We start from the raw sequence: 55777 nt of genomic DNA, 5'->3' as shown, positions 1-55777 counted from the left end.
TAGCGTGCGCGAAAACCAACGCGATGGAATCTATCGTGCAACTCGAACGCAAAGCGCCCGCCTGTAGGAGCGAACTTGCTCGCGAACCGCTTCACACCAGCACCACCAGAGACCCCATTCGCAAACAATCCCTCCTACCGGAAACGAAAAAGCCGCCCGAAGGCGGCTTTTCATGGCGCGGCACACCAGCGTCGATTACTTCTCGGCAGCGCTGCGCAGGCCCTTCAGGGTGTTCATCGGCGCGTCGACCACGAAGCTGTTGGCCAGCCAGGACGGAATGCTGCCGCCCGGCTCGGTCTGCACCTGGTAGGTCACTTCGGTCACGCCAGCGCCCTTGGGCACCAGCTTCCACTCGCCGATCAGCTTGGGCACACGGATCTCGCCCTTCTCTTCCGGGATGTAGGTCGGCTCAGCCTTCAGGTGGCGGATCAGGCCGCCATCGGCGGTCTTCTCGGTGGTCACGTGGATCACCACGTCGCGGCCGGTCACTGGCCAGGGCATGTCGATCTTCGAGTAGGTCCAGGAATCGTCGCCTTCGTGCTTGAGCAGGCGCATCTCGGCGCAGGCGTGGATCCACTTGCAGGAGCCGGCCACGTCTTCCTGCAGGGCGTTGATCTTGGCTACGTCCGCCTTGATCTCGACGACGCCACGGTAAGCCTTGTACTTGGAGCCTGCCACGGGGCTGAGGAAGACCTTCACGCCGTCGTCTTCCTTCTCCAGCTTCCAGTCTTCCGCCAGGGCAGTACCGGCAAAGCCCACCACGGCAGTGGCCAGCAGGGTCATACGCAATACACCACGCATCGTCTTACCTCTCTTTATTCTTGATCTTGTGGGGGCAGCGAATGCCGCCGCCCCGTCGCAATCCGCGGTCTTGAGCGGGTCGGGGCGTCAGTATGGACCGCGAAAACGTGACTTCCAAGTCACATCAGGCCGCTGTGATGCGCTCCCACTCGGTGAGGATCTGCAGCGCCTGTTCATTGCTGCTGCCGCACGCCTCGACGTCCGCCTCGAAGGCCGCGCAGACCTTTGGACGCCGAGGGTCGCCAAATAGTTTGCACAGATTGCGCTCGTCCAGTTGCACGCAGCGCACGCCCGCCGGCTTGCCGTCGGGCATGCCGGGGATGGGCGAGGAAATCGACGGCGCGATGCAGCAGGCGCCACAACCGATACGGCACTCCATGGAAGAACTCTCACGTCGGGAAATAGACACAGGCTGGAAGCGCGGAGCCGTTCCATTGCTCGCCAATGGACGCCGCCACGCCCGCCAGACGCCCCCAACACCGGGGACGCCAGAAATGGCGGCGAGCATAAAGCGCGTCAGCCGTTCCGCCAAGCTGGCCGGATCGGCGGAGCCCCGCCACGGTGCAAGTAATCGCCAACGCCTGACGCAGGCGATACATCAGCTTTCGCGCGAGCCTGGTCGCCGCTGCCCCTTGGCTGCCTCGCGGCGCATCCAGTAGGCTCAGGCGCAGTCCCCCACTGGAGCCTCTGCCATGCCGGTCTGGCTGCAAACCGCGTTTCTCCTGTCGCTGTCCAACCTGTTCATGACCTTCGCCTGGTACGGCCACCTGAAAACCCTGAGCAGCAAGCCGTGGATCATCGCGGCGCTGGTCAGCTGGGGTATCGCCCTGTTCGAGTACCTGTTGCAGGTGCCGGCCAACCGCATCGGCTACACGGTGATGTCGGTGGGGCAACTGAAGATCATGCAGGAAGTCATCACGCTGGCGGTCTTCGTGCCGTTCAGCGTGTACTTCATGCAGCAGCCCCTCAAGCTCGACTATCTATGGGCAGGCTTGTGCCTGCTGGGCGCGGTGTACTTCATCTTCCGCGCCTGAACGCACGATAAGGCGGCTCAGGACTCGGGCGCGCCCTGCAGGCGGGTGATCAGGCTGGAGGTGTCCCAACGCCCGCCGCCAGCGGCCTGCACCTCGGCATAGAACTGGTCGACCAGCGCCGTGACCGGCAGCTGCGCGCCGTTGCGGCGGGCCTCGTCGAGGACGATGCCCAGGTCCTTGCGCATCCAGTCCACGGCGAAACCGAAGTCGAAGCGCCCTTCCAGCATGCTCTGGTGGCGGTTCTCGAGCTGCCAGGACTGCGCAGCGCCCTTGCTGATCACTTCCATCGCCGCCAGGCCGTCCAGACCGGCGCTCTGGGCGAAGTGAAGCGCTTCGGACAGCCCCTGCAACAGGCCGCCAACGCAGATCTGATTGACCATCTTGGTCAACTGGCCACTGCCCACCGGGCCCATGCGCCGCACCATGCGCGCGTAGGTGGCGATCACCGGCTCGGCGCGGGCGAAGATGGCCGCGTCGCCGCCGACCATTACCGTCAGCGCGCCATTCTCGGCGCCGGCCTGCCCGCCGGACACCGGCGCGTCGAGGAAGCCCAGCTCGCGCTCGGCGGCTGCCACCGCCAGTTCGCGGGCCACCTCCGCCGAGGCGGTGGTGTGGTCCACCAGCACCGCGCCGGGCTGCATCCCGGCCAGCGCGCCGTCCTCGCCCAGCACGACGCTGCGCAGGTCATCGTCATTGCCCACGCAGCACATCACGAAGTCCGCCCACTGCGCGGCCTCGCGCGGGGTCTGGGCCGAGCGGCCGCCGAATTGCCTGACCCACTGCGCCGCGCGGCTGGCGGTACGGTTGTAGACGCACACCTCGTGCCCTTCGCGCGCCAGATGCCCGGCCATGGGATACCCCATCACGCCCAGGCCGATGAATGCCACTTTCGCCATCGCGGTCCCCTTGTCAGCAGAAGGCGCTCAGCCTAGCGCGGTTTGCCGGCCTCGCAAACGCCTTCCATACTCGATTCGAACCCAACCACGAGCACCGACTATGCCCCACTGGCTGGTGATCGACCTGGAAGCCACCACCGAGGAAGGCGGCTGGCCAGTCGAGGAAATGGAGATCATCGAGATCGGCGCGAGCCTGGTGGCCGAAGCCGACGGCCGCGAGCTGGACCATTTCCAGCGCTTCGTCCGTCCGCAGCGGCGCCCGTTGCTGACGGCGTTCTGCCGGGAGCTGACCCACATCACCCAGGCCAACGTCGATGCCGCCGCACCGCTGCACGAAGTCTGGCCGCAATTCGAACGCTGGCTCGCCCAGCACAGCCCGCGCCTGGCCGGCTGGACCAGCTGGGGCGACTACGACCGTCGCCAGCTGGAGCTGGAGTGGCGCCGCCAGCACCTGGACAGCCACCTGTCCCGCGTCCCCCACGTCAACCTCAAGCAGCGTTTCGCCCAGGCCCGCCAGCTCAAGCGCCCGGTGGGCCTGAATGCCGCGCTGCACCTGGCCGGGCTGCACTTCCAGGGGCAGCCGCACCGCGCCCTGGAAGACGCCCGCAACACCGCCCGCCTGCTGCCGCTGACCCTGCCCGTGGCGGGCTGAAATAAGCCTTCCTTCGCAGACCGCACGGTCGCCTGCGCCGCTCTAGTGACGGCGCCCGCGGCCTTGGGCATACTGGCGGGCCCTTTTTCACCCCTCTAGCAGGAGACGCCCATGTTCAAGGTCAACGAGTACTTCGACGGCACCGTCAAATCCATCGCCTTCGACATGACCGCAGGCCCCGCCACCATCGGCGTGATGGCGCCCGGCGAATATGAGTTCGGCACCAGCCAGCTGGAGGTGATGCACGTCGTCGCCGGCGCGCTGACCGTCAAGCTGCCGGGCAGCGACAACTGGGAAACCTTCGAAGGCGGCAGCCAGTTCACCGTGCCGGCCAACAGCAAGTTCCAGCTCAAGGTCGCCCAGGACACCGCCTACCTCTGCGAATACCGCTGAGTTCGGAGTGCAATGAAAAACCGGCCCTGGTGGCCGGTTTTTTATTGCCTTTAGCGTGAAGCCTTACCCTGTAGGAGCGAGCTTGCTCGCGAACCGCTCCAGCGCAGGAGTTGCCGGGAAAAGCTTCGCGAGCAAGCTCGCTCCTACGAAAAGCACTGGCGCAGCCCCGCTTCGAGATCCGCCCGCAGCCCCGCATTCTTTTCGGCGATGAACACCAGCCGCGTGCCCTGCGACGCTTCGCCCGCCGTGGCCGGGCGCAGCTGATAGCGCCCGCCCACGTATTGCAGCCAGACACTCTCGCCCTGCCCTGCCAGGCGAATCAGCCCCTTGAGCCGCAACAGGCCGCGCGGCAGGTTCTCCAGCCAGTGCTTCAGGCGTGCGCCATCGAAGGCCGCCTCGCCCTGCCAGCTCCAGCTATCGAACAGATCACCATGGTCGATGCCTTCCTGCCCATGGGGACGCAACTTGCGTGACGGCTCGCCGAGCAACAGCTCATCGGGAATCTGCGCCTGGATAGTCTCCAGCACCCGCGCGCCACGACCGAATCGCTCGCGCAGGCGGGTGCGTTCCTCGGCATCCAGCAGGTCGCACTTGTTCAGCAGCAACAGGTCGGCTGCCGCCGCCTGCATGCGCTCCAGCCGCGCGTACTCGCCTTCCAGCGGCTCGCGGCGCGCGCCATCGACCACGGTCAGCACGGCGTCCAGGTGCAGGCGCCGGCGCAGCTTGGGGTAGCCCAGGGTCTGCACGATGCGCTGCGGGTCAGACACGCCGCTGCACTCGATCACCACCTGCTCCAGCGGTGGGTGCATCGTCGCCAGGCGCTCCAGCTGGGCCAGCAGGTCGTCCTGCACGCTGCAGCAGATGCAGCCGTTCTCCAGGCTGTACACGGCCTCGGTCTGCTCGGCGATCATGCCGGCGTCGATGTTCAGCTCGCCGAAGTCATTGACGATCACCGCCAGGCGTCGGCCTTCGCAGCGCTCCAGCAGGTTGCGCAGCAGCGTGGTCTTGCCGGCGCCGAGGAAGCCGGCGACCACGGTCACCGGGATGCTTGCGGCATTCATGCGTTGACCCCCTCGATGCGCGGTGGCTCGCCCTGCCACACCGCCGCCAGGGCGGTATCGCTGAACTGGCCGAGGCGGTCGTACACCGGGCGGCCCTCGACGAAGGTCAGTTGCACCTCGGTGCGGTGGATGAAGTTGCGCGCTGGCTGGTCGAAGAGATTGCGGTCGAGCACGATGAAGTCCGCCGATTTGCCGGCCTCCAGGCTGCCGGTGAGCTTTTCCAGACCCATGGCGTAGGCGCCGTTGAGGGTCGCCACGCGGATTGCCTGCTCCAGGCTGATCGGCTCGCCGAAGCACGCCGGGTCGTCGTTCCAGGGGTTCTGCCGGGTCACCAGGGTTTCCAGCGCCAGCCAGGGGTCGATGGAGGCCACCGGCCAGTCGGTGCCGAATACCGCGATACCGCCGGCAGCCAGCACGCCCTTGAAGTCATAGATGCGCTTGAGCCGCTCCGCGCCGTAGCCCGAGCGCGCGCCGCTGGCGAAGGGCGTCGGGTACCAGGCCGCCGGGGAGAACTCGGCGATCACCTCCAGCTCGCGGAAGCGCTTGAGGTTGCCCGGGTGCAGGATGGTGCTGTGCGCGCACTGGTGGCGCACTCCGCTGAAACCGTTGCGTCGGCGCGCTTCGGCCACCGCATCGAGGAACACATCGGACGCCGCATCACCGGTGCAGTGGGCGATGACGCGGATGCCGCGGCGGTCCATGTCCACCACCATGTCGGTGATGTGCTCGGGGGTCAGGTTGAGCTTGCCGCGCCAGGCGTCCTCGCCCGGCCAAGGCGTAATAAGGAAGGAAGAGCGCGGCTCGACCGTGCCGTCGAAGTGGAGTTTCACCGCGTTCGCCGACAGCCGCGCGCTGCGGTAGTAGTGACGCTCGCCGCTGAGCAGCTCCCAGCGGCGCCGCACCGGGAAGATGTCGTCCTGCCAGCTGATCGCCGCTTCCACGCGCAGGGTCAGCTGGCCGGCGTCGTCGAGGTATTTCAGGGCGTCCAGGCGGCTCTCGCAGACATGCAGGTACTTGGCCGCCGTGACACCGCGGGAACTCTGGAAGTGCACGCCCTCGCGGTAGGACTGGCGCAGCACCTTGGCCGGGGTCGGCGGCATGGCCGCGTGGATCAGCGCGTAGGCGCCGTCGATCAGCAGGCCGTTGGGCTCGCCGGTCAGTTCGTCGCGCTCCAGATAGCCGTTGCGCGGGTCGGCGGTGCTGGCGTCGATGCCGGCCAGTTGCAGCGCGCGGGAGTTGACCATCATGGTGCCCCACATGCGGTCCAGCAGCGCCACGGGGCGGTCCGGCAGGATACTGTCGAGCCACTCGCGGCCGGGTTTCAGCCCGGCCTCGCGGAAGGTGTAGCGCACCCAGTACTGGCCATAGACCCAGCCGTCGCCCGGGTGGCTGTCGGCATAGGCGCGGATGGCGCTGGCCAGTTGCTCCGGGGTCGGGTCTTCGATGCCCACGTCGAGGTCGTCGGCGTAGCGCGGGTTCAGCGCCAGGTCCGGATGGGTGTGCATGTCGTGCAGGCCGGGCATGCAGAACGCGCCGTCGAGATCGCGCACCAGGGTGTCGGGGCCGATCAGGTGTTCCATGTCTTCGCGGCGGCCCACCGCCAGCAGGCGGCCGTCGCGGATGGCCACGGCGTCGGCCCAGGGCTGGGCGGGGTCGAGGGTATAGAAGCGGGCGTTGTGTAGCAGCAGTTCAGCGAAGCGGTCGCTGGGGGAATGGGAGGAGCGGAAGCGGTCCGGAGCGGTCATGGCAGGCCCTTGTTGTTCTTGTTCGTGGAGGCAGTATAGGGCTCGGCTTTTCCTCCCCGACTAGCATAAGATGACAACTCACTAGCACAAGACGACAGCTTGAGCCCGCCCATGCCCACCGCGTCCTTCGACATCGATTACGCAGCGCGACAACTGTTCCGCCATTTCCTCGACGAGTGGCGCGCCCGCCCCACCCTGCCGCCGCTGTTACCGCTGCTGGGCGGTCTCGGCCTGCCCTCGGACGGCGAGGCGGCGGCGCCGAAGATGAACTTCGCCCGCTATTACCGCCTGCTGCAGCAGGCCGCCGGGCTGCTCGGCGAGACCGACTTCTTCCTGCGCCTGGGCCAGCGCTACAACCTCTACGACCTGGGGGTGATCGGCTATGCGCTGATCAGCGCGGCCAACCTGCGGCGCTCCTGGGACATCTCCCTCGGCCAGCCGTCGAGCCTGATGCCCCACCCGATCCACACCCGCCGCGAGGAGCTCGGCGAGCATATCCGCCTGACACTCAAGCTCCCGCCCTTCAACGAAGTGGAGCGCATCGCCCTCTGCGAGGAGTGGCTGAGCAGCACCTGGCGCTGGCTGTGCCAACGCCTGCCGGACCTGGAACGCTGCAGCGACATGCAGCTGCACCTGCCCTACCCGCCGCCGGCCCATGCCGCGGTGTATGGCGAACTCTTTCCCGGCCCATGCCAGTTCAATGCCGAGCAGCCCGAGCTGTGGATTCCGAAGGCGTTTCACGACCAGCCCTTTTCCACCGCCAACCCGTCGGTCAGCCGGCTCTGCCAGGCGCAAGGCGCGGCCACGCTGGCCAGCTTCGAGCGCGGCCCGTCGCTGCCCGACGATGTGCGCTACTACCTGCTGCAGAACGCACGCATTCCGCTGCCGGACCTGGAGCAGACCGCCGCGTGGCTGCGCCTGCCGCCGCACACGCTGCAGCGCCGGCTGCGCGACCACGGGCTGACCTTCAAGGGCATCGTGCTGGAAGTGCGGATGGCGCTGGCCCAGCGCTACCTGCTGGCCAGCCGGATGGCCTTGCAGGAGATCGCCTTCCTGCTCGGCTATGAGCATGTCACCAGCTTCCACCGCGCGTTCCAGCGGTTCACCGGGACGACGCCGGAGCGGTTTCGCGCCGCCGCCGGTAAAGACACCTTGTAGGAGCGGGCCATGCCCGCGAACGCGGACAAGGTCCGCTCTGCAAGAGCCCCGTCGGCGGACTTCGTCCGCGAAATTCCGGTGCTCAATCCGTCGCAGGCATGGCCAGCTCCTACAGAAAAGCGAGCCCGTCACCAGCCTGTAGGAGCGGGCCATGCCCGCGAACGCGGACATCGTCCGCTCTGCAAGAGTCCCGTTGGCGGACTTCGTCCGTGGAACTCCGGTGCCCGATCCGTCGCAGGCATGGCCAGCTCCTACAGAAAAGCGAGCCCGCCACCAGCCTGTAGGAGCGGGCCATGCCCGCGAACGCGCCCATGGGGCGCTCCTACAGGGAGATGCTGCGTCAGGCCTCCTTCTCGCAATTGATCATCCACGGCACGCCGAAGCGGTCTTCCACCGCGCCGAACAGCTCGGCCCAGAAGGTCTGCTCCAGCGGCATGGTGACCTTGCCGCCCTTGCCGAGGGCGTCGAACAGGCGCCGCGCTTCGGCCTTGGTGTCGACATTGAGGGTGATCGACACGCCCTTCACGCCCTCGTACTGGCCGCATTGCGGCGAGGCGTCCGAGCCCATCAGCACGTGGCCGTCCACCTCCAGGCGGACGTGGATCACGCGGTTCTTCAGCGCCTCGGGCATGTCCTCGCAGCCCGGCGCGTCGGCGAAGCGCATCAGCGCCGGCAGCTCGGCACGCAGCACCTCGGCGTAGTAACGGAAGGCTTCTTCACAGTTGCCGTCGAAAACCAGATAGGCATTCATCAACATGGCGGTATCCTCCAGGCTCAGGATTTGCTGGCGATTTCAGCGCGCAGGCGTTCTTCCTGCTCGCGCAATTCAGGGGTGAATTCGGCGCCGAAGTCCTCGGCCTCGAAGATCTGCCGGATCTCGATCTCGGACTCGCCATCGAAGGGGTTGGGCGAGCGCTTGACCCAGTCGATGCACTCCTGCAACGACGCGGTCTGCATGATCCAGAAACCGGCGATCAGCTCCTTGGTCTCGGCGAACGGGCCATCGATCACCTGCCGCGACGCGCCTTCAAAGCGCACCCGTGCACCCTTCACGCTGGGGTGCAGGCCCTCCCCGGCCAGCATCACGCCGGCCTTCACCAGTTCCTCGTTGTAGGCTCCCATGGCGGCGAGCAGCTCTTCCTTGGGCATCACACCGGCTTCGGAGTCAGCGGTGGCTTTGACGATCACCATGAAACGCATGGTCTTTCTCCTCTTGTGAGTCTCTTGTAATGGCTAGCGGGGCGGCCGGTGGCTACCGGTTCCTGACAAGTAGTCGATGGGCGTGACGGCAGATCGACAGGCCACGCAAAAAAATTTCAGCAGGGCAACGGGGCTTTGAGCATAGGTCGCGCCACAGCTTCCTGGCGGCGATATAGGAAAATTCGCTATGGACGCCCAGGGCCCGCGCCATTAGAACGTGCCGCTCGGCAAACTCCCGGCGCCCCCATGCAGGTTCAGCTCATCCCCGTCATCGAATTGTTCTACCTGGTGGACAGCGTTCCGCCGCCAGCCGAGGGGCCCTACTGGGAACACCGGGAACGCTGGCGGGCCTACCATGAGCGCAGCCTGCAGGCCCACGGCTTCGGCCCGGCGCTCAGGCCATACCTGCCGGGCAGCGCCTTTCACCGCATTGCCGAACTGAGCGACGCAGACATTGCGCGGCTGATCCGCCTGCATTGCCACGACCAGCTCAGCGGATCGGCGGACTGGCGCGAGGTCCGCCCGCTGCCCGGCGGCTACGTGCTGCGTGCGGGGAATGTGGATGCGCTGTTGCCGCAATGCTGCAGCGACCTGGGCGACTTGCGCAGCTGGAAGCGCATCGCCGCCGGCACGGGCGCCTACCTCTATAGCGGGCACCCGTCGCCGGAGATCAGCCAGCAGCACCAGACCGTCATCTTTGATTTCCGCAGCGCGAGCGAGGCGTTCTCCCCACCGGCGCCGCAGCGCTCGGTCAGCGTGCCGCACAGCGCATTGACGCGCGCCGTGCAGGCCGCCGAGCGGGAGCTGCGAATCTTCGCCGCGCGCCTGGAGCTGGTGAATGCCGAGCAGGGACTGAAGGTGCCTGGCATCGAAGCCCTGCTGATCCGTGGGCGCTGACCCTTCCGGTCTGGACAGACGGGGCCGCGCTCCCTAGATTCAGAGGTTTTCGCACCACACGGAGCATTGCCCATGAGCCTGGAATCGGTTCGCGCCTTCTTTGCCGAAAAGGCCCCCGACATCGCCATCATCGAGCTGGAAACCAGCACCGCCACCGTCGCCCTGGCCGCCGAAGCCCACGGCGTGGAGCCGGGCCGCATCGCCAAGACGCTATCCCTGCGCGTCGGCGAGCGCACCGTGCTGGTGGTGGCGCGCGGTGATGCGCGGCTGGACAACCGCAAGCTCAAGGACGCCTTCGGCGGCAAGGCCAAGATGCTCGGCGCCGAGGAAGTGGTGGAGCTGACCGGCCACCCGGTGGGCGGCGTCTGCCCGTTCGGCCTGGCCACACCGCTGCCGGTGTATTGCGATGTGTCGCTGCAGGCGTTCGACGAAGTGCTGCCGGCGGCGGGTGCCGTGCACAGCGCGGTGAGAATCGAACCGCAGCGTTTGGCGCAGCTGGTGGCGGCGGATTGGATCGACGTGTGCCAGGACATCGCCTGATCGTCGACAGCCACCCTGTAGGAGCGGGCCATGCCCGCGACCTGCAATTGAATCCATCGCACCGAAGTTCGCCGGGCATATCGATGTATCTGCAAGGGACTTCGCGGATAAGTTCTGGTTATCTACCCTACGCGCTTGGGATCGGGTGTTTCTGCGCCGCTTCGGCGTGCGCCCAGGCATCTTGTTTCGCCCCCTCGGGCGACCTTCTTTGGCAAACGCCCCAAAGAAGGCAAAGGTCTTGCCCCGGACATCCGGTTTTTCGCTTAGGCGAAAAATACCCTCGTTCCAGCGAAGTTTCAGGGGCACGCGTCGAAGGGCCATCCCTGGCCCATCGCCGCTCTCGCGACATCCATGTCGCTCAACCCCTGAAACTCCGCTTCCACTCGGCCTCCTGAACGGGGCATTCGGCGCGTGCGGACATTTCTCTGGAAGTCTCTAAGAGCCAAAGCCAAGCCAAAGCCGGATCGGTTGGGCTCTTCGTAGGAGCGAGCTTGCTCGCGAACCCGCTCAGCTCGGCGCCTCCCTGTAGGAGCAGAAACGGGTTATTTGCCTGCCTCGACGGCGGATCACGCTGGCGCGCCCTGCAGTGCAATTGATGGGTATCGCTGCGCTCCACGCCATCCTACGTTGGGGCTTTCCGGGGCTTCCCTGTGGAGGCGCTCCTGCACGGCCAATCGCTGCTAAAGCACTGTTGCCCCAGCAACACTCACCCAACACTTTGCTGTCCGCCCAGCGCCTCAACTGTTGGACTGAAAAACCAAGTCATTGATTTAAAAGGAAATTAATTTCCGGCACAGCTTGTGCAGTGACCTGATCAGACAGACCCGAACGCCGGGTCGATTCATCTGCCGAGGTCGCTGTACTGCCATGCCCCAACTCCCCGAATCCGCCCACTACGACATCCGCGAACCCAACGCGCACCGGATCGGCTCTGACGCCGAGGCCCTCTCGGTCGCCCACAAGGTCGCCGCCTTCCTGCTCGAAGGCGCCGCCGAGCGCGACCGCAACCGCGAGGTCCCACCGGAGGTCGTCGAGGTCTACTCCAACAGCGGCCTGTGGGGCATCACCGTGCCCCGCGAGTTCGGCGGCGCCGAGGTGTCCTACGCTACCCTCGCCGAAGTCATCGCGATCATTTCCGCTGCCGACCCGTCGCTGGGGCAGATTCCGCAGAACCACTACTGCCTGCTGGAAGACATCCGCCTGCAAGGCACCGACGAGCAGAAGCGCTTCTTCTTCGACCTCGCGCTCAAGGGCAACCGCTTCGCCAACGCGCTGTCGGAGACCGGCGGCAAGAACGTCCAGGACATCCAGACCCGCCTGCGCCACGACGGTGACAACGTGGTCATCGACGGCCGCAAGGGCTACTGCACCGGCTCGCTGTACGCCCACTGGATCGGCGTGCTGGGCCTCGACGAGCAGAACAACGCCCAGCTCGCCTTCGTCCCGCGCGGCACGCCGGGCCTCGTCATCGTCGATGACTGGGCCAGCATCGGCCAGCGCACCACCTCCAGCGGCACCGTGCTGGTGGAAGGCCTGCGCGTGCCGGCGTTCAACGTCTTCCCTACGCACCGTTCCTACGACGTGCCGACCCTGGCCGGCCCGTTCGCGCAGATCACCACCGCCGCCATCGACGCCGGCATTGCCCGCGCGGCGCTGCGCGACACCATCGCCTTCGTCCGCGAACAGGCGCGCCCGTGGATCGACGCCGGTGTGGAGAAAGCCAGCGAAGACCCGCTCACCATCATCCAGGTCGGTGAACTGGGCATCCGTATCGAGGCCGCCGACGCCCTGCTGGAGCGCGCCGGCAAGGTGATGGATGCCGCCCGCCCGGCGCCGGACGAAGACAGCGTCGCCCGTGCCTCGGTCGCCGTGGCCAAGGCCAAGGTGCTGACCACCGAGGTCGCCATCGACGCCACGAACAAGCTGTTCGAACTCGGCGGCACCCGCTCCACCCTCGCCCGCCATGCCTTCGACCGCCACTGGCGCAACGCCCGCGTGCACACCCTGCACGACCCGGTGCGCTGGAAGTACCACCTGGTCGGCAACTGGCTGTTGAACGATAAGCGTCCGCCGCGCCACGACTGGAACTGAGGAAGCGCGATGAGCAAGCAGATCCGCCTCAACGCCTTCGCCATGAACTGCGTCGGCCACCTCTCGCCCGGCCTCTGGCGCCACCCGCGCGACCAGCAGGCCGCGCGCTACACCGACATCCACTACTGGATCGAGCTGGCGAAGACCCTCGAACGCGGCAAGATCGACGGGCTGTTCCTGGCCGACGTGCTGGGCGTCTATGACGTCTACCACGGCAACGCCGACGCCGCGCTGCGCGCCGGCGCGCAGGTGCCGGCCAACGACCCGCTGCAGATCGTCCCGGCCATGGCCGCGGCCACCGAGCACCTGGGTTTCGGCATCACCGCCTCGGTGTCCTTCGAGCACCCGTTCCCCTTCGCCCGGCGCATCTCCACGCTGGACCACCTGACCCGCGGCCGCGCCGGCTGGAACATCGTCACCTCCTACCTGAACAGCGGCGCGCGCAACCTGGGCCTGAAGCAGCAGCTCAACCACCAGCAGCGCTATGCCCTGGCCGAGGAATACCTGGAGGTCTGCTACAAGCTCTGGGAAGCCAGCTGGGATGACGACGCGGTGGTCGCCGACCGCGCCAGCGGCGTCTACGCCGACCCGCGCAAGGTGCACCCCATCCAGCACAAGGGCGAGCACTTCGAAGTGCCCGGCTTCCACCTGAGCCAGCCCTCGCCGCAGCGCACCCCGGTGCTCTACCAGGCCGGCGCGTCGAGCCGCGGCAAGGCATTCGCCGCCGGCAATGCCGAATGCGTGTTCGTGGCTGCGCCGACCAAACGCATCCTCCGCGACCAGGTGGCGGACCTGCGCCGCCTCGCCGTGGAAGCCGGCCGCCAGGCCAGCGACGTGCTGGTGCTGAACCAGCTCACGGTGATTGTCGCGCCGACCGACGCCGAGGCCCTGGCCAAGCTGGAGGACTACCGCCAGTTCAGCGACCGCGAGGGCGCCCTGGCACTGGTGTCCGGCTGGACCGGCATCGACTTCGGCCAGTACGCGCCGGACCAGGTGTTGCGCCACGTACAGAGCGACGCCATCCAGTCCGCGGTGGATGCCTTCAGCGCCGCCGACCCGGAGCGCCAGTGGACCGCCGCCGAAATCGCCGACTACTGCGCTCTGGGTGGCGACGGCCCGCTGCTGGTGGGCTCGCCGCAGACCGTGGCGGACCAGCTGCAGGCCTGGGTCGAGGAAACCGACGTCGACGGCTTCAACCTCTCCAGCCTGGTGGCGCCGGAAACCTTCGTCGACATCGTCGACCTGCTGGTGCCCGAGTTGCAGGCACGCGGGCTGTTCAAGCGCGAGTACGAGCAAGGCACCCTGCGCCACAAGCTGTTCGGCCAGGGCGACCGCCTGCGCGCGCCGCACCGCGCGGCGAAGCTCCGCAGGAGTGAGCAGTGATGGACGGCTGGTTCCGCAACCTCGACTGGCACGACCTCGCCCAGGCCTGCCTGGACACCCTCGCCATGCTCGGCGGCGCACTGGCCTTCACCGTGCTGCTGGGCCTGCCGCTGGGCGTACTGCTGTACCTCACGGGCAAGCGCCAGCTGCATGCCCGCCCCGGCCTGTACCGCGCGCTGTCGGTGGTGGTGAACATGCTGCGCTCGCTGCCATTCATCATCCTGCTGATCGTGCTGATCCCGGTCACCACGTTGATCACCGGCACCTCGCTGGGCGTCGCCGGTGCCATTCCGCCGCTGGTGGTGGGCTGCACGCCGTTCTTCGCGCGGCTGGTGGAAACCGCCCTGCGCGAGGTCGACCGCGGCCTGGTGGAAGCCACCCAGGCGATGGGCGCCAGCACCTGGCAGATCATCTGGCACACCCTGCTGCCCGAAGCGCGCACCGGGCTGATCGCCGCCGTGACCGTCACCGCCATCGTGCTGGTGGACTACACCGCGATGTCCGGCGTGATCGGCGGCGGCGGCCTGGGCGACCTGGCCATCCGCTTCGGTTACCAGCGCTTCCAGACCGACGTGATGATCATCACCGTCGCCCTGCTGATCCTGCTGGTGCAGGCGTTGCAGATGAGCGGGGACCGCCTCGTCGCGCGCTACACGAGGCGCTGAATTCCCCGCCCACTCCCCACCCGGGAGCGGCATTCGCGATCCAGCCGCCGGCAGCCGGCCCCGCTGCCAACAAGGCCCCACGTCCACCCCACGACGGCCCACCCACTACTGTTCAAGGAGCAACACCCATGAAAAAGGCCATCGCCATCCTGGCAGCCGTCGTCGCCTTCTCCGCCCACGCGGGGGAAAAACTCGTGGTCGGCGCCACCCCGGTGCCCCACGCCGAGATCCTCGAGTTCGTCAAACCGGAACTGGCCAAGGAAGGCGTCGACCTGGACATCAAGGTCTTCACCGACTTCATCCAGCCCAACCTGCAGCTCGCGCAGAAGAACCTCGACGCCAACTACTACCAGTACCGCCCCTTCCTCGATGACTTCAACAAGACCCGCCACACCGACCTGGTACCGGTGGTGGGCATCCACATCGAGCCCTTCGGCGCCTACTCCACCAAGTACAAGTCCCTCGCCGAGCTGCCCGACGGCGCCAGCGTGGCCATCCCCAACGACCCGGTGAACACCGGCCGCGCGCTGGTGCTGCTGGCCGAGAACGGCCTGATCAAGCTCAAGGACCCGACCAACCCGCAGTCCACCGAGCGCGACATCACCGATAACCCCAAGCACCTGAAGATCCGTGAACTGGAAGGCGCCCTGCTGGCGCGCGCGGTGAAGCAGGTGGACCTGGCGTTCGTCTTCGCCAACTACGCGCTGGAAGCCGGGATCGACATCAAGAGCGCGCTGATCGTGGAGAAAGGCAAGGACCTCTACGCCGAGTTCCTCGTCGCCCGCCCGGACAACATCCAGGACCCGGGCATCCAGAAGCTGGCCAAGGCGCTGAATTCGCCGGAAGTCCGCCAGTTCATCCTGACCCGCTACAAGGGCGAGATCGCGCCGGCGTTCTGATGCGAGATCGGGCGCGGGGGCGAAGCACCCTCTCCCCCCGCCCTCTCCCTGAAGGGAGAGGGAGCCAAAAGCCCGCCGGCTGATGCATCTGTTTCAACGCACACGGACAGTCCCCTCTCCCTTCAGGGAGAGGGTTAGGGAGAGGGAGTTCCCTGCTCCACAACCACAGGAAACCGCATGACCTACGAATCCGCACCCAAGGACCTTCGTGACCAGGCGCCCCGGCTACTCCCGGCGCGCCGCATCGACAACGACGCCCAGGCCATCGACGCCGCCCACGAAGTGGCCCGCCTGGCGAAACCCGGCGCCGCCGCGCGCGACCGCGAGCGCGCCCTGCCCTGGCGCGAGCTGGAGCATTTCACCGCCCTCGGCCTGGGCGGCATCAGCATTCCCCGCGCCTACGGCGGCGCGCAGGTGTCCTACGCCACCGTGGCCGAAGTCTTTCGCGTGATCTGCGCCGCCGACCCGGCGCTGGGGCAGATCCCGCAGAACCAGTTCGGCCTGCTCAACGTGATAGACAACGTCGCCAGCGACGCGCAGAAGCGCGTGCTGTTCGGCGGCGTGCTGAACGGTCGGCGCATCGGCAATGCCGGCCCCGAACGCAACACCCGCAACACCCTCGAACTCAAGGCGCGACTGGTGCGCGACGGCGAGAACTTCCGCGTCAGCGGCGAGAAGTTCTATTCCACCGGTGCGCTGTTCGCCCACTGGGTCGCGGTGAAGGCCATCAACGAGGAAGGCCGCGCCGTCATGGGCTTCGTCGAGCGCGGCGTAGAAGGCCTGCGCATCGTCGACGACTGGTCCGGCTTCGGCCAGCGCACCACCGCCAGCGGCACGGTGCTGCTGGACAACGCCCCGGTTTCCGGTTCCCTGGTGATCCACAACGGCCGGCTCGCCGATGTGCCGAACGTCCAGGGCGCCGTCTCGCAACTGATCCAGGCCGCCATCGATGCCGGCATCGCGGCGAACGCCCTGGAAGACGCCATCGACTTCATCCGCACGCGCACCCGCCCCTTCATCGACGCGAACGTCGAGCACGCCAGCGAAGAACATTTCACCATCGCCGAAATCGGCCGCCTGCAGGTCGAACTGCACGCCGCCGAGGCGCTGCTGGAGCGCGCCGGCCATGTGCTCGACGAGGTCAGCGCGCGGCCCATCGACGACGAGTCCGCCGCCCGCGCATCCATCGCCGTGGCCGAGGCCAAGGTGCTGACCACCGAGATCAGCCTGGCCGCCAGCGAGAAGCTCTTCGAGCTGGCTGGCAGCCGCGCCACCCTCGCCGAATTCAACCTCGACCGCCACTGGCGCAACGCCCGCGTGCACACCCTGCACGACCCGGTGCGCTGGAAGGTCCAGGCGGTTGGCGCCTATCACCTCAACGGCGCCCGCCCGGCGCGTCATTCCTGGATCTGAGGAGCGCCGATGAACAGCATCGTACAATCTCCCCTGCAGCAGAGCAGCCCCATCCACATCATCCGCAGCGACGACGAAGCCCTGGACGTCGCCCGCGCCCTGGCCGCCGACTTCCGTGAAGGCGCCATCGCCCGCGACCGTGAACGTCGCCTGCCCTGGGACGAACTGGAACGCTTCAGCCGCTCCGGCCTGTGGGGCATCACCGTGCCCCGCGAGTACGGCGGCGCCGGGGTTTCCCGCGTCACGGTGGCCCGCGTGATCGCGATCATCTCCGCCGCGGATGGCTCGCTGGGGCAGATTCCGCAGAACCATTTCTACGCCGTCGAACTACTGCGGGTGAATGGCAGCGAAGAGCAGCAGGCCCGCCTGTTCGCCGAGGTGCTGGCCGGCGTGCGCTTCGGCAATGCGCTGGCGGAAATCGGCACGCGCACCGCCCACGACCGCACCACGCGCCTCACGCGCGAAGACGGCGAGCTGCGCATTCATGGCCGCAAGTTCTACTGCACTGGCGCACTCTACGCGCAGCGCATTCCCACCCTGGTGATCGATGACGAGGGCATTCATCAGTTCGCCTTCATCGCCCGCGACACCCAGGGCGTGGAAGTGATCGACGACTGGTCCGGCTTCGGCCAGCGCACCACCGGCAGCGGCAGCGTGGTATTCGATGGCGCGCCCGTGAGCGAGGACGACATCGTGCCGTTCCAGAGCGCGTTCGAGCGCCCGACCACCGTCGGTCCCTTCGCGCAGATCCTGCACGCCGCCATCGATGCCGGCATCGCCCGTGGCGCCTATGAGGATGCGCTGGTGTTCCTGCGCGAGAAGGCGCGGCCGTGGATCGATTCGGGCGTGGACAAGGCCAGCGACGACCCGCTGGCGATCAATGAAATCGGTCGCCTGGCGATCCGCCTGCACGCCGCCGAAGCGCTGCTGGATCGCTCGGGTCGCGTGCTCGATGCAGCCACCGCCGAGCCGACCGCCGAGAGCGTCGCCGCCGCCTCCATCGCCGTGGCCGAGGCGCGGGCGATCACCACCGAAGTCTCGCTGCTGGCGGGCTCCAAGCTGATCGAACTGGGCGGCAGCCGCGCCAGCCTCGCCGAGCTGGGCCTGGACCGCCACTGGCGCAACGCCCGCGTGCACACCCTGCACGACCCGGCGCGCTGGAAGTACTTCGCGGTGGGCAACTACTACCTCAACGACCAACTGCCGCCGCGCCGGGGGACGATCTGATGCCCCGCGCCTTGCGCCCACAAGAATCCCTCACCCTAACCCTCTCCCAAAGGGAGAGGGGACCGTTCGGTGCAGGGAGAAACCACAGCATCAGCCGGCACGGCCTGCCCCCTCTCCCTCCGGGAGAGGGCTGGGGTGAGGGGAAAACGCTCGCTCCAGTCGTCCTCAGAATCGGCATCGCAGGGAGCACGACGCCCACGGCGTTATCCGCCATGGCGGTAAACAACCCGTTCCGGGTCATTCGCCCTGCAGGTGCCGCACTGCAGTCATCAGGCCGCCCTCGCAAGGACTTCCCATGACCCAGAAGCAGATCCTCCTCAACGCCTTCAGCATGAACTGCGTCGGCCACATCAACCACGGCCTGTGGACCCACCCGCGCGACCGCTCCAGTGACTTCAACACGCTGCGCCACTGGACCGACCTCGCCCGCCTGCTGGAAAAGGGCCTGTTCGACGGCCTGTTCCTCGCCGACATCCTCGGCGTCTACGACGTCTACCAGAACGGCATCGAGCTGACCGCGAAGGAAGCCATCCAGCTGCCGGTTAACGACCCGCTGATGCTGGTCTCGGCCATGGCCGGCGCCACGCAGCACCTGGGCTTCGGCGTGACCGCCAACCTCACCTACGAGGCGCCCTACCCGTTCGCCCGCCGGCTGTCGACGCTGGACCACCTGAGCGATGGCCGGGTCGGCTGGAACATCGTCACCGGTTACCTGGAAAGCACCGCCCGCGCCATGGGCCAGGAGCGGCAGATCGACCACGACCGCCGCTACGACCGCGCCGACGAATACCTGGAGGTGCTCTACAAACTCTGGGAAGGCAGTTGGGAAGACGACGCCGTGGTCGTCGACCGCCAGCGCCGCGTCTACGCCCAGCCGGGCAAGGTGCACAAGGTCCGCCACCACGGCGAGTTCTTCGATGTCGAGGGCTACCACCTCAGCCAGCCATCGCCGCAACGCACGCCGTTGCTGTTCCAGGCCGGCGCGTCCAATCGCGGGCTGGCCTTCGCCGCACGCCACGCCGAGTGCGTGTTCGTCTCGGCGCAGACCCGCGAAGCCACCCGCGTGCTGGTGGACCGCATCCGCCAGGCAGCCGTGGATGCCGGTCGCCGCGCGGACGACATCAAGGTGTTCATGGGCATCAACGTCATCGTCGCGCCGACCGACGCCGAGGCCCGCGACAAGCTCGCCGAATACCGCCGCTTCGCCAGCGCCGAGGCAGGCCTTGCGCACTTCGCCAGCACCACCGGCATCGACTTCTCGCGCTACGCGCTGGACGAGCCGATCCGCTATGAGAAGACCAACGCCATCGAGTCCGCCACCAAGGCACTGACCGTCGCTCGCACCGACGCCACCGTGCGCCAGCTGCTGGAGCAGTTCACCCTCGGCGGCCGCTACACCACGCTGGTGGGCGACCCCGTGCAGGTGGCCGATGAGCTGCTGGGCTGGATCAACGAGGCGGGCCTCGACGGCTTCAACCTCACCCGCACCGTGGAGCCGGAAAGCTACGCCGACTTCATCGACCTCGTGGTACCGGAACTGCAGAACCGCGGTGCCTACAAGACGGCCTACGCCGACGGCACCCTGCGGGAAAAACTCTTCGGCGCCGGCCGCGCCCGACTGCCCGCACGGCACGTCGGCGCGAGCTTCCGCCAGGCAACCGCCACTGGAGCGACTCCAGCCTTCTCCGTTTAAACCCATAAGGATTCGTTGCCATGCATGCACGCTTCAAGCTTACCCTCGGCCTCTCCCTGAGCCTCCTCGCCGCCGGCCTCGCCCAGGCGGCCGACACCCTGCGCCTGGGTACCACCGCCGCCTTCGCCCCACCGCTGGAAGTGGCGGTGAAGGAAGCCGCCCAGCAGGGCCTGAAGGTCGAACTGGTGGAGTTCACCGACTGGAACGCGCCGAACATCACCCTCGACCACGGCGACATCGACGCCAACTACTTCCAGCACACGCCCTTCCTGGAGAACGCCAACCGCGAGGGCGGCCTGCACCTGAAGGCCTTCGCGCCGGGGATCATCAACAACGTCGGCCTGTACTCGACCAAGTACAAGGCCATCGCCGACCTGCCCGACGGCGCCAAGGTCGCCATCGCCAATGACCCGATCAATGGCGGCCGCGGCCTGCAGCTGCTGCAGAAGGCCGGGCTGCTCAAGCTCAAGGACGGCGTGGGCTACAAGGCGACCCTGGACGACATCGTGGCCAACCCCAAGCACATCCAGATCATCGAGCTGGAAGCGGTCCAGCTGGTGCGCGCGCTGGACGAAGTCGACCTGGCCCAGGGCTACCCGCACTACATCCGCCTGGCCGGGACCATCGACCCGAACAGCGCGCTGCTGTTCGACGGCATCGAGAACAAGGAGTACGTCATCCAGTTCGTGACCCGTGACGACTTCAAGGACCCGGACGGCCGGCTGAAGAAATTCGTCGATCTCTACCAGCATTCGCCGCAGGTCCGCGCCGCGCTGGACAAGGCCCACGGCTCGCTCTACCAGCCGGGCTGGAACTGACCCTGCAGGAGCGAGCTTGCTCGCGAACCAATCCGCGCTGCGGGGGCCGTTCGCGAGCAAGCTCGCTCCTACGAAGAGCACGCGCCATCACCGTAGCTACGGTCGTAGGGCGCATAACGCGCCAGCGTTATCCGCCGCGCAGCAGCTGGCGGATAACCTGTTCCAGGTTATGCGCCCTACGTTCCTGGCAATGAATGGGCAAGCGTTTACGTAGGAGCGGACTCCGTCCGCGATAGGTTCGCCTCGCGCCGGATGCCATCGCGGACGAAGTCCGCTCCTACGCCAGCTCTCGCTCCCAAACTCAGAACAGGCCCCCACCATGGTCAGCTTCAATCGCAATCTCGAACTCGCCACCCAGCACATCGCCCTGCGCGGGCTGGGCAAGACCTACGCCGGCCACCACGGCCCGGTGGAGGCACTGAGCGACATCGAACTCTCCGTCCGCCGTGGCGAAGTGTTCGGCATCATCGGCCGCAGCGGCGCCGGCAAGAGCTCGCTGATCCGCACCCTCAACCGCCTGGAACAACCCAGCGTCGGCCAGGTGCTGATCGACGGCGAAGACATCGGCGCCTTCGACGCCCAGCAACTGGTCGGCCTGCGCCGCCGCGTCGGCATGATCTTCCAGCACTTCAACCTGATGTCGGCCAAGACGGTCGCGCAGAACATCGCCCTGCCCCTGCGCGTGGCCGGCGTGCCCAAGGCGCGCATCGCCGAGCGGGTGGATGAGCTCCTCGAACTGGTCGGCCTGACCGAGAAGCGCCATGCCTACCCGGCGCAACTCTCCGGCGGGCAGAAGCAGCGCGTCGGCATCGCCCGCGCCCTGGTGCACCAGCCGGAAATCCTGCTCTGCGACGAAGCCACCTCGGCGCTGGACCCGGAGAGCACCCAGGCCATCCTCGCGCTGCTGCGCGACATCAACCGCCGCCTGGGACTGACCATCGTGCTGATCACCCACGAGATGGCGGTGATCCGTGAAATCTGCGACCGCGTGGTGGTGCTCGAGCGCGGGCGAATCGTCGAGCAGGGCGATGTCTGGGAAGTCTTCGGCAACCCGCAGCACGAGGTCAGCCGCACCCTCCTCGGCTCGCTGCAACAGCACCTGCCGCCGGACCTGCTGGCGCGCCTGGAGCATCCTTCGGCCGACGAAGTCATCCTCGACCTGCACTACACCGGTGTACGCGAGCAGGAGCCGGACCTGCTGGCCATCGCCCAGGCCCTGGGCAGCCGCGTCAGCCTGCTGCACGGCGGCATCGAGCGCATCCAGGGCCGCGCCCTGGGCCGCCTGCTGCTGAGCGTCGCCGCGCCCGCCGCCAGCGCCCCGCAACTGCTCGAACGCGCCCGCGATGTCGCCGACCGCCTGGAGGTGCTCACCCATGCCTGATCGCCTGCTGCAAGGCCTGCTCGACACCCTGCTGATGATCGGCGCGTCCTCGGCCATCGTCTTCCTGGTGGGCATCCCGCTGGCCTTGGTGCTGGTCACCACCGGCCCCGGCGGGATCTTCCAGGCGCGCCTGGTCAACCAGAGCCTGGGCAGCGTGGTCAACGTGCTGCGCTCGATCCCGTTCCTGATCCTGATGGTGGCGCTGATCCCCTTCACCCGGCTGATCGTCGGCACCAGCTACGGCGTCTGGGCGGCGGTGGTGCCGCTGACCATCGCCGCCACGCCGTTCTTCGCGCGCATCGCCGAAGTCAGCCTGCGCGAGGTCGACCACGGGTTGATCGAAGCGGCGCAGGCCATGGGCTGCCAGCCGCGGCACATCATCTGGAACGTGCTGCTGCCCGAAGCGCGGCCGGGCATCGTCGCCGGCTTCACCATCACCCTGGTGACCATGATCAACTCCTCGGCCATGGCCGGCGCCATCGGTGCCGGCGGCCTGGGCGACCTGGCCTACCGCTACGGCTACCAGCGCTTCGACACCCAGGTGATGCTCACGGTGATCATCCTGCTGGTAGCCCTGGTGACGCTGATCCAGTTCGGCGGCGACCGCCTCGCGCGCTGGCTCAACAAGCGCCTGTGACGTTCGTCGGCTGAGCCGGACACAGCCCTTCTACCCGGCGGGTTGCGTCTACCCTGACAACACACCCGCCCCTCCGTGCTCCGGCACAGCTCGTGGATGCGTGGCGCCCCTGTTCACGAAAAGCGTCCACGGACGAGTGTCCGCTCGCGAGGTGCTGGTCATGGCCAATCCGCTTTCCACCCTGGGTATCGTGCATACCGCCATCAGCCTGGTGCCGCTGGTCGCCGGGTTGTGGGCGTTCTACCAGGCGGGTCGCATCGACCCGCGCAGCCCCGCCGGGCGCTGGTACATCGTCGGGATGATCCTCGGCGTACTGACGGCCTTCGGCCTGTCCAGCACCGGCGGCTTCAATGCCGGGCACGCCATCGGCATCCTCTGCCTGCTGGCCCTCGCGGTCGGCAGCTACGCACAGCGCATCGGCACCCTGGGTGGCCTGCGGGAATACCTGGAGACCGCGGCGATGAGCTTCAGCTTCTTCCTGATGATGATTCCCACGCTCAACGAATCCCTGTCGCGCCTGCCGCCGTCGAACCCCATCGGCCACGGGCCGGACTCGCCACCGGTGCAGATGGCGGTGATGGTCGCGCTGCTGGTACTGGTGATCGGCGTGCTTTACCAGTTCTACCGCATCCACCGCCGGCGGATGCCGCCGGCACGCCCGGCGCACTGAGCGTCTATGCTGGCGGACTCCAGCCAAGGAGTTCAGCCATGACCGTCCGCCGCATCGTCGCCAACCTAGCTACCGGCAAGCCCGCCGACGTCGCGCGTTTCTACCGCGAGCTGTTCGATCTGGAGGTGGCGATGGACCACGGCTGGCTGATCACCCTCGCCAGCGCCGACAGTGCGCCCGCACAGATAAGCCTGGCCAGCGAAGGCGGCTCGGGAGCGCCGGTGCCGGACCTGTCCATCGAAGTGGACAATCTCGACGAGGTACACGAGCGCGCCCTCGCGGCCGGCCACGAAATTCCCTATGCGCTGACCCTCGAGCCCTGGGGCGTGCGGCGCTTCTTCGTGTGTGATCCGTTGGGGACGCTGGTGAACGTGCTCCAGCACGTCCATTGAAGAGAGAGTTCACGAGCAAGCTCGCCCCTACAGGAAGAGCGCCCAGGCACCTGCAGGAGCGAGCTTGCTCGCGAACGGCTTCAGCGGTTGAGGAACCCCAGCAGGTCCTCGTTCACCTGGTCGGCCATGGTGGTGCACATGCCGTGCGAACCGCCCTTGTAGACCTTCAGCTCGCCCTTCTGCACCAGCTCCACCGAGCGCTGGCCGGCAGCACCGATGGGCACGATCTGGTCGTCGTCGCCATGGAGGATCAGCGCCGGCACGTCGATCTTCTTCAGGTCCTCGGTGTAGTCCACCTCGGAGAACTCGCGGATGCACAGGTACAGGCCCAGGTGCCCGCCCATCATGCCCTGCAGCCAGAAGTTGTCGATCACCCCCTGGGACGCCTTCACACCCGGCCGGTTGTAGCCGTAGAACGGCAGCGCCAGGTCCTTGAAGAACTGCGAGCGGTCTTCCTTCACCCCCTTGCGGATGCCATCGAACACGTCGATCGGCAGGCCGCCGGGGTTGGCCGCGGTCTTGAGCATCAGCGGCGGCACCGCACCGATCAGCACGGCGCCGGAAAGCCGCTTGGTGCCATGGCGGCCAATGTAGTGCGCCACCTCGCCACCGCCAGTGGAGTGGCCTACCAGCGTGGCGCCCTTCAGATCCAGCGCGTCGATCACCGCCGCCAGGTCGTCGGCGTAGGTGTCCATGTCATTGCCCTTGGCCGGCTGGCCCGAACGACCATGGCCGCGGCGGTCATGGGCGATAACCCGGTAGCCCTTCTGCACCAGGAACAGCATCTGCGCGTCCCAGGCATCGGCGTTCAACGGCCAGCCGTGGGAGAACACCACCGGCTGCCCGCTGCCCCAATCCTTGTAGAAGATCTCGGTGCCATCTTTTGCTTTGACGATGCTCATTTGGGTCGTTTCCTTCAGGGAATGGTTGAAAAGAAACGCCGCAACTGCAGCGACTGCGCAGCGCTCTACGGCGGGCTTGAGCATAGCCAGCGCATTGACCCCGGCAGGCAGATCCCGCAGCTTTCCGACGAGCGCGAGCTCAATCGATGCCAGCCTCGAACAGATCCCCGAGCCAGTCGGAGAACACCCGCAGGCGCCGCGACATCTGTCGGCGCACCGGGTACAGGACGCTGACCGGCAGTGGCGGCGGCTGCCAGGCGCGCAGCACTTCCACCAGTTCGCCGCTGGCCAGCCCCTCGTTCAGGTGATAGCGCGGCGCCTGGATCAGGCCGAAGCCCGCGCGACAGGCGGCAATGTAGGCGTCGGCATGATTCACCGTGACCCGGCTGGGCAGCCGCTGGGTGCGCAGGTGGCCGTCGAAGCGGAACTCCAGGTCGAAGATTCGCCCGCTGGAGGCCGACTGGTAGTTCACCGCCAGGTGCCCTTCGAGCCGATCCGGGTGCTCGGGCAGGCCGAACGCTTCGACGTAGGCGCGACTCACGCAGGTCAGTTGCTCCAGCTCGGCGATGCGCCGGCCGACCAGGCTGGAGTCCGGCAGCTCGCCGGCGCGCAGCACGCAGTCCACGCCCTCGCGCACCAGGTCCACCTGGCGGTCGTTCAGGCTCAGCTCCAGCTCGATCTGCGGGTAGCGCCGGCAGAACGCCGGCAGCGCCGGGATCACCACCAGCCGCCCCAACGAGCTGGGCAGGTCCACCCGCAGCTTGCCGCGCGGGTTGTCGGGCGAGTCGGAGAAGCAGTTTTCCGCGTCCTCCAGGTCCTCCAGCAGGCGCACGCAGCGCTCGTAGTAGGCCTGGCCGTCGGCGGTGACGCTGACCTGCCGCGTGGTGCGACGCAGCAACTGGACACCCAGGTGCGTCTCCAGTTGCTGGATCAGTTGGGTCACGCTGGCGCGGGGCAATTGCAGGCTGTCCGCCGCCTTGCCGAAGGCCTTGAGTTCCACGATGCGGGTGTAGACCTGCATGGCCTGCAAGCGGTCCATGGCGCACTCCGATTATTCATCCAGGCTGAATAGTTAAACCGCAAACAGCCAGTTTATCCATGCTGAACAAACAACAAGAATGGTCCTGCCCCCTCTTTTCCCCCTCGGAGCATTCGCTATGAAGACTCGTCGCCTCGGCCAGCAAGGCCCTGTCGTCTCCGCCATCGGCCTCGGCTGCATGGGCATGTCCGACTTCTACACCACCGGCAGCGATGAGGCAGAATCCATCGCCACCCTGCACCGTGCACTGGAGCTGGGCGTGACGCTGCTCGACACCGCCGATATCTATGGCCCGCACACCAACGAGGAACTGCTCGGCCGCGCCCTGAAGGGCAAGCGCGAGCAGGTCTTCCTCGCCACCAAGTTCGGCATCGTGCGCACTCCCGAGCAACCCCAGGCGCGTGGCGCCAACGGGCGTCCGGAATACGTCCGCCAGGCCGTGGAAGGCAGCCTGAAACGCCTGGGCACCGACCACATCGACCTGTACTACCAGCACCGAGTCGACCCCGACGTGCCCATCGAGGACACCGTCGGCGCCATGGCCGAGCTGGTGCAGGCCGGCAAGGTGCGCTACCTCGGCCTCAGCGAAGCCTCGGCGCAGACACTGGAGCGCGCGCACAAGGTCCACCCGATCACCGCGCTGCAAAGCGAATACTCGCTGTGGACCCGCGACCCGGAAGAGAACGGCGTACTGGCCGCGTGCGCGCGCCTGGGTGTCGGCTTCGTCCCCTACAGCCCTCTGGGCCGCGGCTTCCTCACCGGTGCGCTGAAGAGCCCGGATGATTTCGCCGAGGACGACTACCGTCGCTCCAGCCCGCGCTTCACCGGCGACAACTTCGCGAAGAACCTGCGCCTGGTCGAAAAGGTCGCCGAACTGGCAGCCGCCCGCGGCGTGAAGCCGTCGCAACTGGCCCTGGCCTGGGTGCTGGCCCAGGGCGAGCACCTGGTGCCGATCCCCGGCACCAAGCAGCGCAAGTACCTGGAAGAGAACGTCGCCGCCGTGGACCTCGTGCTGACCCCGGCGGAGCTGCTGGAGCTGGACGCGATCTTCCCCAGCGGCGCGGCTGCCGGCGGGCGCTACAGCGAGCAGGTGATGTCGCTGATCCAGTAAAAGCTGCAGATCGGAACGCCGGTGGACAGCCGCAGCGGTTATGCTGACAGGGTCCACCGGAGGTTCCATGCCATTCGTTCGTGCCGCACTGCTCGTGCTCTTCGTCCTTCCCCTCGCCGCCCAAGCGGATGAGGAATGCCAGGTGACCGCCGTCTTCAGCGGCGACCAGCTGACCTGCCAGCGCGCCGACGGCCGCGACGTCACCATTCACCTGCGCGGCGTCAGCGCCCCGGCACTGGAACACCCCTTCGGCCAGCGCTCCCGCGCGGCCCTGGTGCAGCTCGCGCTGGGCAAGAGCGCCACCCTCAAGCACGCCGAGCCGCTGCCTGACGGCAGCGTGCGCGGAGCGGTGTGGGTCACGCCGGCGGAGTGCCCGAACTGCGGTCATACCCTTGATATCGGCCGGGCACAGCTGAGCATCGGCCTGGCGAGCTGGCGGCAGAGCGACGCGCAGACGCCGGAGGAAGTCGGCCAGTACCAGTTCGAGGAACATGAAGCCAAGGCGCGCCGCACCAACCTCTGGCACACGCCCTGATTCAGTTGCTCACGTAGTGCTGCAGGATGCGCCGGTCCTCGCCCGCGTCCACCAGCGTCTTCAGCGTCTGCGCGTAGCGGCGGACGAAGTCCTCGTCCTGGGTGCGCTTGCTGAAGGCGACTTCCGCCGACTCCGCCGAGACCACCACGCCGGTGGGCTCGATGCGCTTGGCCAGGCCCAACTGCTGCAACTCGTACCGGCCGCTGTGCTCGTCGGCGATGATGCCGTCGACGCGGCCCTTGTCGACCATGTGCCAGAGGTTGGTCCGGCTGGGGTTGAAGAACACCCGCGCGGCATAGTCGGGGTCGGCCATCAGCTGGCGATAGGGTTCACCGTAGGACACGTCGATCTGCGCGCCCAGGCGGAAGTCGCGGCCCGGCAGGTCGGAGAGCTGCCGCAGGCTGTCCCGCTCGGGCAATCCGTGGCGGACGAAGAGGATGTTGCGCGAGGGCGGCAAGACGGCGCCGGAGAACCAGGCATAGACCTCGCGCTCGGGCTTGCGGAAGGCGCCGGGCAGCACGTCGAGACGGCCCAGCTCCAGCTCCTTGAGCGCCCGCGCCCAGGGCAGCTTGACCAGGCGCACCTGGCAGCCCAGGCGCTCGAGCACGGTGCGACTCAAATCGACGTAGAGACCGCCGACGCTGCCGTCGGGCAACTGCATGCTGAAGGGCGGATCGTCATCCCAGCGCAGGGTCTTCTCGCAGGCGGCCAACGGCACGCTGGCCAGTGCCAGCCCCAGGATGACCAGGCGCTTGAGGCGGGCACGCGGGAACAACGGCAGGCGAAGGGCTTGCAACGGCAAGATCACGACTCACGACAGGAGAAGACGGATGCCGTGAGTGTAGTGAACCCGACGCCCGCGTGACCAGCGGTGATCGGGTTCGCACGTTGGTTCCGCGTCGTCTACTGCCAGCCATAGCGGCGGGCGAACCAGCCCTTCACCGCCTGCGTCAGCGCCATGTAACCCAGCAGGATCGCCAGCAGCCATGGCCAGTAGCCCAGCGGCAGAGCCTGCAGGCGGAACGAATGCGCCAGCGGCCCCATGGGCAGGAAGATCGCCACCGCGATGATCGCCAGGGTCATGCCCAGCAGCGGCCAGGCAGCGCGGCTCTGCAGGAAGGGAATGCGCCGGGTGCGGATCATGTGCACCACCAGCAGCTGCGAGATCAAGCCTTCGACGAACCAGCCGGACTGGAACAGCGTCTGGTGTTCCGGCGAGTTGGCGTCGAACACATGCCACAGCACGAGGAAGGTGGCGATGTCGAAGATCGAGCTGATCGGCCCGAAGAACACCATGAACCGCCCCAGCCCGTCCGGGTTCCATTGTTGCGGCTTGCGCAGCAGCTCGTCGTCGACGTGGTCGAAGGGAATGGCGATTTGCGACAGGTCGTAGAGCAGGTTCTGCACCAGCAGTTGCAGCGGCAGCATCGGCAGGAACGGGATGAAGGCGCTGGCCACCAGCACGCTGAACACGTTGCCGAAGTTGGAGCTGGCGGTCATGCGGATGTACTTGAGCATGTTGGCGAAGGTGCGGCGCCCCTCGACCACGCCCTCCTCCAGGACCATCAGGCTCTTTTCCAGGAGGATCAGGTCGGCCGCTTCCTTGGCGATGTCCACCGCCGAGTCCACCGAGATGCCGATGTCCGCGGTGCGCAGCGCCGGCGCGTCGTTGATGCCGTCGCCGAGGAAGCCGACCACATGGCCGCGCTCGCGCAGCACGCGCACCAGGCGCTCCTTGTGGCTGGGGGTGAGCTTGGCGAACAGCGTAGTGCGTTCGGCCAGTTCCCCCAGCGCGGCATCGTCCAGCTCGTCGAGCTGCGGGCCGAGCAGCACGCCGTCCACCACCAGGCCCACGTCGCGGCAGACCTTCAGGCTCACCCGGTCGTTGTCGCCGGTGAGCACCTTCACCGCCACGCCGTTGTCCGCCAGCGCGCGCAGGGCCGGCGCGGTGGTTTCCTTGGGCGGGTCGAGGAAGGCGATGTAGCCGGCCAGGCACAGGCCGCTTTCGTCGGCTACGCCGTAGGTGTCACGGGTGGGCGGCAGCTCGCGCGTGGCCACGGCCACCACCCGCAAGCCTTCCTGGTTGAGCCCGTCGGCGACCGCGCGGATGCTCTCCAGGCGGGCACCGGTGAGCGGCTCGATGCCCTCGGCGGTCTCCACGGTGGCGCAGACCGCGAGCACCTCCTCCAGCGCGCCCTTGCAGATCAGCAGGTGATTATCCTCGCGCTCGCTGACCACCACCGACATGCGCCGGCGGGCGAAGTCGAAGGGAATCTCGTCGAGCTTGCGGAAGCGGCTGTCCACCTTCAGTGCGTGGCGCAGTTCGACGTGCTCCAGCACGGCGACGTCCAGCAGGTTCTTCAACCCCGTCTGGTAGTGGCTGTTGAGGAAGGCCAGCTGCAGCACGCGGTCCTGCACCTGGCCAAAGGCGTCGGTGTGGCGTTCGAGGACGATGCGGTCCTGGGTCAGGGTGCCGGTCTTGTCGGTGCAGAGGATGTCCATGGCGCCGAAGTTCTGGATGGCGTCCAGGCGTTTGACGATCACCTTGCGCCGGCTGAGCACCACCGCGCCCTTGGCCAGGGTCGAGGTGACGATCATCGGGAGCATCTCCGGGGTCAGGCCGACGGCGATGGACAGCGCGAACAGCGCGGCCTCCAGCCAGTCGCCCTTGGTGAAGCCATTGAGCAGCAGGACCACCGGCGCCATCACCAGCATGAAGCGGATCAGCAGCCAGCTCACCCGATTCACCCCGGCCTGGAAGGCCGTGGGCGTAGGGTCGCTGGCAATCACCCGTTCGGCCAGGGAACCGAAATAGGTGCGCGTGCCGGTGCCGATCACCACCGCCAGGGCGGAGCCGCTGACCACCGTGGTGCCCATGAAACACAGGCTGTCGCGCTCCAGCGGATTGCCCTGGCGGGCGTCGCGCAACTGGGCGAACTTCTCCACCGGCAGGGATTCGCCGGTCAGCGCGGCCTGGCCGACGAACAGGTCCTTGGCGCTGAGCAGGCGCACATCCGCCGGCACCATGTCGCCGGCCGACAGCCACAGCACATCGCCGGGCACCAGTTGACGGATCGGGACTTCCAGACGCAGCGCGGTGCCGTCGGCCTCGGCGCTGCGGAACACCGTGGCGGTGTTGCTGACCATCGCCTTGAGCTTCTCGGCGGCGCGGTTGGAGCGTTTTTCCTGGATGAAGCGCAGCAGCGTGGAGATGCCCACCATGCTGCCGATCACCACCGCGGCCTCGACGTCCTCGGTGAACCAGGAGATGCCGGCCAGCACGCTGAGCAGCAGGTTGAAAGGGTTGCAGTAGCAGTACCACAGGTGCATCCAGGCGCCGATGGGGCGATCCTGGTCCACTTCGTTGAGCCCCTCGCGCTGGCGACGCTCGCCCGCCTCGCTCTCGCTCAGGCCTTCGCGCCGGCTCTCCAGACGCTCCAGCACCGTGGCCGACTCCAGCGCCGACCACTCCAGCAAGGCGGTCGTCAGCGCATTGGGCGCCTGGCGCCCGGCGGCGGAACCACGCAGCAGGTCGCGCGCGGCCAGCCGGCGCAACTGACGGGCCGGGAAGCCCTTGTTGATGAATTCGAGCAGGTGGGTCCTGATGAGATCCAGGCGCATGATGACTCCCCTTGTGCGCACAGCGTCCGGCGGCGGGGGGAGTCTGTGCCGGGTACCTTAAGGGGCCATGAAGGTGGGTGACATGCCAGGGCACGCCAGTCTTGCAGGGGTCGCAGGGCAGATAACCCGCTCAGGATTGCTCGCCCTGCGTCGAGACACGATTGTAGGAGCGAGCTTGCTCGCGAACAGCGCCGTGGCTGTCCACGCGCAAGGCAGGTCATGCGGTTCGCGAGCAGGCTCGCTCCTGCGAAAGCCTCAGAAGTCGCGCTTGTAGAAGATGTCCAGCGAACTGGCCAGGCCGCTCGCGGCCTCCAGGTAGACCTTCTTGCTCAGCAGGTAGCGCAGCGCGATGGTATTGGCCGGCTCGAACACGCCCACCCCATAACGCAGGCTGAGGCGCTCGGAGAGCTTGCCGCTGGCGACCACGCTGGTGCTGTTGCCGGTACCTTCGGTATCCAGCTGGAAGTCCTGGATACCCAGGCGCTGGGCGACCTCGCCGGTCAGCGGCGCACTGCCGGCCAGGCCGAGCGCCAGCGCCGCCTCGCCGAGCATGTTGCTGTCCTCGCCGGTGGACATCGGCCGGCCCAGCACCAGGTAGGACAGCGCCTGTTGCTGGCTCATGGCCGGCTCGGAGAACACCTCGCTGCGAGGCTGCTCGGCATTGCCGGTCAGGCGCAGGCCCGCCACCACGTCATCCACCTTGCGAATCGCCTCGATATCCAGGAACGGCTGGTCGATGGGCCCGGCGAACAGCAGACGCGCGCGGCGGATCTCCAGCTTCTGCCCGTAGGCACGGTAGCGGCCGTTGTTCAGCCGCAGCTCGCCGCGGGTGTCCATGTTGTCGCCCACGTGCACCTGGCCGGCCAGTTCGGCATTCAGGCCGAATCCGCTGAAGGTCAGCTTGTCGCTACCGACCTTGACGTCGATGTCCATGTTCAGCGCCAACGCGCTCTTGGGCTCCTGCTTCGCCCCGACGATCACCGTGTCGTCGGAGACCTTGACCGTGGAGGGCGGCAGCTGGCGGATGGTGATGGCGCCACGCGGCACCTGCACCGTGCCGGCCACCGCCAGGCGCTCGGCAGCCATGGTGATGCTCAGGTCCGGCTCGACTTCGAGGTTGGCGTAGGGCTCCACCGTGACGGGCAGGCGATTGCCGCGCAGCTTGACGTCGACGTCGAGCCCGCTGGCCCAGGCAATGCGTCCGGACAGGGTGCCGTTGCCGCGCTCGCCGGCCTTCCAGTCGCCGCTGAGATCGACCTGCTCGCCCGCGATACGCGCCGTCACCTGCAACTGCTCGAAGCGGGTCGGCAGGTCGCCGCCGGAAATCTCGCCGTCGCTCAGGCGCAGTTCGCCCTCCACCCGCGGCGCCATCAGGCCGCCGCTGATCTGCCCGCTGCCATTGAGGTGGCCTTTGAGGGTTTCCACCATGGGCGCAAACGGCCGTGCCACGGAGATGTCCAGGCCATTGAGGCTGAAGGTGCCGTTCACCGGCTTGTTCTTCGGCCGCGGGTCGAGTTGCACCTGGGCTTGCAGGCTGCCGAGCTTGTCGCCCTGGAACTGCAAGCTGGTATCGACACGGCGCGGGGTCAGACGGCTTTCCAGCTGCAGGCGCTGGTACGGGAAATCGACCCACTCCTCCTGCTCCTTGATGCGCAGGGTGCCGTTGTTGGCGTTGACCAGGATGGAGCCATTGGGGCCGCTGGCGGGCAGGTCGAGCTGCACGTCGCCATCGAGCTTGCCCTTCCAGGCGAAGTCCTCGGGCATCCAGCGGGCCAGGCTGTCCAGCGGGAACTCGCGCAGGTGCAGGCGCAGGCGCGGGTCCGGCAGCAGGCGCTGGTCCTCCATGCACAGGCTGGCGGGGCCGGAGGCCCAGCAATGGGCGCCCAGGTTGATCCGTCCATCCGCCAGTCGCTCCAGGCGCGCCGGCTGTTGCAGGCGCCAGTCCTGGCCGCCGCTCTGGATGCCGCCCTTGGCGAGGCGTCCGCGCCAATCCTTGCCGTTCCAGGTGCCGTCCAGGCCGAGGTCGAGCGCCACCGGTTTGCCTTGCAGGTTCACGGTGAGTTGCTGACGTTGCAGGTCACCACTGCCATCGAGCTTGAGCACGCCGAAATCGCTATCGCCGCTGTGCAGGCCCTGGGCCGTCAGGTTCACCCGGCCACGCTGGGCGGCATCCAGGGACGCCGTCAGGTCCAGGGTGCGCAGGCCCTGATCGGCGAAGGCGACGCGCTGCCCGGCGAGCGTGAGTTGCCCCTGGGGCGCTTGCAGGGTGCCCGCCAGATCGAGCCGGCCACTGACCTGGCCGAACAGCTGCGGCCAGAGCTGGCCCAGGCGATTCAGGGCGATGTCCAGGCGGCCGGACAGCCGCTGGTCCTGCGCGGCCTGGCCGCTGACGCGGTTGTCGCCCAGTTGCAGGGTAAGGCCGTCGACCTTCCATGCCTGCCCCTGCGCCTGGGCATTCGCCTTGAAGACGGCGGGCTGGCCGCGCAGGCGGCCCTGCAGGTCCAGGTTGGCGTCGAGGTTCACGACATCGCCCTTCAACGTACCCTGGCTGCGCAGCGGGCCGCCCAGGCGACCCGGCATCTCCGCCAGCCAGTAGGCCGGGTCGAAATCGGACAGATCCAGGGCGGCATCCCAGCTCACCGCGTCGGCAAAGCCGACCTTCAGGTGCCCTTCCGCCTTGCCCTGCCCCGCCACCAGCTTCAGCGAGGGCAGGAAGACTTCAGTGAGGTTGCCCGACACCGGGCTGGCCAGGGTGAAATCGCCGGCCGGGCCCCTGAAGGCACCGTCGAAGTTGCCCAGGTAGGCACCGTCGCTGTAGCTCACCTCGGCCTTGAAGGTGTGCACGCTCACCGGCGGCTCGTCGATGGCCGGGTACAGGCGGCGCCAGGGGAAGTCCAGCCAGTCGAGCTGGGCGTTGGCGGCGAAGGCGTCCTTCCAGTCGAGGCGCCCGGTGACGGCCACGCGCTGGTCTTTGGCGGCGCTCAGGTCCAGCGCGGCGATGTCTGCGCCCTGCGCGTCCACGCGACCGCGCAGGCTCAGCGCCACCGGGCTTTGCTCGGCAGGCAGCACGGCGGCGCCGGCCAGTTGGTAGCCATCCTTGAGGTTGCCGCTGGCACTCAGGCGCAGTTGGTTCAGCGTCAGGGTGTCGGGCAACGAGGCGTCGGCCTTGAAGCCATCGGCGGTGACAAGCGCGCTGGCCGGCAGGTTGTCCGCCAGCGGCTGCAGGTCGCCCTCCAGTTGGCCGTTCAGGTAACCGCTGCTCTGCGCCTGCAGCTTCAGATGGCCCATCAACTCGCCCTTGGCCTGCAGTTGCAGAGTCCAGGGCTTTTCACCCGGCGCGGGCAGGCCCAGGCTGCCTTCGGCCTCCAGCGGCCAGCCCTGCGTCGGTTTCAGCAAGCCCTTGAGCGACAGGTTAAGGCCGTCGCGGGCAAGCTTCACCGAATCGATGTGCAGGCCTTCGTGGTCCCAGTGCGCCACCAACTCGGCGTCGCGCAGTTGTTCCTGCCCATCGAGCAGGAAGCGGCCGATGCGGATGTCACCCAGTTCCAGCGTCAGCGGCAGGCTCAGATCGGGCAGTTCGATGGGGCCGGACGACTCGCTCGGCTCGCTGGGCGGCAGGGTCAGCAGCACCTCGTTGGCCACGACCCTGTGCAGGCACAGGCTCATGCGCAGCAGGCAGGCCGGCGACCAGTCGATCTGCGGCTGGTCGAGGACCAGGTGGGTGGCACCGTCGGTCCATTCCAGGCGCTTGGCGCTGAAGCCACCGGCAAGGCGGCCGTCGAAGGCGTCGACGCTCAGGCCCGGCACCCCGCCCAGCAGCGCGCGGCTGCCCGCCGCCGTGCCGAGCAAGGCAGCCAGGGCGAGCACCAGCAACAGGATCAGCCCGAGCAGGCTGCCCAGGCTCCAGCGCAGCGCGCGCATCCAGCCGGCGCGGCTCACAGCTCAGGCCCCATGGAGAAGTGCAGGCGGATGCCGCCGTCCTCGTCGAGGCCGTCGGCCAGGTCCAGGCGTAGTGGCCCGACCGGGGAAATCCAGCGGATGCCGAAGCCGACGCCGGTCTTGATCGAGGGGAAGTCCAGGGAGTTGAACGAGTTCCCCTGGTCGACGAAAGCCGCGAGGCGCCAGCGCTCGGCGATGGGGTACTGGTACTCGACGCTGCCGGCGACCATGTAGCGGCCACCGATGCGATCGCCGTCGGAGTTCTTCGGCGACAGCGTCTGGTAGTCGTAGCCGCGCACGCTCTGGTCGCCACCGGCGAAGAAGCGCAGCGACGGCGGGATCGCGCTGTAATCGTTGGTGGCGATGCCGCCGACCTGGATGCGCCCGAGCAGGCGCTGCCCGCCGCCGAAGCTGGTGACGCCCTTGGCCATGGCGCTGATATGGGCGACGTCGGCATCGGCCAGCAGCCCTTCCTTGGCACCCTTCACGTCGAACTGCAGGCGGTAGCCCTTGCCGGGGTCGACCTTGTTGTCGGCTTCGAGGATCGAGTAGCCGATCCCCGGCATCAGGAAGCTGCTCAGGCCCGAATCGTCGCCCAGCTTGTATTCCTCGCGCTGCCAGTTCAGCGAGACGACCCGCTGCCAGCCGCTGTCGAGCTTGTGGTGCCATTCGCCGCCAAGCGTCAGCAGCTTGCTCTCGGTGTCCACCAGGTCTTCGTACTGGTAGCCGCTGGTGAAACGCAGCTTGTCGGTGAGGGGTGGGTCCAGCGGAATCTCGTACCAGGCGCCGACGTTCTGCCGTGGCGCGGCCACTTCCGCTTCGAAGCCCAGGCTGTGGCCCTGCGGGTTGACCCAGTGGCGGGTCCAGGTGGCGCGAGCACGCGGCCCGACGTCCGTCGAGAAGCCCAGGCCGAGGCCCATGGTGCGCGGCTTGCGAGCGTCCAGGTGGACGTGTACCGGCACCACCTCGCCATCGGCATTGCCCGGCGCGGCGTCTACGCGCACGCCATCGAAGTAGCCGCTGGACTGCAGGGCCTGGTTGAGGTCGGCGATCTGCTCGGAGTCGTAATCGGCGCCTTCCTTGAACGGCACCATGCGTTGCAGCAGTTCGTCGTCGAAGGGGAAATCGCCGGCGAAATCGACCTTGCCCAGGCGGTAGCGCGGCCCGCTGGCGTACACCAGTTCGATGTCCGCCACGCCGGCCTCGGGATCGATGCGCAGTTGCTGCTGGGTGAACTGGCCGCGGAAGAAGCCAAAGCGCGACGCCTGGTTCTGGATCAGCCGCTTGGCATCCTCGTAGGCGCCATGGTTGAGTTGCGCACCGGGCTTGAGGGCATCACCGCCGGGTACGCGGAAGCTCTTGAGCTGGGCCGCCGGCCCGTCGATGCGCACCGTCACGTTGCGCAAGTGGATCGGCTCGCCGGGGCGGACGTTCAGGCGCAGGGTGGGCACCGTGTCATCGGTCACCCGGCTGCGAATGCGCGCCTGGTAGTAGCCCAATGCCTGGGCGGCCTTCTGCGCCTGCTCCTGGGCATTGCGCCGAAACCGTTGCAGGGCCGCCTGATCACGCTCGCCAAGGCTGCCCACATAGGCCTCGATATTGGCCTTGAGCGCAGCGTTGGCGGGGGTGATACGAACGTCGAGATGGGCTTCGGCCGCCAGGGCTCCCTGCAAGCAGAAGGCCATTACCAGCAGCAGCCCAAGCAATCCTTGGACAACTCTCATGGCGCGGAATGCTAGCACGGGTTTTCCCCGCAATGCCTTCCTCTAGAGCGTAGGAGACTTCCGACGATGCGAGTCGCCGGCTAACCCGAGGACGTCGTCGCCGCCCCGTGCCCCAGGGTGGAATGAAACAGCACGTGCTCGCGGATCGGCCCCAGGGCCACCTCTCCCAGCTCCTCGTAGCCATGCCGCCGATAGAACTCCAGGTAGCGGGCGTTGCCGGTGTCCAGCACCAACCCCTGCGAGCCGCCCTCCTCGGCGCACCACGCGTGCAGCGCGTCGAGCAATTGCTCCCCGAGATGCTTGCCCTGGAACTCCGGGTGCACGCCGATCAGCGGCAATACGTGATACGGCCCCGGCGGCAGGCAGGCCAGCACCGCAGCGTGATAGTCCAGGTAGCGACGGGTGCACCCCAGGCCGGTGGTGAGCAGCATGCGCATGCGCCAGAACCAGCTTTCGGTGACATCCAGTCGGCGTTGCGGCGGCACCACCAGCGCCACGCCCACCAGGCGGTCCTCGATCAGCAGGCCGATGGCCGGCAGCTCTTCGAGAAAGTGCTGGTTGACCAGTTCGCGCACGGTGGCCCGCACACGCTGGTCAAAACCGGCGCGGTCGGATTCGAACAGATAGGCGAACGTGGGTTCGTGGCGGTAGGCGTGGTACAGCAGCGAGCGCACTTCACAGCTGTAGTTGCCGTCCAGCAGACGGACTTCGGCGAGGGTATCGGGCATGCGGACGCCTCTTGGGTGAGTTCTTCTTATGCTTATGAGTCCAGCCACAAAACCCTAGCAGCGCCTTGCCGGGGTCGCCAGGATCGGTCGCCTGGGCTAGCATCGTGCTTTTGCCAGGGCGCTCAGGATGAAAATCGTCTCCTTCAATATCAACGGCTTGCGCGCACGTCCCCACCAGCTGCAGGCGGTCATCGAACGCCACCAGCCGGACGTGATCGGCCTGCAGGAAACCAAGGTCGCCGACGAGCAGTTCCCCCGCGAGGAAATCGAAGCCCTCGGTTATCACGTGCATTACCACGGACAGAAAGGCCACTACGGCGTCGCCCTGCTCTCCCGCCAGGAGCCGCTGGAACTGCAACGCGGCTTCCCCAACGACGGCGAGGAATCCCAGCGGCGCTTCATCTGGGGCACCTTCAAAGACGCGCAAGGCCAGCTGATCACCATCATGAACGGCTACTTCCCCCAAGGGGAAAGCCGCGACCACCCGGTGAAATTCCCCGCCAAGCAGCGCTTCTACGCCGACCTGCAGGACCTGCTGGAAACCCGCTTCCAGCCCGACCAGCAACTGATCGTCATGGGCGACATCAACATCTCGCCGGAAGACTGTGACATCGGTATCGGCGAAGAAAACCGCAAGCGCTGGCTGAAGACCGGCAAGTGCAGCTTCCTGCCGGAAGAGCGCGAGTGGCTCGCCCGCCTCAAGGGCTGGGGCCTGGTGGACAGCTTCCGTCTGCAGAACCCCAGCGTGGACGACCGCTTCAGCTGGTTCGACTACCGCAGCCGCGGCTTTGAGGACACCCCCAAGCGCGGCCTGCGCATCGACGTGATCCTCGCCTCCGAAGCCCTGCGCGGACGCATCGCCGATACCGGCGTGGACTACGACATCCGCGGCATGGAAAAGCCATCGGACCACGCGCCGATCTGGCTGCAACTGAGCTGACGAAAAAACGCCCGGCACACTGGCCGGGCGTTGGTCCCGTGGCGTCGCGTGGGCGGCGCCGGGTCGATCACTCCTCTTCCGGCACGCCGACCGTCTTGCTGATGGCGCTGAAGGTGGTATTGAAGCGCACCGTCTCGTTGAAGCCCTTCACGATGGCGCCGAAGCGCTCCTTGGCATCGAGCAGTTGCTTGAAGCGCGCCGCCAGATCGGCACTGTGCCGTTGCAGGCCGGCTTCGCGCTCGTCCAGATCATGGGCACGTGCGCGCAACTGCGCGATCTGACGCTCCACGTTCTGTTGTTCCTTCTGCAACACCTCGGCACGCTTGGCGGTCGCGCGGTCGCGGCCATCCACGGTTTCGGCCAGGGCCTGCAGAGCGCTGCTGCGCTCGGCCAGGATCGTTGCGTTCTGTTCGGCGTGGCGCTCGATGCTGTGTTTCTCTTCCTGCAGACGCTGCTCCTGCTGGGCCAGGCGCTCTTCCCGCTCGGTCAGTTGCCGCTCGCGTTCCAGCGCCGCCGCACGGCGCTCTTCCAGCGCCTCCTGCACCCGCATCATTTCCAGCTTCTGCTGGGACAGGCCATGAGCCATGCCGGCCAGCGAGTCGAGGCTGGACTGTACGTCACGCAGCACGCCATCGGTCTCCAGGGCTGGCGCGCTTCCCGCCGGAGAAGCGGCATCGGCGACCAGCGAGCTATCGGCGTGGTTCTGCTGGAGTTGGTTATGGACGTTCATGGTGGAAAATTCCTCGATGAAGGATGGCGCTGCAGAAGGGTTGGCAAAGGCTGGAGCGGGTCGCGGCGTGGCAGATGACGGCTCGACGGCGACAGACTCGGTAGAAAATTGCGAGGTGTGCGGCTCAGGAGCCTCCCGCCGGTCGAACGCGAGCCCGTCGCTCGATTCGTTGACCGATGGCGGTGCCTCGGCTGGATAGGCGCAGGTTGACTCGAGGGCGGCCAGGTCACGCTCGAAGGACGCGAAGGCGTCGATCACCGACTGGCCTTCGAGATCACCGTCGCTGGGCATGACGGCCGAAGCGGTGTCAGCGGTCTGCTCATGCGGCTGGGTCGGATGGACCACAGTCGACTGCTCAGGCCCGTCGTGTTCTTCGGACCGTTCCGTATTCAGACTCATGGGAAGTCCTACCGTAAGAATGATCGAGCGCGCCGCACGTCATCGCGCTGGAGCGTGACGGCGCATGGCCCGGGAGGGACCCTGGAAGCAGGCGCTACCCCAGCCACGACATCGCACGGCTCAATCAAATACCTAAGGGCTGTCCGCAGTACTGGGAGAAATGAGCGAACAGATTCAGGGCAATTCTTACGATCTTGGGAAATTTTGGCTGTCAGGGAATTCCTGCACGGATGAAGGAAAACAATTAACCGTCCCCTTTTTCCGGCCACCAGACTCCAGCGACGCGCCGCATGACGCTAAAGCCTGTCTCTACAACAGGCCGATGTTCTCGCAGATGCACAGCAGTTCATCGAGGGAGGATGCCGACATCTTGCGCATCAGTCGCCCTTTGCACTGATCGATGGCCGTGCCGGGCAAGTCGAATATCTCTGCCAGCGATGAGGCCGAATGGCCGCGATTGAACCCGTGCAGCACCGCGATCTGATGGGAGGAGAATTCGCGCGCGATTCCGAGCCGTGGATCGTCCTCGGCACACAGCGGAGGATGCTCCGGCAACACCGAACCGCCTGCCAGAAGCGTCTCGATGGCGCCGCCAAGCAAGGGCAAGCGATCGCCCAGCAGGATGAATCCGGAAATCCCCACACGCACCGCCTGATGGATGCTCAACGAGGTATTGCGGTGGGAACACACCATGACGGGCGTCGCCGGGTCCAACTGGCCACGCTGGCGAAGCATCACGATCAGTTCCAGCCCATGGATGTCGGGCAGGTCGAGCGTCACCACCAGCAGGTCGCATTCCCCGGCCTTGAGTTGTCGCAAGGCCTGTTGCGCATGTTTGAGGTGCAGCGTTTCCTTGAATCCGCCAGCCCTCAGGTGGCGGCGTAAGGCCAGGAAATCAGGCCCGGAAGGTTCGACGAATACGATGCGGGGCATGACATGTCCTGTTGCCTGAAGCGGAGCGCCACAGCGGCTGTCGAGCGCTGAAGCGGATCCGTTCGTCATACGGCTATGCCTGTTATTGTTTGGCAGAGCGGCAGGACATCGTCTTTCGATGCCCGCCGCACCAGAGCCTGGAGCGTGGTGCCTCGCTCCCGTTCCACCTGCGCGTGAAAGCTGGTCAGTCTGGCCAGTGCGCCGGCCGCCGCACTGGCCCACCGACTTACTCGGCTACGGTCTTGGAAATGGCCGACAAGGTGCTGTTGAACTGCACCGTCTCGTTGAAGCTCTGAACGATGGCGCTGAACTTGTCCTTGGCGCTCTGCAACTGCTTGAGGCGCACCGTAAGCTCCTCGGCCTTGCGCTTGAGGTGGCTTTCGCGCTCATCCAGCTCAGCGGAACGGGCGCGCAGGCTGGCCGCCAGCTCGTCGATGCGCTGCTGCTCCGCCTGGATAGCCTCAGCCTTGCGCAGGGTCGCCCGGTCACGGGCGTCGACGGTCTGGGCCAGTTCCTTGAGCGCTTCGCTGCGCTCTGCCAGCAGACGGTTGTTCTCGGCGGCCATGCGATCCAGGTTGGTCTTGGCTTCCTTCAGATGGGTCTCCATCTGTGCCAGGCGCTCTTCCTTGTCGCCCGCCAGGCGCTCGCGCTCCATCAACTGGTTGTTCCACTCTTCCAGCTCGTCCTGCAGGCGCCCGGCAGCCTGCTTCTGCTGGCTCAGCCCCTGAGCCATGCCGGCGAGGGAGTTGAGGGTGCTCTGCACATCGGAAAGGACGTCGTCCGGATCGGCATCGAGTTGCGGCACGTTGAGCGTCGTGGCGACCTCCTGAAGCTCCGCCGAGGAAATCGGGGCGGCATGCAGTTCGGCGTCGGCCGTCACGTCTTGGGTATCGGTCATTGCATCATCCTTCTGTATCAAGATTCCACGAAGCGCGAAGGCCTCAAGGTTGCGGTCGCCATCGACGCGCGAAAGGTTGTAGGTCTCGGCCAGTCGCCGGTCGCGGCGGGTCGGCGCGGTAAAGGACTGCACGTTGCTGATATCGGGCAGCACCCGCTTTTCTTCGAGCATTTCGGCAAAGGCGGCCTCGATACCGGCGATGGACCGGGCCAGGTCCGACTCGGCGGGCTTCTCGACAGCCGTCGCCATCTGTTCGGTCGCAGCGGACTGCCCACGCGTGGCTGCCTCGCCTGTCCTGGTTTGCTGCGCAGCCACGTGAAGTTCGGCTGCGGGCTCCTCGGCGAGGCCTTTCTCGGCAAGCAGTGCTGCTGCGGCGCTATCCCGCTCGGGCGGTGCAGGCGGCCCGACGAAGAGCGAAGTGTCCACGGCGCCCTCGTCGGCACAGGTCGGCGCAATCGACACCAGCTCTTCGACTGCTGCAGTGATCTCGGCAACCTGCTGCGGGAGCTCGGCAACCACTTCCGGCAGCGCTTCCTGGTGCACCGGTTCGGGTGGGATGACAGGTTCGCTGGACGGCAGCTCGGCAGCCGTGGCCTGCTCGACTTGCACGCCCGCGGGGTTGGCCGAAGTGGCCGCCATGTAGCGTTCTGCGACGGTGGCCGCCGCCTCGGTAATGGTCGGCGACGCGGGCGTTTGCTGCTCGCTGGCGGCTTCGACGTGATGCGGCTGCGGCTCGGTGATCAGCGTCTCGTCCACGGCAGGCACCGCAACTTCGGCCATCGGTTCAGATACCTGCGGCTCGGCAGCGACAGGTTCCAGTTCCGGAAGCGCTGGGAGCTCCGGGTGCTGCGGTTCGAGAACCGGCCCGACGTCAACGGACTGCGGATCGGTGTACGGCGCCTCGTTCACGGCCGGAACCACAACTTCGGGTGGCAGTTCGGACACCTGAGGCTCGACAGCTTTGGCTTCCAGCTCCGGAAGTGCTGCGAGTTCATGGTCCTGGGAATCGACGACAGCCTCGACGTCGACGGGCTGCGGCTCGGCGTAAGGCACCTCGTTCACGGCAGGAGCCGCCACTTCGGGCGACAGTTCGGACACCTGAGGCTCGACAGCCGTGGATTCCAGCTCCGGAAGCGCTGCGAGTTCATGGTCTTGGGAATCGACGACAGACTCGACGTCGACCGGCTGCGGCTCGGCGGCCACGACCTCGTCCACGGCAGGCGCCGCAAGCTCAGGCGGCAGTTCGGGTACGTGGACCTCTGCGACAGTAGCGTCCGGCGCAGGAAGCACTGGGGCTTGGGGTTCGAAAGCAGGCTCGATGGACGACGCCTGCAGCACCGGAATCTCCGCTGGCTCTTCCCGTGCGGCGGATACCTCGACGGCCTCGGCCGGCTCGATCACCGACTCGATATCCTCAGGCTCACCCACGACGTCCTGAATAGTCAGTCCGACGGTGCTCGCCAGTGCAGCCGCCGGCGATGCAGGAATGTCTGCCACGTTCAGTGGCGCAGCCTGTTCAGACTCTGCCGCGGCGGTCATCGGCGCGGCAGGCGCTTCGCCGACCAGTGGCGCGCTGTCGTCCACCAGAGTTTCCATGAACTGCTCGTCAACGGTGTCCGGCGCGGCAAATTCCACCAGCCCCGCTTGCAGCAGAACGGCGGCTTCGGCCTCGGCCACAGCCTCGACGGCGGCATGATCCGTTGCGCCGGTCGTTGAGGCCGTCGGCGTATCCACCTCGCTGGCGACGGAGGCGACAGCCGACTGCTTGCGGCTCCGGGAGATATTCGCGAAATCGATCATCATCTCTCGCGACAGCTCGGCCTCCAGCGCCCCCGTGACCGGCGCCGCCGGCTGGGTATCACCCGCCAAGGCGGCAGCCAATGCGGTATCGCGGGAGAACATGCTCATCCACGACAGCCACGAATGCATAACCAGCCGGGAACCTTTGAACTTGACCTCGCGTGGCCGCTGAACGCTCAGCGCACCCCTGCGCCAGGTACGCCCCCAGCACGGGACGGCGGCCTTGCGAAGGGCCAGGGGGACCAGCACGAGATGACGCAAGATCTGTTGCGAGTTTTGCCGCCTGGAGGCGGATTGAAACAGAGCCATTTTCACATTCCAGCGGCGGATTCCTTGAACCGCGTAAGTTTCGCCGGGGTCCACCGCCACTGTTATCAGTCTCGTCCGATCCACCGTCGGACATTTCTCATGAACCCAAAGAACCGGCGCGCGGCGTGTGCCCCATTGGCCAGGAAAATCCGTAGACGGTGACCAGACCCGTCAACGCCGACGCAACCCCTCGGTGAGATCCAGGAGCAGGGTCAGCAGGAACATCGGCGCGATCAGCAGAAGCACGGCAGGCGCCACGGCGAAGGTCTTGTCGGGCAGCACCATCACCGAGCAGGCCATCAGCATCACGCACAGGATGATCACCAGCTTCATCAGCAACGACGCGGAGTCGATCATGTCGTTCATCACAGTCTCCGTAGGTCCGGTCCAGAGCTGTGCTGTTTAACGATTGTCGCTGGCGGGGAAAATCGGAAACATCCCACGCCACCCCGGCTTTCTCCGAAACGATTCCGCGTCGCCGGAATGCGTCATATCGATGCAATGATTCCGACTTAATCTGCCGCGCCAACGATGCCTCAAATGGAAGTTGACCCATGCAGTACAAGTCGAGCCCCAGCGACGCCCAACCCTGGCCCGTCACCATCGCCTGGCTCACCATCGTCTTCATCTGCTACGCCTTCCCTTGGTCGGCCTTCGCCGCCCTGCCCTCGTCCCAGGGCGGTGAGCCGGTGCTGCGTATCCAGGGTTCCAACACCATCGGTGCGCACCTGTTGCCGGAGCTGGTGAAGGGCCTGCTGGTCAGCGAGGGCTACAGCAACGTCAGCGCCCAGCCGGGCAAGGCGGAGAACGAACAACGCATCATTGGCCGCAGCCAGGACGGCAAGGAGGCCATCGTCGACCTGGCCGCCCACGGCTCCAGTACCGGCTTCGTCGCCCTCAAGGACAACAGCGCCGAAATGGCCGCCGCCTCGCGTCCGATCAAGGACGCCGAAGCGGCGGGCCTGTCGGCGTCGGGCAACCTGCGCAGTGCCAAGGCCGAACAGGTGATCGGCATCGACGGCCTGGCGATCATCGTCAACGCAGCCAATCCGCTGGATGAACTGAGCACCGAGACGCTGGCGCGAATCTACTCGGGCGAGGTGAAAACCTGGGAAGAAATCGGCGGGCGTGGCGGTGCCATCCGCCTGTATTCCCGCGATGACAACTCGGGCACCTTCGACACCTTCAAGGAACTGGTACTGGCCAGCCACGGCAAGGCGCTGGCCAGCGGCGTGCAGCGCTTCGAGTCCAGCGACCAGTTGTCCGCCGAGGTCAGCAAGGACCCGCAAGGCATCGGCTTCGTCGGGCTGTCGTCGATCCAGAAGGCCAAGGCCCTGCGCATCGCCGACGGCGACTCCCAGGCCATGGCGCCGTCCACTACGCTGGTCGCGACCGAGGACTACCCGCTGTCGCGCCGCCTGTTCCTCTACATGAAGCCCGAGGAGCCCAACCGCTGGGCCCGCGCGCTGGTGCAGTTCGCCCAGGGCGATCAGGGCCAGGCGCTGGTCAGCGCCAGCGGCTTCGTCGGCCAGCGTGTGCAGGCGGTGAAGATGGCGCCGCGCGCGAGCATGCCGGCGAACTACCAGGCCCTGGCCCGTGAGGCCGAGCGGCTGTCGGTGAACTTCCGCTTCCGCGAAGGCAGCGCGACCCTGGACAACAAGGCCCAGCGCGACATCGACCGGCTGCTGGCGTACCTGCAGCAGAACGGCAAAATGAACAAGCAGGCGGTGCTGGTCGGTTTCGGCGATCCGAAACAGGACCCGGCCCGCGCCGAACTGCTCTCCAAGCTGCGCGCCATGGCCGTGCGCCGCGAATTGGCCAAGGAGGGCGTAATGTTCCGAGAGATCAGCGGCATGGGCGACGCACTGCCGGTGGCGGCCAACAGCGACAACGACGGCCGGGTGAAGAATCGCCGCGTCGAAGTCTGGGTGTATTGAGCCACGCACCAACCCTGCCGAGAGCCAGCGTCTAGACTTTGCGTCAGACGCTGACGCCTCTTTCCCGAATTGATGTAGGAACTTGTTACGTTCCATCGCTTGCCTGCCGCGTCCGCTCTGCTATGTTCCCGCCAGTGACGCCGGGCCCCTCTGACGGTTGCCAACCGCCATGTCGGAGTCACTTTTCGACAACGACACTAAGGGAGGGGCCACATGACAGCTCTGCACGCCTTTTTGACCGAACCATTCCTCGGAACCGCCACCTGGTTCTGGCTGGCCTTCCTGGCCATCGTGATTCTTCTGCTCGTACTCGACCTAGGCGTCCTGCAACGCGATCACCACGAGATCGGCGTGCGCGAGAGCCTGATGCTGTCCGCCGGCTACTTCGCCTGCGGCCTGGCCTTCGGTGGCTGGGTCTGGTACGAGTTCGGCGCCACCAGCGCGGTGGAGTACTACACCGGTTTCCTCGTCGAACAGTCGCTGTCCATGGACAACGTGTTCGTCATGGCGATGATCTTCGGCTTCTTCGGCATCCCGCGCCGCTACCAGCACCAGGTGCTGTTCTGGGGCATCCTCGGCGCCATCGTCATGCGCGCCCTGATGATCGGCCTGGGCGCCGCGCTGGTGAAGGAGTTCGAGTGGATCATGTACGTGTTCGGCGCCTTCCTGCTGTTCAGCGGCGTGAAGATGCTGTTCAGCAGGCATGAGGCCGAGCCCGACCTGGCCAACAATCCCGTGCTCCGGTTTCTGCGCAAGCACATCCGCATGACCGACACCCTCCACGAGCACCATTTCTTCGTGAAGAAGCCGGATGCCTCGGGCAAGCTGGTGCGCTACGCCACCCCGCTGTTCCTGGCGCTGATCCTGATCGAGCTGGCCGACCTGGTGTTCGCGGTGGACAGCGTGCCGGCGATCTTCGCCATCACCCAGGACCCGTTCATCGTCTACACCTCGAACATCTTCGCCATCCTCGGCCTGCGCGCCCTGTACTTCTCGCTGGCGGCGATGATCCACCGCTTCGTCTACCTGAAGTACGCCCTGGCGCTGGTGCTGGTGTTCATCGGCACGAAGATTTTCCTCCACGGATTCATCGGCAAGGTTCCCGCGGCCCTGTCCCTTGGCGTAACCTTCGGCCTCTTGGCAGGTGGCATACTGCTATCCTTGCTCAAGACCCGCCGGACCAGCGAGGAACCGCTGGAAATCGTCAGCCAGGAGAGGACCCATGCAAGCGCTGGAGGTGAGGATCGAAGCCGTTGAGTATCGCGGCCGGGCCTATTGGCAGGTCCGCCTCGGTCGCCGTGCGCTGCGCTTTTCTCACGAGGCCGCCGCGCGGGCCTTTGCGGCCCAACTGCACACGCGGCGGCAGTGGTGGCTGGAAAAAGCCAGAATGGACGCAACGGAGACTTCACCTGAAAAATGAAACACCGAGGCCAGCAAAAGCTGGCCTTCTTACTTATATTAGTCGTCAAACCGATAAAATCAGAGCCGGGCCAATTAAGAGCGTCCGGAAGTTCTCTTACGCCTATGGAGCCGAAACTGACGAAGAAGCATCATTCGCGAGTCATAGCTATTCAGAATAACCATAAGCTCTTTAGCAAAAAACAGAATCGCCGCCAAGAAAAAAGCAGTCAAAAAACCGAAAGCTACTCTCTGACTGCGAACCAACTCATCCATTCTCTTTATTATTTTATCATCAGCGAATGCCTTGCAAATCTCGGAAATCGTATCAACAGAAAGCTTGGAGGGCGAACTATCACCGGCCTTACAACGCCCCGGACTTAACAGCCAAGCATCTTTGGGCGGCCCTAGAAAACCATATTCAACAGCCTCTTTACTATTCAGCCAAAACCAACCTTCGTCATTAATCTTAACCAGCCCTGCGGGCTTTATTGCTACGGTTGCCGCACCCAGCATTGGGCCTAACGGAAGCAACGCCAAAAGAAGGAAAAAATTGCAATTCCAAAATGAACCTTCTTAATCTTTAACTTTTCAATATTAAAGTATCTTTTTAGCTTTGATAGCATTTTAAAATCAAGCTCATGCACTCTAACCCATTCTTCATAGCGGTTTTTTTGGCGCAGCGAGATTGCACGCATATTATGATTAAAATTAAATCTTTCAATTTCAATAATTTCCGCCATGAGATCCTTCTTATCTGATTCCTTCTGCCTCGTCCAAAAAAACCAAAAGAAATCTGTAAGGGTGAAACCGGATCCCGCCTTATACTTTATATAAAGCAATGAGCCGCCAATTATAGAAAGAACTAGAATAACTATGAATGGATTATCCCGAAGGAAGCCCACCCAAGTGAACAAGCTTTCAAAGTTAACATCCATACCTTTCAAGGCCCTTAAATTTCAAACCTACAACTCAAACCTTTATTATATTTATGAATCTTAATTAATACCATATTCACGGAGATCTTCAGCTCTCAAAAAAGAAAAAGGCCCGCATCAGCGGGCCTTTTTCCGGGTTACCGACAATCAGCGGCTGCTGCGCAGGGCGTCACGCGGCACGTACTTGCCGATCTCGTACTTGCCGATGGCTGCGCGGTGCACCTCGTCCGGGCCGTCGGCCAGGCGCAGGGTGCGCTGCATGGCGTACCAGTAGGCCAGCGGGAAGTCATTGGAGACGCCGGCGCCGCCGTGCATCTGGATGGCGCGGTCGATCACCTGGAGTGCGACATTCGGCGCCACCACCTTGATCTGGGCGATCTCGCTCTGGGCAATCTTGTTGCCGGCGGTGTCCATCATGTACGCCGCGTTGAGGGTCAGCAGGCGGGCCTGGTTGATCTCGATGCGAGAGTTGGCGATGTGGTCGATGTTGCCGCCCAGGCGCGCCAGCGGCTTGCCGAAGGCGGTGCGGCTGACGGAGCGCTTGCACATCAGTTCCAGCGCGCGTTCGGCCATGCCGATGGAGCGCATGCAGTGGTGGATGCGGCCCGGGCCGAGGCGGCCCTGAGCGATCTCGAAGCCGCGGCCTTCACCCAGCAGCACGTTCTCGTAGGGCACGCGGACGTTCTCGAAAAGCACTTCGGCGTGGCCGTGCGGGGCGTCGTCGTAGCCGAACACCGGCAGCGGGCGGAGGATCTTCACGCCGGGGGCGTCGGTGGGCACCAGGATCATCGAGTGCTGCTGGTGGCGCGGCGCGTCCGGGTTGGTCAGGCCCATGAAGATCATGATCTTGCAGCGCGGGTCGCAGGCGCCGGAGGTCCACCACTTGCGGCCGTTGATGACCCACTCGTCACCCTCGCGCACCGCGTTGGCTTCCATGTTGGTGGCATCGGACGAGGCCACGCCCGGCTCGGTCATGGCGAAGGCGGAACGGATCTCGCCGCGCAGCAGCGGTTCCAGCCAGGTGCGCTTGTGCTCCTCGCTGCCGTAGCGCACCAGCACTTCCATGTTGCCGGTATCCGGCGCGGCGCAGTTGAACGGCTCGGAGCCGATCAGCGAGCGGCCCATGATTTCGGCCAGCGGCGCGTATTCCATGTTGGTCAGGCCGGCGCCCAGTTCGGACTCGGGCAGGAACAGGTTCCACAGGCCTTCGGCCTTGGCCTTGACCTTGAGGTCTTCCATGATCTGCGTGGGCTGCCAGCGGTCGCCTTGGGCCACTTGCTCCTCGAATACCTTCTCGGCGGGATAGACGTAGGCTTCCATGAACGCGGTAAGGCGCTCACGCAGATCCTGAACCTTGGCGGAATAAGCGAAATCCATGGGGGCTGACCTTCTGGCGGCGGTTGTTTGTGTGGTGATGATGCTAGAACAGCGAAAGGCATTTACCCAGCCTATTATCCGAATCAATGAACATTCATAACCCGTATGGACCTAAGCGTTCGATCGGGTATGATCGGCCGCAGAACAATTACAAGCGGAGCCCTGGAATGAACCTCAGCAAGGTCGACCTGAACCTGTTCATCGTCTTCGACGCCATCTATACCGAAGCCAACCTGACCCGCGCCGGACAGATAGTCGGCATTACCCAGCCCGCCGTCTCCAACGCCCTCGCCCGTCTGCGTGAAACCTTCAACGACCCGCTGTTCGTGCGGACCGCGCAGGGCATGGTGCCAACGCCCATGGCGCAGAACATCATCGGGCCGGTGCGCAACGCGCTGCAGCTGCTGCGCGTCTCGGTGCAGGAGAGCCGCACCTTCACGCCGACCCAGGCGAGCAAGACCTACCGCATCAGCATGACCGACCTCACCGAGGCCATCGTCCTGCCGCCGCTGTTCCAGCGCCTGCGCCGCCTGGCGCCGAACGTGCACATCGAGAGTTTCCTATCCAAGCGCCGCGAGACCACCAAGGAGCTGGCCGCCGGCCGCCTGGACTTCGCCGTGGATGCACCGCTGAACACCGACCCGCAGGTGCGCCACGTCAAGCTGATGGAGGACCGTTACGTCTGCGCGATGCGCCAGGGCCACCCGCTGGCCAAGGACAAGCTGACGCTGGAGGAATACCTCTCGGTGGCGCACATCCAGATATCCAGCCGTCGCAGCGGCCTGGGCTATGTGGACCTGTCGCTGGGCAAGATGGGCCTGCAGCGCAAGATCGCCCTGCGCTCGCAGCACTACCTGATGGCCTCCACCGTGGTGCAGCAGACGGACATGGTGGTCACCGTGCCCGAGCGCTTCGCCCGCCACCACGGGCTGCATTTCGTCGACCTGCCGGTGAACGACGTGCCCAAGCTGGAAACCCACCTGTACTGGCACGAAAGCACCGACCAGGACCCGGCCAACCGCTGGATGCGCGAGCAGATCATCGAGCTGTGCCAGCAGGTGACGGCGCGGGAAGCGCGCGAGGCGGCGGAGCGCGCCTGATGTTTCGGGCGATGCCCATCGATGGGTATCGCTTCGCTCCACGCCATCCTACGATTGCCATCCCCGGATGCCTGTAGGAGCGCGCCATGCGCGCGATCGCGGGCATGGCCCGCTCCTACAGGGAAATGCCGGCGCAACCCGCTCTGGCAGGTGCGGAGCTTCTCCGCGATCCTGCCGCACGGCCGCCATTCCCGGCGCAGTCACTGTCCCGGCTACGCCGGGATTTCGCGGATAAGATCCGCTCCTACAGGTCCGGCGGGCGCTGGAGCTGTAGGAGCGAGCTTGCTCGCGAACCGCCCAGCGGTGAAATCTCAAGCGAGCACGGATCGCGAGCAAGGACCCGGCGTCCCCCTCGGCCCAACAAAAAACAGTCCGCGCTACCTGATAAGCCACCGGCAGCCCCCGCCCTGCCGAAGTGCCTGTCCAACGAACAGGCCGGGATCTACCGGCGAACCCGTTACAGACTGCGCGCGATGACCAGCCGCTGCACGTCGCTGGTGCCCTCGTAGATCTGGCACACGCGTACGTCGCGGTAGATGCGTTCCACCGGGTAGTCCTGCAGATAGCCATAGCCGCCGAGGGTCTGGATCGCCGCGGAGCACACGCGCTCGGCCATTTCCGAGGCGAACAGCTTGGCCATGGAGGCTTCGGTCAGGCACGGCAGGCCGGCTTCGCGCAGGCTGGCGGCGTGGTGGACCATCTGCCGCGCCACGGCGATCTCGGTCGCCATGTCGCTCAGGCGGAAGGCCACGGCCTGGTGCTGGATGATCGGCTTGCCGAAGGTCTCTCGCTCGTGGGCGTAGTCGCGGGCGTATTCGAAGGCCGCACGGGCCATGCCCACCGCCTGGGAGGCGATGCCGATGCGCCCGCCCTCCAGGTTCGCCAGGGCGATGGCGTAGCCCTGCCCCTCCTCGCCCAGCCGGTAGCTGGCCGGAATGCGCACGTCGTCGAAGGCGATCTGGCAGGTATCGGACGCATGCTGGCCGAGCTTGTCCTCCACGCGCACCACGCGGTAGCCGGGGGTGTCGGTGGGCACGATGAAGGCGCTGATGCCCTTCTTGCCCGCCGCTGCATCGGTCACCGCGAAGACGATCACCAGGCCGGCGTGGCTGCCGGAGGTGATGAACTGCTTGCTGCCGTTCAGCACATAATGATCGCCGTCGCGGCGCGCACGGGTCTTCAGGAAGCTGGCATCGGAGCCGGCCTGCGGTTCGGTCAGGGCGAAGGCGCCGATCATCTCGCCGCGGGCCAGGGGCACCAGGAACTGGCGCTTCTGCTCGTCGTTGCCGAACTTGGCGATGGGCATGCAGCCCACCGAGTTGTGCACGCTCATGATGGTCGAGCAGGCGCCGTCGCCGGCGGCGATTTCCTCCAGCGCCATGGCGTAGGCCAGGTGGCCGGTCTGTGCGCCGCCCCACTCCTCCGCCACTAGCATGCCGAGGAAGCCAAGGTCAGCCATTTCCTTCAGCGCTTCGGCCGGGAAGCGGTGCTCGCGGTCCCAGTCGGCGGCAAAGGGCTTGAGCCGCTCCTGGGCGAACTGGCGGGCCACATCGCGGATCTGCAGGTCTTCTTCGCTGGGAATCATCTCTCGCTCCTTAGGCCAAGCGCTCGACCGCGATGGCCGTGGCTTCGCCGCCACCAATGCACACCGAGGCCACGCCGCGCTTGAGGTCGTACTGCTTGAGCGCCGACAGCAGGGTCACGATCACCCGCGCGCCGGAAGCGCCAATGGGATGGCCGAGGGCGCAGGCGCCACCGTGGACGTTGAGCTTGTCATGGGGGATGTCCAGGTCGCGCATCGCGGCCATGGCGACCACGGCGAAGGCCTCATTGACCTCGAACAGGTCGACATCGCCCAGCGCCCAGCCGGTGCGCTGCATCAGGCGCTCGACCGCGCCCACCGGGGCGGTGGGGAACAGATTCGGCGCGTCGGCATAGGACGAATGCCCACGGATCGCCGCCAGCGGTGTCAGGCCGCGCTTTTCGGCTTCCGACAGACGCATCAGCACCAGTGCGGCGGCGCCGTCGGAGATGGAGCTGGCATTGGCCGCCGTCACCGTGCCGCCGTCGCGGAACGCCGGTTTCAGGGTGGGAATCTTGTCCAGCCTGGCCTTGGGCGGTTGCTCGTCTTCGCTGATGGCGCGCAGCTCCTTGCCGGACTTGACCGTCACCGCGACGATCTCGTCCTTGAAGCGGCCTTCGCTCATGGCCTTCTGTGCGCGGGTCAGCGAGGCGATGGCGTAGTCGTCCTGCTGCTCGCGGGTGAAGCCGTATTTCTCGGCGCAATCCTCGGCGAAGGTGCCCATCAGGCGGCCCTTGTCGTAGGCGTCTTCGAGGCCGTCGAGGAACATGTGGTCGAGCACCTTGCCGTGGCCCATGCGGTAGCCGCTGCGGGCGCGTTCCAGCAGGTAGGGCGCGTTGGACATGCTCTCCATGCCACCGGCCAGGGCGACGCGGGCGCTGCCGGCGAGGATGGCGTCGTGGGCCATCATCGCGGCCTTCATGCCCGAGCCGCACATCTTGTTCACCGTGGAGCACGGCGTGCCGCGCGCCAGGCCCGCGCCCAGCACGGCCTGGCGCGCGGGCGCCTGGCCCTGCCCGGCGGCAAGGACGCAGCCGAGCACGGCTTCGTCCACCTCTTCGGCGCCCAGGCGGGCGCGTTCGACGGCCGCGCGGATCGCGGCCGCGCCGAGGGTGGCGGCGGTGACGTCCTTGAAGTCGCCGAGGAAGCCGCCCATGGGCGTGCGGGTGGCGCTGACGATGACGATGGGATCGTTCATGATTCTCTCCTCCTTACTTCGCGGCCATGCGGATGGCGCCGTCGAGGCGGATCACTTCGCCGTTGAGCATGCTGTTCTCGATGATGTGGCGGGCCAGCGCGGCGTATTCGTCCGGGCGACCGAGGCGCGGCGGGAACGGCACGCTGGCGCCGAGGGAGTCGCGCACTTCCTGGGGCATGGCGGCCATCATCGGCGTCTCGAAGATGCCGGGGGCGATGGTCATCACGCGGATGCCCGAGCGGGCCAGTTCGCGGGCAATCGGCAGGGTCATACCGACCACCGCGCTCTTGGAGGCGGAATACGCCGCCTGGCCGATCTGCCCGTCGAAGGCGGCCACCGAGGCGGTGTTGATGATGATGCCGCGCTCGCCGCCGGCGTCCGGCTCGTTCTTCGCCATGGCCTCGGCGGCCAGGCGCAGCATGTTGAAGGTGCCGATCAGGTTGATGTTGATGGTGCGGGTGAAGCTGTCCAGCCCATGCACGCCGTTGCGGCCGATGACTTTTTCGGCCGGCGCGACGCCCGCGCAGTTGGCCAGGCCGTGCAATGCGCCGAAGGCATCCAGGGCGAGCTGCACGGCGGCCTTGCCGTCCGCCTCGCTGCACACGTCGGTGCGGATGAAACGCGCGTTCGCCTCACCCAGTTCCGCCGCCTGGGCCGCGCCGGCTTCGGCGTTGACGTCGGCCAGCACCACCTTGGCGCCAGCGCTAACCAGCAGCTTCGCAGTGGCCGCGCCGAGGCCGGAACCGCCGCCGGTGATGAGGAATACCTTGTTCTGGATCTGCATGAAGTCTCTCCGCTGTACCTAGTGAGCCGCCGCTTTTTCGGCGGCCTCGCGTTGCTTGGCGATCTCCTGATTACGCAGGAGGAAGCGCTGGATCTTGCCGCTGGGGGTCTTGGGCAGTTCGTCGACGAACTCCACTTCCCGCGGGTAGCTGTGCGCGGACAGTCGCTTGCGCACGTACTGTTGTAGTTCCTCGGCCAGCTCCGCGCCCGGCCGGAAGGACGAACAGAGCACCACGAAGGCTTTGACCAGTTCGGTGCGCTCCGGGTCCGGCTTGCCGATCACCGCCGCTTCGATCACCGCCGGGTGCTCGATCAGCGCGCTCTCCACGTCGAACGGGCCGACGCGGTAGCCGGAGGTGGTGATCAGGTCGTCGGCGCGGCCGACGAAGCTGATGCTGCCGTCGGCGTTCAGCTCCACGGTGTCGCCGCTCAGGTAGTAGTCGCCGACGAAGGCCTTGGTTTCCATGCCCTGGTAGCCGGCGAACCACATCAGCGGCGAGCGGCGGCGGTCCAGCGCGAGCACGCCGGGTCGGCCGGCGGGCAACTCGTTGCCCTGCTCGTCCAGCACCACCACGCGGTGGCCGGGGATGGAGAAACCGGCGGCGCCCAGGTGCACCGGATGCTCCAGCTCGTGGTGGTTGGCCAGCACCATGCCCAGTTCGGTCTGGCCGTAGTGGTCGTGGATGGTCACGCCCAGCTCGCTGGCGAACCAGCGGATCACTTCCGGCGTCAGCGGCTCGCCGGCACTGCTCACCGCGCGCAAACGGCCCCTGAGCGGTTTGGACACCGCCTCGCCGGCAGCGATCAGCAGGCGGTAGGCGGTGGGCGAGCCGGCCAGGTTGGTGATGCCGTACTTGCGCACGATGCGGCAGGTGCTCTCCACGGTGAAGGCACCTTCGTAGAAGGTGATCGGGTGCCCCATGGCCAGCGGACCGGTGACGCCGTAGTAGAGACCGTAGGCCCAGCCCGGATCGGCGAGGTTCCAGAACGAATCCTCCTCACGCAGGCCCACCGCATCGCGCATGTAGCCGACGAAGGCGACGATGGCCTTGAGCGGCACGGCCAGCGGCTTGGCCAACCCCGTGGTGCCGGAGGTGAACATCAGCAGGAAGGGGTCTTCGCCGCTGCGCAGCACCGGTTCGAAGTCCGGCGAATGACGCTCCAGTTCGGCCCAGAAGCTGTAGTCGCCATGGCGGATGCCCTGCCCCTTCGGCCCACCGACCGTCACCCGCGCGAAGGCGTCGGGCACCTCGTCGAGCTTGCCGCGGTTGGCGCCGTCGGTGACGACCACCTTGCTGCCGGCCAGCTTGACCCGGTGTTCGATGGCCTTGGGTCCGAAGGCGGTGAACAGCGGCTGGTAGACCGCGCCCAGGCGCCAGGTGCCGAGCACGGCGATGAGCAGTTCGGGGGTACGCGGCAGCATGCCGGAGACCACATCGCCAGGGCGCACGCCCAGGCTGTGGAGGAAGCTGGCGAAGCGGCCGGAGAGTTCCTTGAGCTGAGTGAAGGTATAGGAGGCGCTGTCGCCATCCTTGCCCTCCCAGAACAGCGCGACGCGGCCGGGAATGGCATGGCGGTCGCAGCATTCGACACAGGCGTTGAGGGCATCGAGGTTGCCGGCCAGGACGGCGTCGGCAGTGGCGCGGTAGTCGAACTCGGCCGTGGCGGCGGTATGGGAACGCATCGCGGAACTCCTGGGTTTGTTCTTGTGTGGAGTTCCCTGATGTTCCCGCTGCGCTGGCGTGCGGGCAATGTCGAAAGCCGCCAATCTGGATGAGCGGATTGGACAGCAAGGGGGTATGGAGAGGGTGGGCGTCGCGTAGGGACGGACTTCGTCCGCGATGGGGTCGTGCCGTGCGGTTCGCGAGCAAGCTCGCTCCTACAGGGTCACTCCGGCTTGCTTTTGTAGGAGCGAGCCATGCTCGCGAACCAGATCTGGCGCCGGCGTTGCCGGCGGTTCGCAGGGCTGGACCGCTCCTACAGGGTTCGGGGTGGCTCAGACGCGGAACTGATCCATCAATCCCTGCTGGTGGTTGGCCAGCTTGTTCAGCGACTGGCTCACCTGCGCCGATTCCTGCGCCTGGCTCGACAGCGACTCCGTCACATCGCGGATGCCGGCGACGTTGCGGTTGATCTCCTCCGCCACCGCGCTCTGTTCCTCGGCGGCGCTGGCGATCTGCAGGTTCATGTCGGTGATCACGCTGACCGCC

General features: G+C 66.4%; 50 protein-coding genes and 1 pseudogene. 25 read left to right on the top strand and 26 right to left on the bottom strand.

The genetic code is table 11. The features are described from left to right. Window positions 1–195 precede the first annotated feature (195 nt). Window positions 196–801 carry an START domain-containing protein gene (locus ACNFIA_RS15245; protein WP_416786224.1) on the bottom strand — a complete coding sequence of 202 codons (606 nt, stop codon included), beginning with the start codon at window positions 799–801 and terminating at the stop codon, window positions 196–198. A 124-nt stretch (window positions 802–925) separates the two neighbouring features. Next, the gene (locus ACNFIA_RS15240) at window positions 926–1180 is read right to left on the bottom strand and encodes a YkgJ family cysteine cluster protein (RefSeq protein WP_259754395.1); all 255 of its coding nucleotides are present in this window, start codon (window positions 1178–1180) and stop codon (window positions 926–928) included. Window positions 1181–1493: 313 nt separating this feature from the next. Between ACNFIA_RS15240 and ACNFIA_RS15235 the strand changes: the two genes are divergently transcribed. Beyond that, on the top strand, window positions 1494–1835 hold the full coding sequence (locus ACNFIA_RS15235) for a DMT family protein (protein ID WP_045208042.1): 342 nt from the start codon (window positions 1494–1496) through the stop codon (window positions 1833–1835). 17 nt (window positions 1836–1852) lie between these two features. On the opposite strand, the gene ACNFIA_RS15230 is transcribed toward ACNFIA_RS15235, so the two are convergent. Then, window positions 1853–2731, bottom strand: a complete 879-nt coding sequence (locus tag ACNFIA_RS15230) for an NAD(P)-dependent oxidoreductase (protein ID WP_416786221.1) — start codon at window positions 2729–2731, stop codon at window positions 1853–1855. A gap of 100 nt (window positions 2732–2831) precedes the next feature. Here ACNFIA_RS15230 and ACNFIA_RS15225 point away from each other — a divergent pair, with 100 nt between their 5' ends. Then, window positions 2832–3383 carry an exonuclease domain-containing protein gene (locus ACNFIA_RS15225; protein ID WP_259754392.1) on the top strand — a complete coding sequence of 184 codons (552 nt, stop codon included), beginning with the start codon at window positions 2832–2834 and terminating at the stop codon, window positions 3381–3383. A gap of 111 nt (window positions 3384–3494) precedes the next feature. Then, on the top strand, window positions 3495–3776 hold the full coding sequence (locus ACNFIA_RS15220) for a pyrimidine/purine nucleoside phosphorylase (protein WP_259754391.1): 282 nt from the start codon (window positions 3495–3497) through the stop codon (window positions 3774–3776). Between the two features lie 143 nt (window positions 3777–3919). Here ACNFIA_RS15220 and ACNFIA_RS15215 read toward each other — a convergent pair whose 3' ends face one another. Both ACNFIA_RS15215 and ACNFIA_RS15210 read right to left on the bottom strand, forming a co-directional pair. Beyond that, complete coding sequence (locus ACNFIA_RS15215; RefSeq protein WP_416786217.1) at window positions 3920–4837, bottom strand: CobW family GTP-binding protein; 918 nt, start codon at window positions 4835–4837, stop codon at window positions 3920–3922. Then, a complete protein-coding gene (locus ACNFIA_RS15210; RefSeq protein WP_416786215.1) occupies window positions 4834–6582 on the bottom strand; it encodes an amidohydrolase in 1749 nt (582 codons plus the stop codon). Before ACNFIA_RS15210 ends, ACNFIA_RS15215 begins: the two co-directional genes overlap by 4 nt. 111 nt (window positions 6583–6693) lie before the next feature. On the opposite strand from ACNFIA_RS15210, the gene ACNFIA_RS15205 reads away from it, so the two are divergent. Next, window positions 6694–7740: an AraC family transcriptional regulator ligand-binding domain-containing protein gene (locus ACNFIA_RS15205; protein ID WP_416786213.1), complete on the top strand. Its 1047-nt coding sequence runs from the start codon at window positions 6694–6696 to the stop codon at window positions 7738–7740. A gap of 340 nt (window positions 7741–8080) precedes the next feature. Here the strand turns inward: ACNFIA_RS15205 and ACNFIA_RS15200 are convergent, their stop codons facing one another. Continuing rightward, on the bottom strand, window positions 8081–8497 hold the full coding sequence (locus tag ACNFIA_RS15200; RefSeq protein WP_416786210.1) for a VOC family protein: 417 nt from the start codon (window positions 8495–8497) through the stop codon (window positions 8081–8083). A 17-nt stretch (window positions 8498–8514) separates the two neighbouring features. Continuing rightward, a complete protein-coding gene (locus ACNFIA_RS15195; RefSeq protein WP_416786207.1) occupies window positions 8515–8940 on the bottom strand; it encodes a YciI family protein in 426 nt (141 codons plus the stop codon). Window positions 8941–9186: 246 nt separating this feature from the next. On the opposite strand from ACNFIA_RS15195, the gene ACNFIA_RS15190 reads away from it, so the two are divergent. The 14 genes from ACNFIA_RS15190 (at window position 9187) to ACNFIA_RS15125 (ending at window position 23646) form a co-directional block, all read left to right on the top strand. After that, window positions 9187–9837 carry a hypothetical protein gene (locus tag ACNFIA_RS15190; RefSeq protein WP_416786204.1) on the top strand — a complete coding sequence of 217 codons (651 nt, stop codon included), beginning with the start codon at window positions 9187–9189 and terminating at the stop codon, window positions 9835–9837. A 72-nt stretch (window positions 9838–9909) separates the two neighbouring features. Further along, on the top strand, window positions 9910–10377 hold the full coding sequence (locus ACNFIA_RS15185; protein ID WP_259754384.1) for a YbaK/EbsC family protein: 468 nt from the start codon (window positions 9910–9912) through the stop codon (window positions 10375–10377). An 867-nt stretch (window positions 10378–11244) separates the two neighbouring features. After that, window positions 11245–12468: an SfnB family sulfur acquisition oxidoreductase gene (locus ACNFIA_RS15180; protein WP_416786201.1), complete on the top strand. Its 1224-nt coding sequence runs from the start codon at window positions 11245–11247 to the stop codon at window positions 12466–12468. A 9-nt stretch (window positions 12469–12477) separates the two neighbouring features. After that, window positions 12478–13851 carry an LLM class flavin-dependent oxidoreductase gene (locus tag ACNFIA_RS15175; RefSeq protein WP_416786199.1) on the top strand — a complete coding sequence of 458 codons (1374 nt, stop codon included), beginning with the start codon at window positions 12478–12480 and terminating at the stop codon, window positions 13849–13851. After that, on the top strand, window positions 13851–14516 hold the full coding sequence (locus ACNFIA_RS15170) for a methionine ABC transporter permease (RefSeq protein ID WP_151186665.1): 666 nt from the start codon (window positions 13851–13853) through the stop codon (window positions 14514–14516). The genes ACNFIA_RS15175 and ACNFIA_RS15170 overlap by 1 nt, the downstream gene beginning before the upstream one ends. Window positions 14517–14644: 128 nt before the next feature. Then, on the top strand, window positions 14645–15415 hold the full coding sequence (locus tag ACNFIA_RS15165) for a MetQ/NlpA family ABC transporter substrate-binding protein (RefSeq protein WP_243804850.1): 771 nt from the start codon (window positions 14645–14647) through the stop codon (window positions 15413–15415). Window positions 15416–15592: 177 nt separating this feature from the next. After that, a complete protein-coding gene (locus tag ACNFIA_RS15160) occupies window positions 15593–16828 on the top strand; it encodes an SfnB family sulfur acquisition oxidoreductase (RefSeq protein ID WP_416786195.1) in 1236 nt (411 codons plus the stop codon). 9 nt (window positions 16829–16837) lie between these two features. After that, window positions 16838–18055 (top strand): SfnB family sulfur acquisition oxidoreductase, encoded by a 1218-nt coding sequence (locus tag ACNFIA_RS15155; protein WP_416786192.1) that lies wholly within the window; start codon window positions 16838–16840, stop codon window positions 18053–18055. Window positions 18056–18350: 295 nt separating this feature from the next. Continuing rightward, the gene (locus tag ACNFIA_RS15150) at window positions 18351–19748 is read left to right on the top strand and encodes an LLM class flavin-dependent oxidoreductase (protein WP_416786189.1); all 1398 of its coding nucleotides are present in this window, start codon (window positions 18351–18353) and stop codon (window positions 19746–19748) included. A gap of 20 nt (window positions 19749–19768) precedes the next feature. Then, complete coding sequence (locus ACNFIA_RS15145) at window positions 19769–20566, top strand: MetQ/NlpA family ABC transporter substrate-binding protein (protein ID WP_416786186.1); 798 nt, start codon at window positions 19769–19771, stop codon at window positions 20564–20566. Between the two features lie 319 nt (window positions 20567–20885). Continuing rightward, the gene (locus ACNFIA_RS15140) at window positions 20886–21947 is read left to right on the top strand and encodes a methionine ABC transporter ATP-binding protein (protein ID WP_259754375.1); all 1062 of its coding nucleotides are present in this window, start codon (window positions 20886–20888) and stop codon (window positions 21945–21947) included. Next, window positions 21910–22584, top strand: a complete 675-nt coding sequence (locus ACNFIA_RS15135) for a methionine ABC transporter permease (RefSeq protein WP_259754373.1) — start codon at window positions 21910–21912, stop codon at window positions 22582–22584. Before ACNFIA_RS15140 ends, ACNFIA_RS15135 begins: the two co-directional genes overlap by 38 nt. 160 nt (window positions 22585–22744) lie before the next feature. Further along, complete coding sequence (locus tag ACNFIA_RS15130) at window positions 22745–23254, top strand: hypothetical protein (RefSeq protein WP_416786182.1); 510 nt, start codon at window positions 22745–22747, stop codon at window positions 23252–23254. A gap of 38 nt (window positions 23255–23292) precedes the next feature. Then, window positions 23293–23646, top strand: coding sequence for a VOC family protein (locus ACNFIA_RS15125; protein ID WP_416786179.1), 354 nt, complete (start codon window positions 23293–23295; stop codon window positions 23644–23646). Window positions 23647–23726: 80 nt separating this feature from the next. Here the strand turns inward: ACNFIA_RS15125 and ACNFIA_RS15120 are convergent, their stop codons facing one another. After that, complete coding sequence (locus ACNFIA_RS15120) at window positions 23727–24548, bottom strand: alpha/beta fold hydrolase (protein ID WP_259754369.1); 822 nt, start codon at window positions 24546–24548, stop codon at window positions 23727–23729. Window positions 24549–24687: 139 nt separating this feature from the next. Further along, entirely contained in the window at window positions 24688–25587 is a 900-nt protein-coding gene (locus ACNFIA_RS15115) for a LysR substrate-binding domain-containing protein (protein WP_416786176.1), read from the bottom strand. A gap of 118 nt (window positions 25588–25705) precedes the next feature. Between ACNFIA_RS15115 and ACNFIA_RS15110 the strand changes: the two genes are divergently transcribed. Both ACNFIA_RS15110 and ACNFIA_RS15105 read left to right on the top strand, forming a co-directional pair. Beyond that, on the top strand, window positions 25706–26698 hold the full coding sequence (locus tag ACNFIA_RS15110; protein ID WP_416786173.1) for an aldo/keto reductase: 993 nt from the start codon (window positions 25706–25708) through the stop codon (window positions 26696–26698). A gap of 67 nt (window positions 26699–26765) precedes the next feature. Further along, entirely contained in the window at window positions 26766–27233 is a 468-nt protein-coding gene (locus ACNFIA_RS15105) for a thermonuclease family protein (RefSeq protein ID WP_416786169.1), read from the top strand. Between the two features lies 1 nt (window position 27234). On the opposite strand, the gene ACNFIA_RS15100 is transcribed toward ACNFIA_RS15105, so the two are convergent. The 5 genes from ACNFIA_RS15100 to ACNFIA_RS15080 all read right to left on the bottom strand — a co-directional run bounded on the left by ACNFIA_RS15100 (window position 27235) and on the right by ACNFIA_RS15080 (window position 37245). Further along, a complete protein-coding gene (locus ACNFIA_RS15100) occupies window positions 27235–28041 on the bottom strand; it encodes a substrate-binding periplasmic protein (RefSeq protein WP_416786166.1) in 807 nt (268 codons plus the stop codon). A 95-nt stretch (window positions 28042–28136) separates the two neighbouring features. Further along, entirely contained in the window at window positions 28137–30854 is a 2718-nt protein-coding gene (gene mgtA / locus ACNFIA_RS15095) for a magnesium-translocating P-type ATPase (protein ID WP_416786163.1), read from the bottom strand. Window positions 30855–31109: 255 nt separating this feature from the next. Beyond that, window positions 31110–34775: a translocation/assembly module TamB domain-containing protein gene (locus tag ACNFIA_RS15090; RefSeq protein ID WP_416786706.1), complete on the bottom strand. Its 3666-nt coding sequence runs from the start codon at window positions 34773–34775 to the stop codon at window positions 31110–31112. 14 nt (window positions 34776–34789) lie between these two features. Beyond that, the gene (locus ACNFIA_RS15085) at window positions 34790–36517 is read right to left on the bottom strand and encodes an autotransporter assembly complex protein TamA (protein ID WP_416786161.1); all 1728 of its coding nucleotides are present in this window, start codon (window positions 36515–36517) and stop codon (window positions 34790–34792) included. Between the two features lie 80 nt (window positions 36518–36597). After that, the gene (locus tag ACNFIA_RS15080; RefSeq protein WP_416786158.1) at window positions 36598–37245 is read right to left on the bottom strand and encodes a GNAT family N-acetyltransferase; all 648 of its coding nucleotides are present in this window, start codon (window positions 37243–37245) and stop codon (window positions 36598–36600) included. A gap of 127 nt (window positions 37246–37372) precedes the next feature. On the opposite strand from ACNFIA_RS15080, the gene xthA reads away from it, so the two are divergent. Continuing rightward, window positions 37373–38185: an exodeoxyribonuclease III gene (xthA, locus tag ACNFIA_RS15075; protein ID WP_416786155.1), complete on the top strand. Its 813-nt coding sequence runs from the start codon at window positions 37373–37375 to the stop codon at window positions 38183–38185. Between the two features lie 67 nt (window positions 38186–38252). Here xthA and ACNFIA_RS15070 read toward each other — a convergent pair whose 3' ends face one another. The 4 genes from ACNFIA_RS15070 to ACNFIA_RS15055 form a co-directional block, all read right to left on the bottom strand. Beyond that, the gene (locus ACNFIA_RS15070; protein ID WP_416786153.1) at window positions 38253–39314 is read right to left on the bottom strand and encodes a hypothetical protein; all 1062 of its coding nucleotides are present in this window, start codon (window positions 39312–39314) and stop codon (window positions 38253–38255) included. Between the two features lie 309 nt (window positions 39315–39623). Beyond that, a complete protein-coding gene (locus tag ACNFIA_RS15065) occupies window positions 39624–40247 on the bottom strand; it encodes a response regulator (RefSeq protein WP_416786150.1) in 624 nt (207 codons plus the stop codon). A gap of 226 nt (window positions 40248–40473) precedes the next feature. After that, window positions 40474–43254 (bottom strand): hypothetical protein, encoded by a 2781-nt coding sequence (locus tag ACNFIA_RS15060; protein WP_416786148.1) that lies wholly within the window; start codon window positions 43252–43254, stop codon window positions 40474–40476. Between the two features lie 171 nt (window positions 43255–43425). After that, window positions 43426–43620 carry a hypothetical protein gene (locus ACNFIA_RS15055; RefSeq protein ID WP_259754357.1) on the bottom strand — a complete coding sequence of 65 codons (195 nt, stop codon included), beginning with the start codon at window positions 43618–43620 and terminating at the stop codon, window positions 43426–43428. 188 nt (window positions 43621–43808) lie between these two features. On the opposite strand from ACNFIA_RS15055, the gene ACNFIA_RS15050 reads away from it, so the two are divergent. The 3 genes from ACNFIA_RS15050 to ACNFIA_RS15040 all read left to right on the top strand — a co-directional run bounded on the left by ACNFIA_RS15050 (window position 43809) and on the right by ACNFIA_RS15040 (window position 46611). Beyond that, entirely contained in the window at window positions 43809–45191 is a 1383-nt protein-coding gene (locus ACNFIA_RS15050; protein ID WP_416786145.1) for a substrate-binding domain-containing protein, read from the top strand. A 213-nt stretch (window positions 45192–45404) separates the two neighbouring features. Beyond that, window positions 45405–46448: a TerC family protein gene (locus ACNFIA_RS15045; protein WP_259754355.1), complete on the top strand. Its 1044-nt coding sequence runs from the start codon at window positions 45405–45407 to the stop codon at window positions 46446–46448. Beyond that, window positions 46414–46611, top strand: a complete 198-nt coding sequence (locus tag ACNFIA_RS15040) for a hypothetical protein (RefSeq protein WP_416786142.1) — start codon at window positions 46414–46416, stop codon at window positions 46609–46611. The genes ACNFIA_RS15045 and ACNFIA_RS15040 overlap by 35 nt, the downstream gene beginning before the upstream one ends. 74 nt (window positions 46612–46685) lie before the next feature. Here the strand turns inward: ACNFIA_RS15040 and ACNFIA_RS15035 are convergent, their stop codons facing one another. From ACNFIA_RS15035 to ACNFIA_RS15025, 3 genes are all read right to left on the bottom strand, one after another. Beyond that, window positions 46686–47105, bottom strand: a complete 420-nt coding sequence (locus ACNFIA_RS15035) for a DUF6216 family protein (protein WP_416786139.1) — start codon at window positions 47103–47105, stop codon at window positions 46686–46688. Between the two features lie 5 nt (window positions 47106–47110). Beyond that, complete coding sequence (locus ACNFIA_RS15030; RefSeq protein ID WP_416786137.1) at window positions 47111–47527, bottom strand: DUF6216 family protein; 417 nt, start codon at window positions 47525–47527, stop codon at window positions 47111–47113. A gap of 147 nt (window positions 47528–47674) precedes the next feature. After that, the gene (locus ACNFIA_RS15025; protein WP_259754354.1) at window positions 47675–48904 is read right to left on the bottom strand and encodes an acyl-CoA dehydrogenase; all 1230 of its coding nucleotides are present in this window, start codon (window positions 48902–48904) and stop codon (window positions 47675–47677) included. A gap of 167 nt (window positions 48905–49071) precedes the next feature. Here ACNFIA_RS15025 and ACNFIA_RS15020 point away from each other — a divergent pair, with 167 nt between their 5' ends. After that, entirely contained in the window at window positions 49072–50004 is a 933-nt protein-coding gene (locus ACNFIA_RS15020; protein WP_259754352.1) for a LysR family transcriptional regulator, read from the top strand. A gap of 457 nt (window positions 50005–50461) precedes the next feature. Here the strand turns inward: ACNFIA_RS15020 and ACNFIA_RS15015 are convergent, their stop codons facing one another. The 5 genes and pseudogenes from ACNFIA_RS15015 to ACNFIA_RS14995 all read right to left on the bottom strand — a co-directional run. Continuing rightward, the gene (locus ACNFIA_RS15015; protein WP_259754351.1) at window positions 50462–51589 is read right to left on the bottom strand and encodes an acyl-CoA dehydrogenase family protein; all 1128 of its coding nucleotides are present in this window, start codon (window positions 51587–51589) and stop codon (window positions 50462–50464) included. Window positions 51590–51599: 10 nt separating this feature from the next. Then, complete coding sequence (locus tag ACNFIA_RS15010; protein ID WP_416786133.1) at window positions 51600–52784, bottom strand: acetyl-CoA C-acyltransferase; 1185 nt, start codon at window positions 52782–52784, stop codon at window positions 51600–51602. Between the two features lie 13 nt (window positions 52785–52797). After that, window positions 52798–53568 carry a 3-hydroxyacyl-CoA dehydrogenase gene (locus ACNFIA_RS15005; RefSeq protein WP_416786131.1) on the bottom strand — a complete coding sequence of 257 codons (771 nt, stop codon included), beginning with the start codon at window positions 53566–53568 and terminating at the stop codon, window positions 52798–52800. Between the two features lie 18 nt (window positions 53569–53586). Further along, window positions 53587–55251 carry an acyl-CoA synthetase gene (locus tag ACNFIA_RS15000; protein ID WP_416786129.1) on the bottom strand — a complete coding sequence of 555 codons (1665 nt, stop codon included), beginning with the start codon at window positions 55249–55251 and terminating at the stop codon, window positions 53587–53589. 312 nt (window positions 55252–55563) lie between these two features. After that, window positions 55564–55777: pseudogene (locus tag ACNFIA_RS14995) on the bottom strand (hypothetical protein); the annotation flags it as partial.

The sequence above is a fragment of the Pseudomonas sp. NY15437 genome (assembly GCF_048068435.1).
Classification (GTDB): domain Bacteria; phylum Pseudomonadota; class Gammaproteobacteria; order Pseudomonadales; family Pseudomonadaceae; genus Pseudomonas; species Pseudomonas nitroreducens_B.
The sequence above is the reverse complement of the archived record's forward strand: the minus strand, read 5'-3'. Positions and strand labels throughout refer to the sequence as shown.

Bases quoted from the DNA above. Each gene is read 5' to 3' on its own strand.
- ACNFIA_RS15245 (WP_416786224.1), bottom strand. From the start codon at position 801: ATGCGTGGTGTATTGCGTATGACCCTGCTGGCCACTGCCGTGGTGGGC.
- ACNFIA_RS15240 (WP_259754395.1), bottom strand. From the start codon at position 1,180: ATGGAGTGCCGTATCGGTTGTGGCGCCTGCTGCATCGCGCCGTCGATT.
- ACNFIA_RS15235 (WP_045208042.1), top strand. From the start codon at position 1,494: ATGCCGGTCTGGCTGCAAACCGCGTTTCTCCTGTCGCTGTCCAACCTG.
- ACNFIA_RS15230 (WP_416786221.1), bottom strand. From the start codon at position 2,731: ATGGCGAAAGTGGCATTCATCGGCCTGGGCGTGATGGGGTATCCCATG.
- ACNFIA_RS15225 (WP_259754392.1), top strand. From the start codon at position 2,832: ATGCCCCACTGGCTGGTGATCGACCTGGAAGCCACCACCGAGGAAGGC.
- ACNFIA_RS15220 (WP_259754391.1), top strand. From the start codon at position 3,495: ATGTTCAAGGTCAACGAGTACTTCGACGGCACCGTCAAATCCATCGCC.
- ACNFIA_RS15215 (WP_416786217.1), bottom strand. From the start codon at position 4,837: ATGAATGCCGCAAGCATCCCGGTGACCGTGGTCGCCGGCTTCCTCGGC.
- ACNFIA_RS15210 (WP_416786215.1), bottom strand. From the start codon at position 6,582: ATGACCGCTCCGGACCGCTTCCGCTCCTCCCATTCCCCCAGCGACCGC.
- ACNFIA_RS15205 (WP_416786213.1), top strand. From the start codon at position 6,694: ATGCCCACCGCGTCCTTCGACATCGATTACGCAGCGCGACAACTGTTC.
- ACNFIA_RS15200 (WP_416786210.1), bottom strand. From the start codon at position 8,497: ATGTTGATGAATGCCTATCTGGTTTTCGACGGCAACTGTGAAGAAGCC.
- ACNFIA_RS15195 (WP_416786207.1), bottom strand. From the start codon at position 8,940: ATGCGTTTCATGGTGATCGTCAAAGCCACCGCTGACTCCGAAGCCGGT.
- ACNFIA_RS15190 (WP_416786204.1), top strand. From the start codon at position 9,187: ATGCAGGTTCAGCTCATCCCCGTCATCGAATTGTTCTACCTGGTGGAC.
- ACNFIA_RS15185 (WP_259754384.1), top strand. From the start codon at position 9,910: ATGAGCCTGGAATCGGTTCGCGCCTTCTTTGCCGAAAAGGCCCCCGAC.
- ACNFIA_RS15180 (WP_416786201.1), top strand. From the start codon at position 11,245: ATGCCCCAACTCCCCGAATCCGCCCACTACGACATCCGCGAACCCAAC.
- ACNFIA_RS15175 (WP_416786199.1), top strand. From the start codon at position 12,478: ATGAGCAAGCAGATCCGCCTCAACGCCTTCGCCATGAACTGCGTCGGC.
- ACNFIA_RS15170 (WP_151186665.1), top strand. From the start codon at position 13,851: ATGGACGGCTGGTTCCGCAACCTCGACTGGCACGACCTCGCCCAGGCC.
- ACNFIA_RS15165 (WP_243804850.1), top strand. From the start codon at position 14,645: ATGAAAAAGGCCATCGCCATCCTGGCAGCCGTCGTCGCCTTCTCCGCC.
- ACNFIA_RS15160 (WP_416786195.1), top strand. From the start codon at position 15,593: ATGACCTACGAATCCGCACCCAAGGACCTTCGTGACCAGGCGCCCCGG.
- ACNFIA_RS15155 (WP_416786192.1), top strand. From the start codon at position 16,838: ATGAACAGCATCGTACAATCTCCCCTGCAGCAGAGCAGCCCCATCCAC.
- ACNFIA_RS15150 (WP_416786189.1), top strand. From the start codon at position 18,351: ATGACCCAGAAGCAGATCCTCCTCAACGCCTTCAGCATGAACTGCGTC.
- ACNFIA_RS15145 (WP_416786186.1), top strand. From the start codon at position 19,769: ATGCATGCACGCTTCAAGCTTACCCTCGGCCTCTCCCTGAGCCTCCTC.
- ACNFIA_RS15140 (WP_259754375.1), top strand. From the start codon at position 20,886: ATGGTCAGCTTCAATCGCAATCTCGAACTCGCCACCCAGCACATCGCC.
- ACNFIA_RS15135 (WP_259754373.1), top strand. From the start codon at position 21,910: ATGTCGCCGACCGCCTGGAGGTGCTCACCCATGCCTGATCGCCTGCTG.
- ACNFIA_RS15130 (WP_416786182.1), top strand. From the start codon at position 22,745: ATGGCCAATCCGCTTTCCACCCTGGGTATCGTGCATACCGCCATCAGC.
- ACNFIA_RS15125 (WP_416786179.1), top strand. From the start codon at position 23,293: ATGACCGTCCGCCGCATCGTCGCCAACCTAGCTACCGGCAAGCCCGCC.
- ACNFIA_RS15120 (WP_259754369.1), bottom strand. From the start codon at position 24,548: ATGAGCATCGTCAAAGCAAAAGATGGCACCGAGATCTTCTACAAGGAT.
- ACNFIA_RS15115 (WP_416786176.1), bottom strand. From the start codon at position 25,587: ATGGACCGCTTGCAGGCCATGCAGGTCTACACCCGCATCGTGGAACTC.
- ACNFIA_RS15110 (WP_416786173.1), top strand. From the start codon at position 25,706: ATGAAGACTCGTCGCCTCGGCCAGCAAGGCCCTGTCGTCTCCGCCATC.
- ACNFIA_RS15105 (WP_416786169.1), top strand. From the start codon at position 26,766: ATGCCATTCGTTCGTGCCGCACTGCTCGTGCTCTTCGTCCTTCCCCTC.
- mgtA (WP_416786163.1), bottom strand. From the start codon at position 30,854: ATGCGCCTGGATCTCATCAGGACCCACCTGCTCGAATTCATCAACAAG.
- ACNFIA_RS15090 (WP_416786706.1), bottom strand. From the start codon at position 34,775: ATGCGCGCGCTGCGCTGGAGCCTGGGCAGCCTGCTCGGGCTGATCCTG.
- ACNFIA_RS15085 (WP_416786161.1), bottom strand. From the start codon at position 36,517: ATGAGAGTTGTCCAAGGATTGCTTGGGCTGCTGCTGGTAATGGCCTTC.
- ACNFIA_RS15080 (WP_416786158.1), bottom strand. From the start codon at position 37,245: ATGCCCGATACCCTCGCCGAAGTCCGTCTGCTGGACGGCAACTACAGC.
- xthA (WP_416786155.1), top strand. From the start codon at position 37,373: ATGAAAATCGTCTCCTTCAATATCAACGGCTTGCGCGCACGTCCCCAC.
- ACNFIA_RS15070 (WP_416786153.1), bottom strand. From the start codon at position 39,314: ATGAGTCTGAATACGGAACGGTCCGAAGAACACGACGGGCCTGAGCAG.
- ACNFIA_RS15065 (WP_416786150.1), bottom strand. From the start codon at position 40,247: ATGCCCCGCATCGTATTCGTCGAACCTTCCGGGCCTGATTTCCTGGCC.
- ACNFIA_RS15060 (WP_416786148.1), bottom strand. From the start codon at position 43,254: ATGGCTCTGTTTCAATCCGCCTCCAGGCGGCAAAACTCGCAACAGATC.
- ACNFIA_RS15055 (WP_259754357.1), bottom strand. From the start codon at position 43,620: ATGAACGACATGATCGACTCCGCGTCGTTGCTGATGAAGCTGGTGATC.
- ACNFIA_RS15050 (WP_416786145.1), top strand. From the start codon at position 43,809: ATGCAGTACAAGTCGAGCCCCAGCGACGCCCAACCCTGGCCCGTCACC.
- ACNFIA_RS15045 (WP_259754355.1), top strand. From the start codon at position 45,405: ATGACAGCTCTGCACGCCTTTTTGACCGAACCATTCCTCGGAACCGCC.
- ACNFIA_RS15040 (WP_416786142.1), top strand. From the start codon at position 46,414: ATGCAAGCGCTGGAGGTGAGGATCGAAGCCGTTGAGTATCGCGGCCGG.
- ACNFIA_RS15035 (WP_416786139.1), bottom strand. From the start codon at position 47,105: ATGCTGGGTGCGGCAACCGTAGCAATAAAGCCCGCAGGGCTGGTTAAG.
- ACNFIA_RS15030 (WP_416786137.1), bottom strand. From the start codon at position 47,527: ATGGATGTTAACTTTGAAAGCTTGTTCACTTGGGTGGGCTTCCTTCGG.
- ACNFIA_RS15025 (WP_259754354.1), bottom strand. From the start codon at position 48,904: ATGGATTTCGCTTATTCCGCCAAGGTTCAGGATCTGCGTGAGCGCCTT.
- ACNFIA_RS15020 (WP_259754352.1), top strand. From the start codon at position 49,072: ATGAACCTCAGCAAGGTCGACCTGAACCTGTTCATCGTCTTCGACGCC.
- ACNFIA_RS15015 (WP_259754351.1), bottom strand. From the start codon at position 51,589: ATGATTCCCAGCGAAGAAGACCTGCAGATCCGCGATGTGGCCCGCCAG.
- ACNFIA_RS15010 (WP_416786133.1), bottom strand. From the start codon at position 52,784: ATGAACGATCCCATCGTCATCGTCAGCGCCACCCGCACGCCCATGGGC.
- ACNFIA_RS15005 (WP_416786131.1), bottom strand. From the start codon at position 53,568: ATGCAGATCCAGAACAAGGTATTCCTCATCACCGGCGGCGGTTCCGGC.
- ACNFIA_RS15000 (WP_416786129.1), bottom strand. From the start codon at position 55,251: ATGCGTTCCCATACCGCCGCCACGGCCGAGTTCGACTACCGCGCCACT.